The sequence below is a fragment of the Reichenbachiella agariperforans genome (genome assembly GCF_900142205.1).
GTDB lineage: Bacteria > Bacteroidota > Bacteroidia > Cytophagales > Cyclobacteriaceae > Reichenbachiella > Reichenbachiella agariperforans.
This window is the reverse complement of sequence record NZ_FRAA01000003.1, coordinates 346,028-403,698: the sequence shown is the minus strand read 5'-3', so window position 1 is coordinate 403,698 and position 57,671 is coordinate 346,028. Positions and strand designations below refer to the sequence as shown.

Annotated in this window: 39 protein-coding genes and 1 pseudogene (2 of these 40 running past the window's edge); 20 read left to right on the top strand and 20 right to left on the bottom strand. The window is 44.9% G+C overall.

Annotated features, from left to right (window positions below; all coding sequences use genetic code 11):
• Window positions 1-658, top strand: the 3' end of a protein-coding gene (locus BUB99_RS10850; RefSeq protein WP_073122376.1) for an amidophosphoribosyltransferase. It extends 1,235 nt beyond the left edge of the window; only the last 658 of its 1,893 coding nucleotides appear in the window; the start codon falls outside the window, past its left edge; the stop codon is at window positions 656-658.
• A 70-nt stretch (window positions 659-728) separates the two neighbouring features.
• Here the strand turns inward: BUB99_RS10850 and BUB99_RS10845 are convergent, their stop codons facing one another.
• The 4 genes and pseudogenes from BUB99_RS10845 to BUB99_RS10830 all read right to left on the bottom strand — a co-directional run bounded on the left by BUB99_RS10845 (window position 729) and on the right by BUB99_RS10830 (window position 3,782).
• Window positions 729-1,217 (bottom strand): hypothetical protein, encoded by a 489-nt coding sequence (locus BUB99_RS10845; RefSeq protein ID WP_073122374.1) that lies wholly within the window; start codon window positions 1,215-1,217, stop codon window positions 729-731.
• Window positions 1,218-1,310: 93 nt separating this feature from the next.
• A complete protein-coding gene (locus BUB99_RS10840; RefSeq protein WP_073122372.1) occupies window positions 1,311-1,937 on the bottom strand; it encodes an ABC transporter ATP-binding protein in 627 nt (208 codons plus the stop codon).
• Window positions 1,938-1,955: 18 nt separating this feature from the next.
• Window positions 1,956-2,423, bottom strand: a pseudogene (gene fabZ, locus BUB99_RS10835) (3-hydroxyacyl-ACP dehydratase FabZ); the annotation flags it as partial.
• 120 nt (window positions 2,424-2,543) lie between these two features.
• Window positions 2,544-3,782: an HD domain-containing protein gene (locus BUB99_RS10830; protein ID WP_073122371.1), complete on the bottom strand. Its 1,239-nt coding sequence runs from the start codon at window positions 3,780-3,782 to the stop codon at window positions 2,544-2,546.
• A 97-nt stretch (window positions 3,783-3,879) separates the two neighbouring features.
• Here BUB99_RS10830 and porX point away from each other — a divergent pair, with 97 nt between their 5' ends.
• Genes porX through BUB99_RS10815 form a run of 3 tightly spaced genes read left to right on the top strand, consistent with a single transcriptional unit; the run spans window position 3,880 to window position 7,084 of the window.
• Window positions 3,880-5,436, top strand: coding sequence for a T9SS response regulator signal transducer PorX (gene porX / locus BUB99_RS10825; RefSeq protein WP_073122369.1), 1,557 nt, complete (start codon window positions 3,880-3,882; stop codon window positions 5,434-5,436).
• A gap of 3 nt (window positions 5,437-5,439) precedes the next feature.
• A complete protein-coding gene (gene tsaE, locus BUB99_RS10820) occupies window positions 5,440-5,862 on the top strand; it encodes a tRNA (adenosine(37)-N6)-threonylcarbamoyltransferase complex ATPase subunit type 1 TsaE (RefSeq protein WP_073122367.1) in 423 nt (140 codons plus the stop codon).
• Window positions 5,855-7,084 (top strand): alanine dehydrogenase, encoded by a 1,230-nt coding sequence (locus tag BUB99_RS10815; protein ID WP_245816828.1) that lies wholly within the window; start codon window positions 5,855-5,857, stop codon window positions 7,082-7,084. The genes tsaE and BUB99_RS10815 overlap by 8 nt, the downstream gene beginning before the upstream one ends.
• A 275-nt stretch (window positions 7,085-7,359) precedes the next feature.
• Here the strand turns inward: BUB99_RS10815 and BUB99_RS10810 are convergent, their stop codons facing one another.
• Complete coding sequence (locus tag BUB99_RS10810; RefSeq protein WP_073122366.1) at window positions 7,360-9,978, bottom strand: valine--tRNA ligase; 2,619 nt, start codon at window positions 9,976-9,978, stop codon at window positions 7,360-7,362.
• Between the two features lie 170 nt (window positions 9,979-10,148).
• Window positions 10,149-11,171 carry a recombinase RecA gene (gene recA, locus BUB99_RS10805; RefSeq protein ID WP_073122364.1) on the bottom strand — a complete coding sequence of 341 codons (1,023 nt, stop codon included), beginning with the start codon at window positions 11,169-11,171 and terminating at the stop codon, window positions 10,149-10,151.
• Window positions 11,172-12,003: 832 nt separating this feature from the next.
• Here recA and BUB99_RS10800 point away from each other — a divergent pair.
• Together BUB99_RS10800 and BUB99_RS10795 are read left to right on the top strand one after the other, a co-directional pair.
• The gene (locus BUB99_RS10800) at window positions 12,004-12,903 is read left to right on the top strand and encodes an NAD(P)H-binding protein (protein WP_073122363.1); all 900 of its coding nucleotides are present in this window, start codon (window positions 12,004-12,006) and stop codon (window positions 12,901-12,903) included.
• 9 nt (window positions 12,904-12,912) lie between these two features.
• A complete protein-coding gene (locus BUB99_RS10795; RefSeq protein ID WP_073122361.1) occupies window positions 12,913-13,833 on the top strand; it encodes a helix-turn-helix domain-containing protein in 921 nt (306 codons plus the stop codon).
• A gap of 740 nt (window positions 13,834-14,573) precedes the next feature.
• On the opposite strand, the gene BUB99_RS10790 is transcribed toward BUB99_RS10795, so the two are convergent.
• The 7 genes from BUB99_RS10790 to BUB99_RS10760 form a co-directional block, all read right to left on the bottom strand.
• A complete protein-coding gene (locus tag BUB99_RS10790) occupies window positions 14,574-15,797 on the bottom strand; it encodes a hypothetical protein (protein ID WP_073122359.1) in 1,224 nt (407 codons plus the stop codon).
• A gap of 550 nt (window positions 15,798-16,347) precedes the next feature.
• Entirely contained in the window at window positions 16,348-17,640 is a 1,293-nt protein-coding gene (locus tag BUB99_RS10785) for a TRAP transporter large permease (protein WP_073122357.1), read from the bottom strand.
• A gap of 3 nt (window positions 17,641-17,643) precedes the next feature.
• Window positions 17,644-18,105, bottom strand: coding sequence for a TRAP transporter small permease (locus BUB99_RS10780; RefSeq protein WP_073122355.1), 462 nt, complete (start codon window positions 18,103-18,105; stop codon window positions 17,644-17,646).
• 10 nt (window positions 18,106-18,115) lie between these two features.
• Complete coding sequence (locus BUB99_RS10775) at window positions 18,116-19,096, bottom strand: TRAP transporter substrate-binding protein (RefSeq protein ID WP_073122354.1); 981 nt, start codon at window positions 19,094-19,096, stop codon at window positions 18,116-18,118.
• Window positions 19,097-19,404: 308 nt separating this feature from the next.
• Window positions 19,405-20,814, bottom strand: coding sequence for a glucuronate isomerase (uxaC, locus tag BUB99_RS10770; RefSeq protein WP_073122352.1), 1,410 nt, complete (start codon window positions 20,812-20,814; stop codon window positions 19,405-19,407).
• A 45-nt stretch (window positions 20,815-20,859) separates the two neighbouring features.
• Window positions 20,860-22,047 (bottom strand): mannonate dehydratase, encoded by a 1,188-nt coding sequence (gene uxuA, locus BUB99_RS10765; RefSeq protein WP_073122558.1) that lies wholly within the window; start codon window positions 22,045-22,047, stop codon window positions 20,860-20,862.
• Window positions 22,048-22,064: 17 nt separating this feature from the next.
• On the bottom strand, window positions 22,065-22,901 hold the full coding sequence (locus BUB99_RS10760) for an SDR family oxidoreductase (protein ID WP_073122350.1): 837 nt from the start codon (window positions 22,899-22,901) through the stop codon (window positions 22,065-22,067).
• Window positions 22,902-23,061: 160 nt separating this feature from the next.
• Between BUB99_RS10760 and BUB99_RS10755 the strand changes: the two genes are divergently transcribed.
• Window positions 23,062-24,102, top strand: coding sequence for a LacI family DNA-binding transcriptional regulator (locus tag BUB99_RS10755; protein ID WP_073122349.1), 1,041 nt, complete (start codon window positions 23,062-23,064; stop codon window positions 24,100-24,102).
• Window positions 24,103-24,151: 49 nt separating this feature from the next.
• On the opposite strand, the gene BUB99_RS10750 is transcribed toward BUB99_RS10755, so the two are convergent.
• Window positions 24,152-25,168 carry a LacI family DNA-binding transcriptional regulator gene (locus BUB99_RS10750; RefSeq protein ID WP_073122347.1) on the bottom strand — a complete coding sequence of 339 codons (1,017 nt, stop codon included), beginning with the start codon at window positions 25,166-25,168 and terminating at the stop codon, window positions 24,152-24,154.
• A 108-nt stretch (window positions 25,169-25,276) separates the two neighbouring features.
• Between BUB99_RS10750 and kduI the strand changes: the two genes are divergently transcribed.
• From kduI to BUB99_RS10700, 10 genes are all read left to right on the top strand, one after another.
• Window positions 25,277-26,119, top strand: coding sequence for a 5-dehydro-4-deoxy-D-glucuronate isomerase (gene kduI / locus BUB99_RS10745; RefSeq protein ID WP_073122345.1), 843 nt, complete (start codon window positions 25,277-25,279; stop codon window positions 26,117-26,119).
• A gap of 5 nt (window positions 26,120-26,124) precedes the next feature.
• The gene (locus BUB99_RS10740; protein WP_073122343.1) at window positions 26,125-26,913 is read left to right on the top strand and encodes a gluconate 5-dehydrogenase; all 789 of its coding nucleotides are present in this window, start codon (window positions 26,125-26,127) and stop codon (window positions 26,911-26,913) included.
• Window positions 26,913-28,121 carry a DUF4861 family protein gene (locus BUB99_RS10735; protein WP_073122341.1) on the top strand — a complete coding sequence of 403 codons (1,209 nt, stop codon included), beginning with the start codon at window positions 26,913-26,915 and terminating at the stop codon, window positions 28,119-28,121. The genes BUB99_RS10740 and BUB99_RS10735 overlap by 1 nt, the downstream gene beginning before the upstream one ends.
• 172 nt (window positions 28,122-28,293) lie before the next feature.
• Window positions 28,294-32,406 carry a hybrid sensor histidine kinase/response regulator transcription factor gene (locus BUB99_RS10730; protein ID WP_073122339.1) on the top strand — a complete coding sequence of 1,371 codons (4,113 nt, stop codon included), beginning with the start codon at window positions 28,294-28,296 and terminating at the stop codon, window positions 32,404-32,406.
• A gap of 207 nt (window positions 32,407-32,613) precedes the next feature.
• On the top strand, window positions 32,614-35,628 hold the full coding sequence (locus tag BUB99_RS10725; RefSeq protein WP_073122335.1) for a SusC/RagA family TonB-linked outer membrane protein: 3,015 nt from the start codon (window positions 32,614-32,616) through the stop codon (window positions 35,626-35,628).
• Window positions 35,629-35,639: 11 nt separating this feature from the next.
• Window positions 35,640-37,214, top strand: a complete 1,575-nt coding sequence (locus BUB99_RS10720; RefSeq protein ID WP_073122333.1) for a RagB/SusD family nutrient uptake outer membrane protein — start codon at window positions 35,640-35,642, stop codon at window positions 37,212-37,214.
• Entirely contained in the window at window positions 37,214-38,410 is a 1,197-nt protein-coding gene (locus BUB99_RS10715; protein ID WP_073122331.1) for a glycoside hydrolase family 88 protein, read from the top strand. The genes BUB99_RS10720 and BUB99_RS10715 overlap by 1 nt, the downstream gene beginning before the upstream one ends.
• Before the next feature lie 78 nt (window positions 38,411-38,488).
• The gene (locus tag BUB99_RS10710; RefSeq protein WP_073122329.1) at window positions 38,489-40,888 is read left to right on the top strand and encodes a glycoside hydrolase family 2 protein; all 2,400 of its coding nucleotides are present in this window, start codon (window positions 38,489-38,491) and stop codon (window positions 40,886-40,888) included.
• Between the two features lie 101 nt (window positions 40,889-40,989).
• The gene (locus BUB99_RS10705; RefSeq protein ID WP_073122328.1) at window positions 40,990-43,641 is read left to right on the top strand and encodes a DUF4955 domain-containing protein; all 2,652 of its coding nucleotides are present in this window, start codon (window positions 40,990-40,992) and stop codon (window positions 43,639-43,641) included.
• 5 nt (window positions 43,642-43,646) lie between these two features.
• On the top strand, window positions 43,647-45,305 hold the full coding sequence (locus tag BUB99_RS10700) for a glycoside hydrolase family 55 protein (protein ID WP_221407500.1): 1,659 nt from the start codon (window positions 43,647-43,649) through the stop codon (window positions 45,303-45,305).
• A 158-nt stretch (window positions 45,306-45,463) separates the two neighbouring features.
• Here BUB99_RS10700 and BUB99_RS10695 read toward each other — a convergent pair whose 3' ends face one another.
• From BUB99_RS10695 to rpe, 5 genes are all read right to left on the bottom strand, one after another.
• On the bottom strand, window positions 45,464-46,702 hold the full coding sequence (locus BUB99_RS10695) for a hypothetical protein (protein WP_139280974.1): 1,239 nt from the start codon (window positions 46,700-46,702) through the stop codon (window positions 45,464-45,466).
• The gene (locus BUB99_RS10690; RefSeq protein WP_170863779.1) at window positions 46,683-49,076 is read right to left on the bottom strand and encodes a DUF2339 domain-containing protein; all 2,394 of its coding nucleotides are present in this window, start codon (window positions 49,074-49,076) and stop codon (window positions 46,683-46,685) included. Before BUB99_RS10690 ends, BUB99_RS10695 begins: the two co-directional genes overlap by 20 nt.
• 121 nt (window positions 49,077-49,197) lie before the next feature.
• Window positions 49,198-49,989, bottom strand: coding sequence for an SDR family NAD(P)-dependent oxidoreductase (locus BUB99_RS10685; RefSeq protein ID WP_170863778.1), 792 nt, complete (start codon window positions 49,987-49,989; stop codon window positions 49,198-49,200).
• A gap of 86 nt (window positions 49,990-50,075) precedes the next feature.
• On the bottom strand, window positions 50,076-51,743 hold the full coding sequence (locus BUB99_RS10680) for a glutamine--tRNA ligase/YqeY domain fusion protein (protein WP_073122323.1): 1,668 nt from the start codon (window positions 51,741-51,743) through the stop codon (window positions 50,076-50,078).
• A gap of 124 nt (window positions 51,744-51,867) precedes the next feature.
• Entirely contained in the window at window positions 51,868-52,527 is a 660-nt protein-coding gene (gene rpe, locus BUB99_RS10675) for a ribulose-phosphate 3-epimerase (protein WP_073122554.1), read from the bottom strand.
• Between the two features lie 225 nt (window positions 52,528-52,752).
• On the opposite strand from rpe, the gene BUB99_RS10670 reads away from it, so the two are divergent.
• Entirely contained in the window at window positions 52,753-54,360 is a 1,608-nt protein-coding gene (locus BUB99_RS10670) for a 1-acyl-sn-glycerol-3-phosphate acyltransferase (protein WP_245816827.1), read from the top strand.
• Window positions 54,338-55,393 carry an NAD(P)H-dependent glycerol-3-phosphate dehydrogenase gene (locus tag BUB99_RS10665; protein WP_073122320.1) on the top strand — a complete coding sequence of 352 codons (1,056 nt, stop codon included), beginning with the start codon at window positions 54,338-54,340 and terminating at the stop codon, window positions 55,391-55,393. Before BUB99_RS10670 ends, BUB99_RS10665 begins: the two co-directional genes overlap by 23 nt.
• A 766-nt stretch (window positions 55,394-56,159) precedes the next feature.
• Here the strand turns inward: BUB99_RS10665 and BUB99_RS10660 are convergent.
• Window positions 56,160-57,056, bottom strand: coding sequence for a hypothetical protein (locus BUB99_RS10660; protein WP_073122318.1), 897 nt, complete (start codon window positions 57,054-57,056; stop codon window positions 56,160-56,162).
• 527 nt (window positions 57,057-57,583) lie between these two features.
• Between BUB99_RS10660 and BUB99_RS10655 the strand changes: the two genes are divergently transcribed.
• On the top strand, window positions 57,584-57,671 hold the start of the coding sequence (locus BUB99_RS10655; RefSeq protein WP_073122316.1) for a hypothetical protein. The gene runs 341 nt beyond the window's last position; 88 of the gene's 429 nt are visible here — the first part of the coding sequence; the start codon lies at window positions 57,584-57,586; its stop codon lies beyond the right edge, outside the window.

Genomic DNA, 57,671 nt, shown 5'->3' with positions numbered 1-57,671 from the left:
TAGAGTCGAGAAGCTGGTGATCAAGGACGCGAAGCTGCGTACGTTTATCACAGGTGATGCCGAGCGTGACGAGTTGGTAGCCAATGTGTATGACACAACCTACGAAGTAGTAAACAAGGGTAAAGATAACCTTGTGATCATCGATGATTCTATTGTGCGTGGTACTACACTAGAGAAGAGCATTTTGACGCTACTCGACAAGCTAGATCCAAAGAAGGTAGTGATCGTCTCCTCTGCCCCGCAGATACGATATCCTGATTGCTATGGGATAGATATGAGTAAGATGAAGGATTTTATTGCTTTTAGAGCTGTACTTGCGCTTCTTAAAGATCACGGTAAACTGAACTTACTCGATGAAGTGATGGCGAAGTGTGTGGAGAAAGGTAGTGATAAAGATGCCCCGAACTATGTCAAGGAGATTTATGCACCCTTCACGCAAGAGGAGATCTCAGCGAAAATCACGGAAATCGTGAGACCCAAAGGAATGAAAGCTGATCTAGAAATACTGTTCCAAACGGTGGATAATCTACATGTAGCTTGTCCTAACCATGAAGGAGACTGGTATTTTACTGGAGACTTCCCAACACCTGGAGGAAATAGAGTAGTGAACAAGGCGTTCGTGAATTTCATGAAAGGTACGACGGGTAGAGCGTACTAGATAGAAAACATAAGACACAAAAAAAGCACTGAAGATATTCCTCAGTGCTTTTTTTGTGTCTTATGTAAGCTTAGTTAGCTGATTTTTCTAAATCAAATGTCCAAGTACCATTTACAGAGTTAGTTCTAGCTGCTCCTGTAGTTACTTCGAAACTCAATTCTAAATCTGCACCAGTTGAGCTTTGTGTTGCGTCCATGTCAATTGAACCATCTCGTGTGATTTCAAGGCTACCGTCTGCTGCTACAGAAAATGCTAATTCACCACTTGCTGGCCATACTGCTTCGTAACCAGCAGGAACACCTGTTGCTGCATAATCAGCACCACTTGCAGTTGCGCCTGAAATAGTTAGGACAAAAGAATCCCAGTCTCCTGCGTCACCAGGTTGTGTAACACTAGTAGCGGTGTAGTCACCGTTAATCAATTCAGCTACTTCACCAAGGTTGATTCCACCATCACCGTCTCCATCACCATCACCATCGCTATCATCTCCGCCGCAGCTTGATAATACTGCTAGTGATAAAAACAATGCTGCCGTTAAATAATTTAAATACTTCTTCATGTTGTTGTTGTTGAGTAAAAATTAAAAATTTGATCTGTATCAAAAATATATTTTTTTGATCACTCTACCTAATTTTAGTAGGAGGTAAACGTGTCACTTCCCTAACGGCACGGATAGGTCTATTATTCTATTGCAGCTTTGGTATTCTTCTTTCTGATTGGAAGCGATGATGGTGATGGTCTGAGAAGGGAGTGCGTCAAGTTGCTGTAGGTACCAGTTAAAACCAGTTTGGTCTAGATTAGAGCCAGGTTCGTCTAGTAGTACTACTGATGCTTCTGTATGAAACGCTAGAGCAAGTTTGAGTCGTTGCTTCATTCCACTGGAGAAGTTTTTGATTAGTTTATTTTCGTGTCCCTCGAAATACATCAGACGGATTAGTTCCTTATGGCTGATTTGTTTTCGGATGAGTTTGAATTTGAAATGAAAGGACAGCATTTCCATCAGTGTGAAATCCTCTATGAGCTCTAGGTATGGACTGGCAAAGGTAATGTGTCTAATGAGCTCGTCTTCATGAATGGAAGTGTCCTTGTCTAGGTAGTGCACGTGCCCCGAAGAGGGAAGCGACATGCCTCCTATGGTACGCAGTAGTGTGGATTTTCCGCTACCATTATTGCCTATGATGGCAATGCGCTCTCCCGTTTCAAAAGTGTAGGAGAGGTCTTTGAAAATCCATTCTTTATTGGAATATCGCTTACTAAGATGTTCTAGGCGGATTTCCATAAAGAATGGATTGAAATGTTATTGATCCTTGCGAACGATGCTGGCAGTCATACTTCCTTCAGAAGCCAATTTGCCATTTACATGAGCAGTACCTTTCATTTTGGCAATACCTCTTTTGATCGGTTGTAGGAGCTCGCATTTGATATCAAGTGTATCGCCTGGCATGACCATTTTTCTGAATTTGAAGCCTTCGACTCCTAAAAAGTAGGTCCAGTAGTTTTCTGGATCAGGTACAGAGTTGAGTACAAGGATACCACCGATTTGTGCCATTGCTTCGATTTGTAATACGCCTGGCATGACAGGGTTTTCAGGGAAGTGACCTTGGAAGAAGGGTTCGTTGAAGGTGACATTTTTAATACCAGCTACGTGAACCTCATCCAGGTGATATATTCTGTCGATCAACAAAAACGGATACCTATGGGGTAGGATTTTAGCGATTTGGTTGATGTCATATACTGGTGGTTTGCTCGGGTCGTATGGCGGTACCACAGGTGTGTCTTTCTCCATTTTCTGAATTTTTAACTTAGGTATTTTTATTCGAAGACCGCAAATTTAGCCTTTTTTGCTAAAGACAATTGTTTCGCTCACGAAAATTGCATTTGTGCGTCAATTGAAGTTGTCTAGCGGTGACCAGCAGAAAAAGTGCTTGGTGACGATTTTGCTCATGGCTTTGATGTTCGGTAAGTCGGTAGCGACTTCTATATCTTGTAACTCGCCTCTTTTGTCCAGAATTCTAATCTTTTGATTGCTTTTGATGTAGGCAGCATTGCTGATCTTGCCTGTGCAGGAGAAGTAGCTCAGTTCATCGTTGCTCAACTGAGTATGCTCACGCATTTTGTCTTTCGTTTGGTCAACGAATGTTTTGCTGGGTTCTTCATTGTCCAAGATGATCTTGAATATCTCTCGGTTCAGTAGATTCTTGCTCAGAGTGGATAGTACTACGTCAGGATGTTCTCTCCAAAATTTCATTGAACCCCATATATCACTGTCATCTAAGAGTGCGAACCGTTCAATAAGACCCGCATCTTTGGTGAAATCGTCTTTTGTGATCGTATGCTCTAGAAAAAAAGTCAGAGCAGGTGTAGCGATGATTTTTTCTCCTCGGTGTGTCAGGTTTTTTGCTCTACGAATTAGTTGGATGAGCATTTCTTCTGCACTTACAGAGGTTTTGTGCAGATAGACTTGCCAGTACATGAGTCTGCGTGAGCTTAGGAAATTCTCGACGCTGTAGATTCCTTTGGCTTCCACGACGATTTGGTCGCCCTTGACATTGAGCATGTTGATGATGCGTTCGGAACCGATGCTGCCCTCCGAAACTCCAGTAAAAAAGCTGTCTCGCTTTAGATAATCTAAGCGGTCAATGTCCAACTGGCTGGAAACCAGTTGGTGGAAGAATTTTCGTTCGTACTGGTCAGAAAATATGTCTAACCCCAGACTCAGTGCGCCGTTAAAATGCCTGTTGAGATGCTCGAAGAACATCAGAGAGATATCTTCATGGTTGATAGAGCCCATCAGGTTAAATTCTAAGGTGTGCGAAAAGGGACCGTGACCAATGTCGTGGAGGAGGATTGCAATGAGCGAACCTTCTAATTCTTTTTCTGAGATTTCTACCCCTTTGGCGCGTAGATTATGCAACGTCTGTTGCATGAGATACATTGAGCCTATAGCGTGATGAAACCTTGTGTGAAGCGCACCAGGGTAGACGAGATTAGTTAGTCCCAGTTGTTTGATCCGTCTCAATCGTTGAAAATAGGGATGCTCTATAATCTCAAATATCAGGTCGTTAGGAATCGTGATGAAACCATAGACAGGATCATTGATGATTTTGTTTTTGTTAGTCGTCAAAATGAACTGGGATTAAATAGGTAGAGTGCCTTGATTTTTCTTATTTTGAAATTCTTTAAGCATTGGCTGAATGGTCGATCAAATCTAAATAAATATTATGCGTAATTATAAAATATTGTGGGCCGATGACGAAATCGATTTGTTGAAACCGCATATTATTTTCCTCAATAATAAAGACTATGATGTGACCCCCGTCAATAGCGGTTCGGATGCTTTAGATACACTGACCAAGGAGGATTTTGACATTATATTTTTGGATGAAAATATGCCAGGTCTTACGGGGTTAGAGACGCTCTCGCAGATCAAAGAAAACTATCCGAGTATTCCTGTCGTGATGATTACGAAGAGTGAGGAAGAGCAAATCATGGAGGAGGCGATCGGTGCTAAAATTGCGGATTATTTGATCAAGCCGTTGAATCCAAACCAGATTTTACTCTCGGTAAAAAAGATACTCGATAACAAAAGACTGGTCTCGGAGCAGACCAATATGAGTTATCAACAGGAGTTTCGTAGCATCAGCATGGAGATCAATGAGAATCTTGATTTTCAGGAGTGGATTGATATCTACAAAAAAATGGTCTATTGGGAGTTGCGTATAGATGAGACCGAAGAAAAGGATATGGCCGAGGTGCTCAACATGCAAAAGGATGAGGCCAACGCTGAGTTTGGAGATTTTGTAATGGAAAGCTATGAGGATTGGCTCAATAACCCGAATGAGGAAAAGCCACTCATGTCGCATCGTGTGATGAAGGAGCAGGTGTTTCCATTGCTAGGGCAGGGAGAACCTGTATTTGTTTTCATCATCGATAACCTGCGTTACGATCAGTGGAATCTGATGGAGCCTATTATCTCTGAGTTTTATAATATCGAGAAGGAAGTGCCTTTTTATTCCATCCTGCCGACTACTACGGCTTACGCACGTAATGCTATCTTTAGTGGGATGCTACCAGACGAAATGGCTAAAAAGCACAGTGATATCTGGGTAGGTGAGGACGAGGATGAAGGAAAAAACAACAACGAACAGGAGTTTTTGCAGCGTAATCTGAAAAGGAATAATTTGGATATTTCGGTCTCCTACCATAAAATATTACAGAAGAATCAGGGTAGACAGCTGGTCAATAATGTGAACAATCTCATGACCAATGATCTGAATACGATTGTTTACAATTTTGTAGATGTGCTATCGCATGCACGTACAGATATGAAAATGATCCGTGAGCTGGCACCTGATGAGTCGGCGTATCGTTCTCTTACTATGTCGTGGTTTCAGCACTCTACGTTGCTAGAGTTGCTGCGTATCTTATCTGAGAAGAAAGTTAAGGTGGTCATCACGACAGATCATGGTACGATACGTGTCAAAAAGCCAATCAAGATCATCGGGGATAGGAATACCAATTCGAACCTGCGATACAAAGTAGGTAAGAATCTAAAAGTAGACACCAAGGATGTTTATAGCAGCAATGATCCTGACGCGCTGCATCTTCCGCGTCCGAATGTATCGAGCTCTTATGTGTTTGCGCAGAAGAACGACTTTTTGGCCTACCCCAATAATTTCAATTACTATGTGAATTACTACAAGGATACTTTTCAGCATGGTGGGATTTCGCTGGAAGAAATGATCGTACCCTTGATTCATCTAAAACCTAAGAATTAAAGTATGGAACTGAAGTTGAGCTCGCTGGATGAGATTTCGGAAGTAGCTGCTGCGGTCATTGCCTACGCTGGCGATCGTAGGGTGTGGTTGTTTGAGGGACAAATGGGGGCTGGAAAGACGACACTAATCAAGGCGATCTGCGAGCAACTAGGGATCATCGATGAGACGAGTAGCCCGACTTTTTCGTTGGTCAATGTGTATGTTGATGCAGCGGGTGAAGAGTATTATCACTTTGATTTCTATCGCCTCAATAAGGAGGAGGAAGCCCTTGATATTGGATGTGATGAGTATTTCTATTCGGGCAATCATTGTTTTCTAGAGTGGAGTGAAAAAATCCCTTCATTGATCCCCACTCAAAACCTGAAAATAAATATTAACTTGAACGCAGATACCACGAGAACCATCAGCTTGAGCAAAGATGACTGAAGAAATGCATGAAAGCGTAACCACTCTGATAGAGGAAACGAGAATTTATCCTCAGGAGAAATTAGCACCTATCAAGAAGGGCGCACAGCAGCTCAATATCGGGATACCCAAAGAAACATCGACCTACGAAAATCGAGTGCCTCTCACACCGAAGGCTGTAGGTGCCTTGACGGCCAATGGACACAGGGTGATCATAGAGTCAGGTACAGGCGTAGCAGCTAATTTTTCGGATGAGGAATATACCGAAGCGGGTGCAAATCTCGCTTCAGGAGCCAAAGAAGTCTTTAAGTCAGACATGATCGTCAAGGTAGAGTTTCCTACTGCGGAGGAGATAGACTGGATGACGAACAAACAGACGATTATCTCTACCATACATGCGGAGGAGCAAGACATCAAGAGTCGCTTAGAGTTGCTCAATCAGAAAAAGGCGATAGCGATAGGGTATGAATTTATCGAGGATAAAGTCGGAGGGCTACCCATCGTACGAGCAATGAGCGAGATCGCTGGCGTATCGGTGATTCCCATCGCGGCAGAGTACATGTCTGCCGATAAGAAGGGAGCAGGAGCGATATTAGGAGGGATCACAGGTGTGCCTCCTACCAATGTGGTCATCATCGGAGCGGGAACTGTGACTGAATATGCTTCACGTACAGCGATCGCATTGGGTGCATCGGTGAAGATATTTGATCGACACCTCTATAAGCTGCACCGTCTCAAACATATCTTGTCCGCATCGGTGTTCACTTCGACCATAGATCAGGTTGCTTTGCGAAAGGCTCTGCTTGAAGCAGATGTGGTGATATGTGCCGTACGTACTGAGAAGGGACAAGTGGAGAAGATTATCACCGAAGAGATGGTGATGGGCATGAAAAAAGGAACGGTAATCGTCGATGTGAGTATTGATGAAGGTGGTTGTGTGGCGACCTCCGTACCGACTAATCTCAAGAAACCAGTCTTTACCAAGCATGGAGTGATACACTATTGTGTACCGAATATTGCCTCACGCTACCCTAGAACCTCTACCAAGGCATTAAGCAATATTTTTACGCCGATCCTGAACGGAATATCTAACCATGGAGGTGTAGATCAGATGATCTTTGAGAATAAATGGTTTATGAAAGGCGTATATTCTTACAAGGGTTTTATGACCAATTATCACCTCGCCAATAAATTTAATTTGCGCTTCAAGGATTTGAACCTGTTGATGGCCGCTCGGTTTTAACCGCATGGCAATAGCCTGTTGGGGTTAACACTCCTTCACGTCCACTACAGCGGACGATTCCCCCGACTCTTGGTCAAATTGCACTAGACTACATTTTGGACTGTGTGGCACAGGTCAAGGAGAAACTAAACCTAGAGCTAGTCTATAAAAAGACAAGGTGTATCGTTTGCATGAAAAAGCCCTCTGGTGAATCAACATCAGAGGGCTTTTTTGTATGCTGTATATCGGCCTTCATGGTCTGTAGCACACAGATCATGGAGGCGGATGATTTGGAATTATAACTTTGCTTCTAGCATGGCTATTTTAGCTTCTGCATCTGCTTTTTTCTTTTGTTCCATGGCTACTACTTGCTCAGGGGCATTGTTGACGAATTTTTCGTTGCTGAGCTTTTTGTCTATACCGAAGATGAATCCTTTGAGTCGTTTGATCTCTGCTTCTACTTCTTCTTTTTGATCATCAGCATTGGCATGATCACCAAGGAGGACAAAATACTCGTCTCTGTCTATGATGAAGCTTTCCGCATTGTCTTCCTTCGTAGAGGTTTCGTCAATAGATGAAACGTTAGCGAGTTTAGTGATCACCGCAAATTCGTTTTCGAGGGCGGAGTAGTCCGTCGATTTGATCTTAAGTGCGAGTGCTTCCTTAGGAGATATGCCATAGGTGTTTCGGGTATTTCGGACGTTCGAAATCGCATCGAATACATTGGCGATTTGTTTGATATAGTCCGTATCGAAAGATTCTACTTTAGGCCACTCTGCTACGATGAGGTAGTCATTTTCCTCTCTCTCTTTGATGTTGTGCCAGATTTCTTCTGATAGAAATGGCATGAAAGGATGAATGATTCGCATCATTTTTTCGATATGACCGATGGCTTCATCATAAGATTGTTGATCTATGGCCTCACCATATTTTGGTTTGATCATCTCTAGATACCACGAGCAGAAATCATCCCAGATCAACTTGTAGGTGCTCATGAGAGCTTCAGATAATCTAAATTTCGTAAAGAGATCATCGAGCTCTTCTAGTACCTGATTTACTCGATTGTTGAACCATTTGTTGGCAGTAGCAGCACTGGCCTCTTGGGGTTGATCTTTGATCTCCCAAGATTTGATCAGACGAAAGGCATTCCAGATTTTGTTAGAGAAATTTCTTCCCTGCTCGCATAGCTTCTCATCGAAGAGTAGATCGTTGCCTGCTGCTGCACTGAGCAACATACCAACGCGCACGCCATCAGCACCGTACTGATCGATCAGTCCGAGTGCATCTGGAGAGTTGCCTAGTGACTTAGACATCTTTCTTCGTTTCAAATCCCGCACCATACCCGTGAAGTACACTTTCTCGAAAGGTTTGTCTTTACCAAACTCATAGCCAGATAGGATCATGCGTGCGACCCAGAAGAAAATGATGTCCCATCCTGTCACCAGTACTTGGGTAGGGTAGTAGTATTTGTATTCCTCGTTGTCTGGATTCTCAAAACCATCGAATACAGAGATAGGAAGTAAAGCACTGCTAAACCATGTGTCTACCACATCTTCATCTTGTCGGAGGTCATCTAGTGTCAAGGCAGCGTTTCCAGTGTCTTTGATGGCCATGGCGAGCGCCTCTTCTTTGGTTTTGCCCACCGCTACACCGTCTTCTCCATAGTAGTACGCAGGGATCTGTTGTCCCCACCATAGTTGTCTAGAGATAGGCCAGTCTTTGATGTTTTCTAACCAGTGCTTGTAGGTGTTCTTGAACTTGTCTGGGAAGAACTGAATGTTGTCATTCATGACATTGTCGAGTGCTGGCCCGACTAATTTTTGCATATCTACAAACCACTGCAGGGATAGCTTGGGTTCGATGACTGTATCAGGATTTCGCTCCGAGAAACCTACATTGTGACGTAGACTTTCTGTTTTGACAAGGGAGCCTTCTTCCTTTAGTTGCTTGGTGATGTTTTTTCTGGCTTCCTCTCTGGATTGTCCTACGAAGAATTGCGCCGCTTCATTGAGGGTTGCGTCATCGTTGAGGATGTCGATGGTCTCTAGGTTGTGTTTTTGGCCTAGGTCATAATCGTTGGTATCGTGAGCGGGTGTCACTTTCAGGCAGCCCGTACCAAATTCGATATCGACATACTCGTCTTCGATGATAGGAATAGAACGATTGACCAAAGGTACAATAGCTCTTTTGCCTTTGAGATGTGTGTATCGTTCGTCTTCTGGGTTGATACAGATCGCACTATCACCGAGGATCGTCTCTGGTCGAGTGGTTGCGATGGTGATTTTTTCGTCCGAGCCTTCTACTTGATATTCTACATAGTAGAGCGCTGCATCTACGTCTTTGTAGATAACTTCTTCGTTCGAAATGGTAGTTTGAGCCTGAGGATCCCAGTTCACCATTTTGTAGTCACGGTAGATATATCCTTTGTTGAAGTAGCTGATAAATACATCGACGACAGCTTTGGAGTTTTTTTCGTCCATGGTAAAGAAGGTTCTATCCCAGTCGCATGAAGCACCCAGTCTCTGGAGCTGGTTTAGGATAATACCGCCGTATTTTTCTTTCCACTCAAAGGCATGTGCTAAGAACTCTTCACGTGTTAGGTCTGCTTTGGTGATGCCTTTTTCGCGCAGTAGGTTGACTACTTTTGCTTCGGTGGCGATAGATGCATGGTCAGTACCGGGGACCCAGCAAGCCTCCTTGCCTTCCATACGTGCCTTTCGGATGAGCACATCTTGTATGGTGTTGTTAAGCATGTGTCCCATGTGGAGAACCCCCGTGACATTGGGTGGTGGGATTAGAATGGTGTATGGCTCTTTTTCTGGATTGGGTTTGGAGCTAAAGAAGCCCTTGTCCATCCATTCCTTGTATCTTTTATTTTCTACCTCTGATGGGTCATACTTTGCAGATATCGACATGCCTGATTTATTTGGATTTTTTCGAATCGCAAAATTATAAAATTATGTCTCAGATAGATTGGTAGAGAGACTTTATTATCTAACGATGATCAAATAAGGTGTGGTGAAACGAAAAGAGCAAGACGTGATGTCTTGCTCTTTTACATAATGGTGGTTATAAGCTTTTAAGTTTAAGCTTCGGTTTCTTCTTCTACTCCTTTTCCGCTGATTTTGCCTTTGATCCCTGTTTCTAATTCTTCCATTAGTTCAGGGTTATCTAGGAGTAAGTTTTTGACAGCATCTCTACCTTGACCTAGTTTGTTGCCTTTGTAGGAGAACCAAGATCCAGCTTTTTTGATGATTTCTAGTTCTACACCTATGTCGATGATTTCGCCTACTTTGGAAATTCCTTCCCCATACATAATGTCGAATTCTATCACTTTGAACGGAGGTGCTACTTTGTTTTTGACGACTTTGACACGAGTTCTGTTGCCAAGAATGTTGTCAGCACTTTCTTTGATCTGACCGATTCTACGGATGTCTAGTCTGACCGAAGCGTAGAATTTGAGGGCGTTACCACCTGTAGTGGTCTCAGGGTTGCCGAACATCACGCCGATTTTTTCTCTGAGCTGGTTGATAAAGATACAAGTACAGCCTGTTTTGTGGATTGCCCCAGTTAGTTTTCTCAAGGCCTGGCTCATGAGTCGTGCCTGAAGCCCCATTTTACTATCTCCCATTTCTCCTTCTAGCTCGGCTTTAGGTACCAGCGCCGCGACAGAGTCAATCACGATGATATCAATCGCACCAGAACGAATGAGGTGTTCGGCGATTTCTAAGGCTTGCTCACCGTTGTCTGGTTGTGAGATGAGGAGGTTTTCGGTATCGATCCCTAGTTTTTCGGCGTATAACTTATCGAATGCATGTTCAGCATCGATAAAGGCCGCCATCCCTCCTTGTTTTTGAGCCTCTGCGATACAGTGCATGCTGAGGGTCGTTTTACCAGATGATTCGGGTCCATATATTTCAACAACTCGTCCTCTAGGGATACCTCCGACACCTAAGGCGATATCTAAACTGACAGAGCCAGTAGGGATGGATGGTATGTCCATGATGCTTTCGTCAGAGAGCTTCATGACCGTGCCTTTGCCGTAGGTCTTTTCTAATTTATCTAGTGTGAGTTGAAGTGCTTTTTGTTTTTCAGCGTTTTCGCTCATGTTTGTGTCGTTTATGAAGTGGGAATATGAGAGCAATTTAGGTCTATTTTGATAAACTGCGCTCGGTTTCCTTTTGTATCAGGAGTAAATATTTTAGCAATTATAGTGATGGGTTTCCGTATTTGAAACAAAATAGCTAAAAAAATTAGTATTCTGGTTGTGATAGAATACAGCTACACATCGTTGGGGATAAAAGTAGCGGATTAGGCTGGAGATACTGCCTGTTTTATTTAGAACCAGGGGGAGCGTTTTATCTTTGTTTCTGTATTGCTGAGTGCTGGGATGATCTAATTATTGTGCGGTGATGAGGTGGTTTCAGTACGTTCTGAAGACTAAGTTGGTACCGAAGCATTGTCTGCCAATAGGCATTATATAAGAAATACCAAGAAGGCTTTCCTAGCTAATCCTAAAGGTCTCCACTAGCGACTGCTGGTGGAGACCTTTTTTTATGCGCTGCAAAGAGTGCTAAGGGATTGGGAGGTCTTGTTATAGGTGTGCGTTACAGATCTTGGGACGGAGATGGGGGAGGTTTGTCACTTTTGGTCTATTACCCTATTTTGCCTTCTATTACAGTTCAAAGCATTCTTTACATCAGACTCAATGATAAGGATGCTTTGAAAAGAAAACGAATTAAAAGATATAATGCGGATAGGTGGCATGATGTCACGTGTTCGGTTGTTAGCTGTAATGATACACCGCACGACAACACATTAATAAGAAAAATAACAGACCTTATATTAGCCTACAACAAACATATATTTGACTACAAACGTCCTTCTGTTTCTGCGGAATTTTGTTAAGCAATTTTGCAAAGCACATAAAAACAGAAAAGATGAAAGTTACACTTGCAGGTTCACTAGGCCATATAGGTAGACCACTAACGCAGGAGTTGGTACAAAAAGGACATTCGGTAACAGTGATAAGCAGTAATACTGAACGGCAAAAAGACATTGAAGCTATGGGAGCGACAGCAGCCATTGGCTCTATAGAAGATGTTGATTTTATTACTTCAGCATTTACAGGTGCGGATGCTGTATTTTGTATGGTGCCACCGGCAAACTATTTTGACCATGAACTTGATTTACTTGCCTATTATAAAGGCCTGGGGAATAACTACGCACAAGCCATAACGCAAAGCAAAGTGAAAAAGGTCGTTAATCTAAGTAGCATCGGAGCTCATATGAAGGAAGGTAACGGCATACTTCAGGGCACTTTTTATGTTGAAAGCATACTCAATGCATTACCTTCGGATGTTGCTATTACTCACATTCGTCCTACCGAATTTTACTACAACTTGCTGCCGCAGGTTCATTCGGCAAAGGCTCATGGTTTTATAGCATCTAATATCGGAGATGAGGTTGTAAATGCGTGGGTATCACCCACGGATATTGCTAGCGTCATTGCCGAGGAGATTACCTCACCACTTGCTGGCCAAACAGTACGGTATGTGACAAGTGATGAACTTACTTACAATGAATTGGCAGCTATTTTAGGTGAAGCGATAGGAAACCCAGATTTGAAATGGGTAACCATAACGGATGAACAGATGAGAGAAGGTCTGGCAGCTGCGGGCATGCAACCTGCCATTGCGGAGGGTATGATGGAAATGTATGCAGCTATAAACAGTGGTTTATTGTACGAACATTACAACGAACACAAACCCAAGAAGATGGGCAAGGTCAAAATGAAAGATTTTGCTCAAGACTTTGCTGAAGCGTATAATCAACTATAGCCATAGATTATGAAAAACATAGCGCCTCATCATATCAAAACAATTAGCGAATACCATCGATTCCGAGGCTTACCTAAACCAGAACACCCATTGATGAGTGTGATAAATTTGGATGAAGTAAGGAATCTTTCAACTGATGAGCAAACCAGTTGGATATTTGACTTTTACTCTATTGCATTAAAAAGAAATGTTGATTCCAGCATAAAATACAAATATGGTCAGCAAACCTACGATTTTGATGAAGGCGTCATGTTTTTCATTGCTCCCAAACAGGTTTTTTCAGTCGAAACAGAAGGGGATTATAAGCTTTCGGGATGGATGCTACTCATTCATCCCGATTTTTTATGGCAAAACCCATTGGCAAAATCCATAAAACAGTACGACTTTTTTAGTTACTCGGCCAATGAAGCCTTACACCTGTCAGATAAAGAAGAGACCACAATTGTCAATATTTTTCAAAGTATTAGGCAGGAGTATCTTTCTAATATTGACAAGTTTAGTCAACCCCTGATCATTGCCCAACTAGAAGTGTTACTCAATTATTCAGACAGATTTTATCATCGTCAATTCATAACCAGAAAAATATTCAACCATAAAATATTAAATCGTCTGGAAGAAATACTGAAAGATTATTTCAATCAGGATAGTTTGATAGAAAGTGGATTACCTACTGTTCAAAATATTGCTAAAGAACTAAATGTATCACCTAACTATTTAAGTGGTTTGCTGAAAACCTTGACGGGCCAAAGCACACAACAACATATCCACGAAAAATTGATTGAGAAAGCAAAAGAGAAATTGTCAACTACCAACTTGTCAGTGAGTGAAATTGCTTACACATTAGGCTTTGAACACTCACAGTCGTTCAGTAAGTTATTCAAAACAAAAACAAGCTTTTCGCCTTTGGAATATAGACGGTCATTCAACTGAATGAAAGAACATAGAAGCAAAACCACATACAGCCAATCGAGTAGACGGCTGACGGTCAAATGACCGCCAGTGCACCTCTCACACCACCCAGCTCTTTTAAGTCTTAGCGCAAAGCGAGACTTGAAAGCATATACACAGGACAAGTCTTCAGACTTGCTTAATCCTAGTTGGCGATCTTCATTGGCTCAATACCCAGCCATAACCATGCGTTCATCAGGGGATCAAATCAGAAACCAGCAGGTGGCTATTCATCACTCAAAAACCTTCAAAACAAGCTTTTGAGCAGGCTTTATGCGCTTTGAACAAAAGCTTAGCTTACCTGAGCCTGAAGGTAAGCTTACCAGAGCCCCAACCTAAGCTTACTACAGGGTGAAACTAAGCTTACCTTGGCCCTGAGGTAAGGCAACATGGGAGCCGAACTAAGCTTAGTTCGGACAGATCAGGTCTCATCCCCCTCCCAACCCAAAATATAGCACCCACCTCATAGCGTTTTGTGATATACCAAGGGATTTGCCTGTAGCCTTGGGAAATATCGGCAGGAAATACTAGTTTGGTCTCACCAAGCCGATCAGCAGTCGGCTTCCCGCAGCATCATTCGAGAAGAGAAATTTTTTTATAAACGTTTATAAACGTTTGAAGCAGTGCGCATATAGTGCACTGTGTACTTTCACGAATGTTATGAGGCCTGTCGGTAATGCTGTTAATTCAGCTTTCAAATCATAAAACTGGACTCGAATTCATTAGAAATTTGTTTTCAAACGTGCAAATTCTTGAAAAACAGAATTCATGAAATTAGGTATCTTTTGCTTATTCGTTTTCGCAGACATTACAGAAGCTATATACTTAAAATCATCAATCTGCATCGTGTCATATTCATTGCACTTAACAGTTAATTGATCATCGACCATATAAAATGCTAAAACCTCACTTTTAGCATGGTCAACTCTTTCTCGACTGTCCAGATTGGCTATATCTTGCATATCATAAGTGTACATTTCCGTAACGAAGAGGATACTAACTATTTTATCTGTTTCTATTCGTCTCGCGATTTCAGTAAACTTTCTATATGCTGTTGTTTTAATAGAAAATCCAAAAGACATTAATTCAAAAGTATCATCACTATATAGAATTAGGCAGGTCGGTAATAGTGATTTTTGCATTTGAAAAAGTACCAAATGCATCAGTTCAAATTTGTCAAATAAGTCACCATCAGGATACACCTTATAAAAATTTTCAATTGGAACTCTTGTCTGAATCGGTCTGGCTCCCAAAGAAATCCTTGAAGCCTTCTCAAAAGTTTCCTTTTTGCAGTAAAACACATAATCATCAACAAAAAGAAAATCTTTAGGCACTTGATGGAAGTTCATCTTATCAATTTTCCTTTCGAGTTCTTCCGATAATGAACATTCCTGATTGATTGCCTCTTTCATCTTAGCTAAAAAGAGTTTCATTTGGTTGATCCCTAAAATCAAATTATTATACAAATCTTCACTATGACCATGTTCATAGAAAAAAAACTCTGACGAAAACATTACTTCTAATTGACCGAAGCTCATAAAGGTTGTTCGCAGAGATTCGACAATAGTCGAAATTTTCACGTCATTATCGATGGTAAATACCAATTCAGGTAGTGAGATTGTCTGACCAGAATAAATACTTATTACAATGCGTTTCTCAAGATCAAAGGGTTTTTGCTTAAGCACTTCATTTCGCTTTTCTATAAACCATTTGCCAACATTATTAACAAGGTATTGATCGCGCAAGCTTTCGTAAGTAGTCACGAAATTTGAATTCGCCAAAGATTTTTGTAGTACAAATGTGATATTTCTGTATTCCGAAAAGAAACCGTCGAGATAACTTATATTGTCAAAGAAGTTGGTTCCTTTTTCAAATTTTTCTAGACTGCTTAAGGCACTATAAAACTTATGAAGTGCTGGATACAATAAACCTCTTGAGTTACTCATTTATCTTTTTAGAATGAAGTTATGATAAAACCAATCTAACATTTATATACGAACATTTGAGTATAAAGTAAGCCTCATAACATTATGTATAAGGCATGTGCTTACGTGCTTTCTACAACCAACTCGTCCTCGTTTGTAACGAGGACGCTTTTTTTTAAGCATTTGCAATGCGCTTTTCTACATTCAGTAAGAGGCACTTTCAGGTTAGTTAAAAGCAGAGAGATAGCGAGCCGACTCCAAGAAAGCTAATCCAAAAGTCATATACGAAAGGTTTGAACGCACATTTTTCGCTTAACTATCCAACGAGATTCGTCTTTAAAAAACACCCACAATCGAGCAGACAGCTGACGGTCAAATGACTGCCAGTGCCGCCTTTCACACCACCAGGTCGGACAGGCCAAGCGGTTCTCAATCTCTACCCTACAGGCCGGCTCCTCGCTAAAAACATCTAACAGATATTTTCTTTACGCTCCGCCCCGTATAAAAAAGTCCCCGCACCGAGACAATTATATCTGGATGCGGGGACTTTTGATTTCGTGTCTGAGGGCGATTAGCCTAGCCAGTTGGGCAAGAACATCGTGATGCTCGGAAAGAAGGTGACGAGCATCAGTACGGCGATCATCGCGATGAAGAGCGGGATCAGCGGTTTGATGACTTTCTCTAGTGGGATGCCTGCTACGCCTATGCCGACGAAGAGTACCGAGCCTACAGGCGGGGTGCAGAGTCCGATGCAGAGGTTCATGACCATGATGATCCCGAAGTGGACTGGATCGATCCCGATGGTCTCTACTACGGGTAGGAAGATCGGTGTGAAGATCAGTACCGCTGGGGTCATGTCCATGAATATCCCTACGGCGAGCAAGATGATGTTGATCAGCAGTAGGATGACGATGGGGTTGTCAGAGACGCTGAGTATCCCGTCGGTGACGGCCTGTGGGATGTTTTGGTAGGCCATTATCCATGACATACTCATCGAGCAGGCGATCAGTAGGGTCACCACTGCAGTGGTACTCACTGAGCTGATGGCGATCTGACGGATTTTGTCCATGGTCAGTTCGCGGTAGATCAGCGAGAGCACGAAGGTATAGAGTACTGCGATCCCAGACGCTTCGGTCGCGGTGAATATCCCTACGACGATACCGCCGATCACGACGACCAGCATCATGAGGCTAGGCAGTGCATCGACGAAGGTACGTAGGACATTGCCTATCGATGATTTTGCGCCTCGCGGATAGTTCTTGATTTTGGCATAGACCGCTGCGATGATCATCAGGGTCAGTCCCATCAGTATCCCCGGTACATAGCCTGCTAGAAACAGTGCGGCGATCGATACTCCGCCACTGGCGAGTGAGTAGACGATCAGGATATTGGAAGGAGGTATGACGAGTCCAGTCGTCGATGAGACGATGTTGACTGCCGCGCCGTATGATTTTTCATAGCCTTCTTTCTCCATCTGTGGCCCGAGAGTCCCGCCGATGGCGGATACGGCTGCCATGGCAGACCCAGAGATCGCTCCGAAGAGCATCGCGCCGATGATGTTGACATAGGCTAGTCCTCCGGGGAGTGAGCCGACGAGCGCTTTCGCGAATGCAATGAGACGCTGGGCGATCCCTCCTTGGTTCATGATCTGTCCGGCAAGGATGAAAAAGGGGATAGCCAAAAGTGAAAAGCTATCCAGTCCAGTCCCCATGCGCTGTGCGATGGTCGTGAAGGCAGGCATGGTGTCGATGTTGACCAAGATGGTCAGTAGCGACGAGAGCCCTACGCTGTATGCGACGGGCACACCGAGTAGGAGGAAAAGAATGAAACTGATAACAAGCGTGTATATTTCTAAATGCTCCATGGCTTAGTCGATGTTCAAAAGGTCACAAATCGTATAATAGCAGATCAACAGGCCACTCAGTGGCAAGGCCAGATAGATATAGCCCAGTGATACCTGCATGGCAGAGGAGGTCTGCCCGAGGATGAAGGTGATGTACACCAGTCGTGTCCCTCCTAGGATCAATACAAAGATTGCAAAGCACAGGATGATAAATCGGATCAGTCGAAAATGTACAGCTTGTTGTTTTTCGTTGAGCTTGCGGGTGATGAGGTCTATCGACACGTGCATGCGTTTGCCTGTGGCATAGGCTGCACCGAGTAAGCCTACCCATATCAGCAGGTAGCGGGCGAGTTCGTCAGTGAAGGCACTGGGGTCATTGAGTAGAAACCGTGAGGCGACTTGCCACAGTACGTTGAGCACCATCAAGCCTAGTAGTAGGCTTAGGGCTACTTCAAGGTACGAATCTAGTTTTTGTCTTATCGTCATGCTTGTATTCTTATTTGCCTAGATTTTGAATTTCTGATATGAGTTGTTTGAGCTCAGGGTCTGTTTCAAAGGCTTGGTAGAGCCCTTGTACTTTGGCCTGAAAGGGTGACTTTTCGGGATGAAAAATCTCCACACCCGCTGCCTGTACTTTGGTGAGAGACTCCTGTACCGAGGCAGCCCATACTTTCTTTTGATAGTTGACGGACTGGTCGGCAGCCTCTTGTAGCCACTTGCGCTCTTGTTCCGAGAGGCTTTCCCATAGGTAGGTGCTCACAATCAGTGCATCGGGTATGGTAGAGTGCTCGTCTATCGAGTAGTACTTGCACACTTCGTAGTGTCGGGAGGTGAAAAAACTCGGCGCATTGTTTTCTGCGCCATCTACCACTCCCTGTTGCAGTGCGGTGTAGAGTTCCCCAAATGATACTGGCGTAGGAGAGCCACCCAGTGCATTGACCATGTCGAATGCCGATTGGCTGTTCATGACACGGACTTTCATCCCTTCGAGATCACTAGGTGATAGGATGGGTTTGGCTTTGGAGTAGAAACTACGACTGCCTGCATCGTAGAAACAGAGTCCTCTGAGCCAGTACTTGCTACCTTTTTCTAGTAGTTGTTTACCGATAGGGCCTTGGAGTACGCTCCAGGTGTGGGCAGAGTCTCTGAATATGTAGGGGAGTGTGAGAACTTTCATCTCAGGGACGAAGTTTTCTAATGCACCGACAGATACCTTGGTCATGTCGAGACTACCGATCTGTAGGAGTTCGAGTAGATCACGTTCCTGACCGAGTTGGCCGTTGGCGTAGATCTCCATGGTCATTTTGCCATCCGAGATTTCGTCGAGAATTCGTCCCATTTCCAACATGCCAAGATGTACAGGGTGTTGGGCATTGAGACTATGTGCTAGTTTCAGGTTTCTGGTGTCGCTTTGCTGGGAACAGGACCACAGCAGGCAAACGGTCAGTAGCAATAGCAAGTGATTTTTGATGTTCATGCTCACTTATTTTTATTTAGTTCGATATTCATGCGCTTTCTCTTTCTCTGCATACCACCTTCAGTATGTAGTTTCATTTGGTTTCGGTTTGGCAAGCTGCGGGTTGGTGCAGCAGGGAGTTAGTTGATTTAAAGGCATGCTTGTCGCCGAAACCCAACGACAAGCATGCTGCAATTTAAAGTGAAAAGGTGTATAAGATACAATCGATTGTATTTTATTGTTTCCACTTTTTCACATCTTCTATTCATTCATAGATTTTGCTGGAATTTTGAAGCTAAAACACCTTTGTGCTGTGGATGTCAGATGTATTAAGCTTTGTCAAAACCAAAGTAAGTATTGGCATTGTTGTAGGAGATGTTTTCTATCATCTCTCCCAGTAGATCCATGTCGTGAGGAATCTCGCCATTGACAACATCCTGTCCGATGAGATCACATAGAATACGACGGAAGTACTCGTGTCTCGGGAACGAAAGGAAACTACGAGAGTCTGTCAGCATCCCGATGAATCGGCTGAGCAGTCCCATGTTGGAGAGGGCATTCATTTGGTTGATCATTCCCGTCTTTTGATCCAAAAACCACCATCCTGTACCGAACTGCATCTTGCCGATGATCTGACCGTCGTTGAAGTTGCCGACCATGGTAGCAAAGAGTTCATTGTCACTCGGGTTTAGGTTGTATAGGATGGTTTTGGCGAGCTGATTGGAGTCATCTAGTTTGTTGAGGAATGTCGATAGCGATTCGGCTTGTTTGAAATCCCCCATAGAATCATAGCCAGTGTCAGGTCCGAGTTCGCGGAGTGCACGGGCGTTGTTGTTGCGGAGTGCGCCGAGGTGAAACTGCTGTGCCCAGCCTTTGGCGTGGTACATCTTGCAGAGTTCGAGCAGGATGTAGGCCTGTAGGGATTCCGCTTTGTCCTCGGACAAAGATTGTCCAGCTCTGACAGTCTCGAAGTAGCTCTCATAGCTTGTTTCTTTTCTGTTGTACATCGGGATGGTATTGAATCCCAGATCTGACAGTTTACAGCCTAGACTGTCGAAGTAGTCTACGCGGTTTTGGAGAGCAGAGAGTAAATCACTGAGCGATTTGATTGCTGTGCTAGCCGCATTAGCCAGTTGGTCGAGGTAGCTGTTGTAGCTTTTTGGATCAGAGACGTTGAGTGCTTTGTCCGGTCTGAAAGTCGGTAGCACTTTCAGAGGAATGTTTGCCGCTGCGATAGCTTTGTGGTATTCTAGACTGTCGATCGGGTCATCTGTGGTACAGACTACTTTTACCTGCTGACCGATGAGGAGGCCTTGGCAGCCCATGTTGTCCTGCTGTAGTTGCTCAGAGGTAGATTGGTAGATCGCATCTCCAGATTGACTGTTGAGCAATTGGTTCTCTCCAAAATAGCGCTGTAGCTCTAGGTGCGTCCAGTGGTAGAGGGGGTTGCGTAGGGTATAGGGTACTGTCTCTGCCCATTTGGAGAACTTTTCTTTCGGGTCAGCATCTCCAGTGATGAAATTTTCGTCGATCCCATTGGCACGCATGGCTCTCCACTTGTAATGATCCCCTTCGAGCCACGCTTCGGTGATGTTTTTGTAGTGCCTATTGTTGGCAATATCCTCAGGCGAAAGGTGGTTGTGGTAGTCAATGATGGGCATTTTTGCCGCATGGTTGTGGTAGAGTTCGGCTGCCACGTCGTTGGTAAGTAGAAAATCTGTGTCTAAGAATTTTTTCATCACACTATATTTATTAATTGTTTGCTTCACTAAAGTAGCAAGAACTTAATTGTCCTTGCTACGTCTGATTCCGAGTTCTAGCCCCCTCAGTTCGGCAAGACCTCTCAGTCTACCGATGGCGGAGTAACCCGGATTGGTTTTTTTGGTCAAATCATCGATCATTTTATGTCCATGATCTGGTCTAAACGGCATACGAATGTCTTGTCGCCCTTGTGCCACACGCTTCGCTTGCTCCTCGACGAGTGCTTTCATCACTGCATACATGTCGACATCTCCGTCCAAGTGATCCGCTTCGTGGAAGTTGCCTTCCGCATCGCGTTTCGTCGCTCTTAGGTGGATGAAGTGTATCCGGTGTCCGAGGCGCTCGACCATGCCTGCGAGATCATTGTCCGCGCGTACGCCGAAGGATCCTGTGCAGTAGGTCAGACCATTGTGCGGGCTGTCTACCGCTGCATAGAGGTCAAGTACATCTTGCTCTGTACTGACTACTCTCGGGAGACCCAAAATCGGGAATGGAGGATCGTCAGGATGGATGCAAAGTAACACGCCCGCTGACTCAGCAGCAGGTACGATGGCTGCTAGAAACTGAAACAAGTTCGATTTCAAAGTCGGTGCATCGATGTGATCGTAGGAGGATAGCACGGCTTGGAACTGATCGAGGGTGTAGCCTTCTTCAGCGCCGGGTAGCCCCGCGATGATGTTGCCGACGAGTTTCGTTTTGTCCGTTTCGCTCATTGCCTCGTGGTAGGTCTTGGCTTTCGTTATTTGGTCAGGAGTGTAGGCCGCTTCTGTACCGGGTCGTTTGAGCAAGAACAGCTCAAAGGCCGCAAAGGCCGTCACGTCAAAGCGTAGTGCAGTCGAGCCATCTCCGAAGGCATACTCTAGGTCGGTACGCGTCCAGTCGAGTACGGGCATGAAGTTGTAGCATACGGTATCGATACCGCATTGGCCGAGGTTGATTAGGGACTGTCGGTAGTTCTCGATATAGGTCTCGAAATTGCCGCTGCGTTTTTTGATATCTTCGTGTACCGGGACGCTTTCTACCACGCTCCACGTGAGCCCTGCAGCTTCTATTTCTTCTTTTCTTTTTTGAATCTCAGTGATTGTCCATACTTCTCCGTTGGGGATGTGATGTAGTGCTGAGACGATGCCTGTCGCACCGGCTTGTCTGATGTCGGAGAGGCTGACGCCATCATTGGGTCCGTACCATCTCCAGGTTTGTTCTAATTTCATTTTAGTCTCTTTCATTGTTAAACACCACTAAAAGCACTGAAGCCTCCATCAATAGGAATAGTCACACCCGTCACGAATGCCGAACCGTCCCCACAGAGCCATTCCAAAGTTCCTAATAAATCCTCGGGTGTCCCAAAGCGAGACATCGGCGTGTGATCGATGATGGTGTTGCCACGTGCCGTGAGGTCACCACTTTCTTCGGTGAGGAGACTGCGGTTTTGCTCCGTGAGGAAAAAACCGGGTGCCATGGCATTGACACGGATGCCGACTTTGGAGAAATGCACGGCGAGCCACTGGGTGAAATTAGAAATGGCGGCTTTTGCTCCACTATAGGCTGGGATCTTGGTGAGCGGCGTGAAGGCATTCATCGACGAGATGTTGATGATGTTGCCACCTTGACTGGAGACCATGTCCTTGGCAAATATCTGACAGGGTAGGAGCGTCCCGATGAAGTTGAGGTCAAAGACGAACTTGATTCCCTCTGGATCGAGATCGAAAAATGTCGTGAGTTCTTCTGTAGCGTCTAAATCTGCTGGCTCGAAGTAGGGCTTAGAGGTGGTGCCTTTGGGGTGATTGCCTCCAGCGCCATTGATGAGGATGTCACATTTACCTAGCTGCCTGTGCACTTCAGCTTGTGCTGCAAGTAGGCTGTTTTTGTCTAGGACATTGGCTGCTAGACCGATGGCATTTCCACCTGATTGGCGAATGCTTTCTGCTACTTGTTCAGCATTTTCCTGCTTTAAGTCGAGAATGGCGACCTTGGCACCTAATGCTGCAAGCTTGCTAGCCATCGTGCCGCAGAGCACACCGCCACCGCCAGTGATGACGACTACTTTGTTTTGAATAGATTCCATGTATGTGTTTGTTTGTAAAGTCTGTGTGTACGTTACCGCATTTCGCTTTTAAAAAACACTCGTCTAGGAGTGTTGTTAGTGCGTGTACGTTAACATTATTTTGACAAATGTAGTATATTGCATCTGAATTCAAAATGTTTTTTACAACTTTAGATTCGATATGAAACCGAGAATTACTATAAAGGAGATTGCCAAACAGGCAGATGTATCCATAGGGACAGTTGATCGTGTGCTACACGATAGAGGACGTGTTTCGCCAGAGACCAAGGAAAGAGTCCTCAGAATCGCTAAGGAAGGGAATTATTCTTCTAACGTCTATGCACGCAATCTCAAGTTGAATAAGACTTATCATCTTGCGGTGATTTTGCCAGAGAAAAATTCCTATTGGGTGAAACACCGACAGGGCGTAGAGAAAGCTGTGGCGGAGTATGATTTCTTGCAAGTCGATATGCATGCCTATAGTCTAGCGGTGGAGTCACAGACAGAGATAGAAGGGATCATCCAAGAGGTCGTGGCAGCCAAGCCCGACGGTATTGTGCTGGCACCTATATTCCTGAATGAGAACAGTCCTGCAGTTGAGCGGTTGAAAAAAAGTCAGATTCCGGTGATCTTAGTGGATTCTAAAATCCCATTGCCTAACTGTCTATCATACATTGGTCAGGATGCGTTTCAGAGTGGTCGCATGTCTGGAGGGTTGCTCCACGAAGGGTATTCTGAGAATTATGATTTGTACGTGATTACTTTCCAAATGGCAGATTTGTACAACAAAACCATTGCAGCGCGGATAGAAGGGTTGGAAAATTACTTTGAAGAAGTGAACAACAGTCCTCAGGTTATCAAAATAAACATGGAGCAGGAAGCGATGGGCTACAGTGAACTAATAGAGCGTATGCTGACCAGAAAGAAACCGGTTCGTGTTTTCGTCCCCAACTCTCGATCTTATTTTTTGGCCACAGAGATGAACGAAGTGAAGCAAGAACTAAAACTTCGCATGGTCGGTTATGACCTGATCGAGGAGAATAAAATGTATCTCGAAGATGGAACGATCAACTATCTCATTCATCAGCAACCGAAGCAACAGGGCTTTAAGGCGATTCAAGCCTTACACCAGCATTTACTGCTCAATATGGAAGTAGAGCAACAACAGTTTCTTCCTTTGGATATCATCACTAAGGAGAATTTAATGTACTGTGAACATTAGGGGTAGAGATTAGACCTAGTAGAACCAAGACTAAAGAGACAAGATGCTGTTAGTCTGTTTTTAGAGAGGATTGTCTGATGATGATCTCGGAGGGGATGATGGTATTGTGGACGGGTAGCTGTGTTCCGTTGATTTGATCGAGAAGCAGCTCTGCCGTTTTTTGCCCCATGAGATTCGGGTTTTGATTGACCGTACTGAGTGCCGGAGAGGTGTAGGCCGAAATCGGTTCGCCACTGAAACCAAACACTTTGATCTCTTCGGGTATTCGGATGCCTGCTTTTTGGAGCACTTCCATCGCTGCGATAGCAGCTACGTCATTGGCAGAGAAGATGGCATCAGGCATTTTATCCTTAGCGAGCAATTGCTGCGCGATTTCTTGACCATCTAGCTGTTTGAGTCGGCTCTTGAAGACCCAATCCTCCTGAAATTCGATGTTATTTTTCTCCAGTGCATCTTTATACCCTCTTAGCCTGTCTTGATAGATACTTGCTTCGCTGTTGCCACCGAGGTGGACAATATGACGACAGCCGTTTTGGATCAAGCTGTCTGTCAACTCATAAGCTCTCGAAAAATCATCGATGAGCACATTGTGACCTTGGATGGTTTTACATTCTCGATCAAAAAACACCACCGGCTTCCCACTTGCTTCGATGCGTTGTATATGACTCCCGTCGCTCTGCTCGGTAGCGATCGACAAGATGATGCCATCGACTTGATTGGCCAGTAGGGTGTCAACGAGCTGTGCTTCGCGTTCTGCACTATCATGTGATTGGCAAATGATCAGATTGTAACCTTGCTCTGAGACGATTTCTTCCATGCCGCCTATCACAGTAGAGAAGAAGTGTCGTGAAATATTGGGTACGATAACACCTATAGTATGTGTGCGCTGTGTACGTAGGTTAGAAGCCAAGTGATTGCGCGAATACCCCATTTCAGCGGCCTTTTCTTGGATCAGTTTTTTGGTCTTTTCTTTGACCCGAGGGCTATCGGCTAGAGCCCTAGATACCGTGCTGGCGTTGATGTTGAGCTCGCGGGCTATGTCGTGTATGGTGGCCTTCTTTTTCATTGGAGTGGCGAAGATAAAATAAAAAAGCAACACAAAATACAATCGATTGTATTTTTAATATTTACCTTTGAAGCCAAAGGAATTTATAAATCAAAAAAGAAATAGCTCATGAGTGTTTCGTACGAAGTAAGATATGCATCGAGTCCAGATGCGGTAAAAAAATTGGACACCAAAGAACTAAGAAATGAGTTCTTGATTGACAATCTAATGAAGCCGGATGAGGTCGTCTTGGTCTATACACACTATGACCGATACATCGCTGGATCTGCAGTGCCTGCTTCTAAGAAATTGACCTTGGAAACCATCGATCCGTTGAAGTCGGAGACTTTCCTCGCAAGGAGAGAACTCGGTGTGATCAATGTCGGAGGGGATGGTACGGTATACGTAGATGGAGAAGCCTTCGAATTGACCTACAAGGATGCACTATACGTAGGTATGGGAGCCAAAGAAGTGATCTTCGAAAGCAAAGACGCGTCTGCTCCAGCCAAGTTCTACTTGAACTCAGCGCCAGCGCACCATTCATTCCCTAACAAGAAAGTCACTAAAGCAGAGGCGAAAAAGCTAGAGCTAGGAACGCTCGAAACCGCCAATGCTAGAACAGTAAACCAAATGCTCATAGGCGGTGTGGTAGATACATGCCAACTACAGATGGGGATGACCGAGCTCAAGACAGGTAGTGTATGGAACACCCTTCCATCGCATGTACATGATCGCCGTATGGAGGTTTATATGTACATCGAAGTGCCTCCTGAGCAGTCTGTGTGTCACTTCATGGGACAGACTGACGAGACGAGACACATCTGGATGCAAAATGAGCAAGCGGTGATCTCTCCCCCTTGGTCAATCCACTCAGGTGCAGGTACGTCTAACTATACGTTCATCTGGGGTATGGCTGGTGAGAATCTAGACTATACAGACATGGATGTTTGTCCAATCAACGAATTAAGATAAAAAGCATGGATTTATTTAATTTAAAAGGAAAAGTAGCGCTCGTGACGGGTGCTACACATGGCCTAGGGATGGCCATGGCGATGGGACTCGGCAAAGCAGGAGCTACCGTAGTGATCAACGGGAATTCGTCGCAAGAGAAGATCGACAATGCCATCAAAGAATACGAAAAAGAAGGCATCAAGGTCAGCGGCTATAAGTTTGACGTGACGGACGAAGAGGCAGTCAAAGCAGCTGTCGCTAAAATCCAATCGGAAGTAGGTGATATCGATATCTTGGTCAACAACGCTGGGATCATCAAGCGTGTACCGCTCGAAGAGATGGAAGTAGCGGAGTTTGAGCAGGTCATCAAGGTAGACCTAGTGAGTCCGTTCATCGTATCAAAGCATGTGGTAAAAGGTATGATTGCACGCAAGAGCGGTAAAATCATCAACATCTGCTCCATGATGAGTGAGCTTGGTCGTAGCACCGTAGGAGCCTATGCAGCAGCCAAAGGTGGATTGAAAATGCTGACGCAAAATATGGCGACAGAGTGGGCAAAGCACAACATCCAGACCAACGGAATCGGCCCTGGGTATTTTGCGACGAGCCAAACTGCTCCGATTCGAGTCGATGGACATCCGTTCAATGACTTCATCGTGGGACGTACGCCTGCCGGCAAATGGGGAGACCCGTCTGACTTGGAAGGTGCAGCGGTCTTCTTGAGTTCAAAGGCCAGTGATTTCGTTAATGGCCAAGTGATTTATGTCGATGGAGGTATTCTCGCGACTATTGGAAAACCTAGCAACGAAGACTAATGAAGCAGTTAGGAATAATAGCACTATCACTACTGGGACTGGCAGCATGTCAGCCTCCAGCAGTGACTGTGACACTTAAAAACCAATTGTCACAGGATATCGCTGAGATGCCTGTCGTAATTGAGAGAGTAGTGATCGAGCAGAAATTAGGTGTTTTAGAAGCGGGCACATTTCCGTTACTCAAGGATCAAGGATCTGTCGTGCCACAGCAGTTGGATGATCTAGATGGTGATGGTAACTGGGATCAAATTGCCATTTTGGTGGCTTTGACAGCTAGTACAGACAAGGTGCTCGATCTGAGCAAGACGAGTGTCTATCCGACATTGACACAACGTACCAGCGTGTATCTTGGCGTGGATTATGACCGGTCAGATGCTTTTGTAGAGAAAGATCAGGAAGTCAGACATGCTGACAATATTGCGATGCAGTATCCGATGATGTATCAGATGGAAGGCCCTGCTTGGGAAAACGACAAAGTAGGTTTTAGACTCTATTTTGACTCTCGAAACGGAAAGGATATCTACGGTAAGACGACCGATAAAATGACGCTTCACTTAGCAGGGGTCAAAGGTCAGAATTATCACAAGCAAGATGACTGGGGTATGGACGTACTCAAGGTTGGGAACAGTCTCGGGGCTGGTGCTGTGGCGATGATGTATGAGGATTCGCTGGTGAAGTTAGGGGATACAGAAGCAGGAGAGTATGCTACGATTGTAGAAGGGCCTGTTCGTACGATTTTTGAGGTAAGGCATCAGGGTTGGAATACACCTGTAGGCGATCTATCAGTTACCGAGCGTATCACGATCTGGGCTGGTCAGTATGGCTACCAAGAAGAGTTGATCTGTGACCAAAAGGATGTCACCTGGGTGACTGGAATTGTTAACAAATATGCTGATAAAATGTACACGGGAGAGACTCCTCAGAGTCGGTATATCTATACGTTTGACCAGCAGTCTGAGAACAAGGATAACCTAGGGATGGCAGTGGTGGTCACTAGTGATTCGTTCGTAGATGCTGGAGAGACTGCTAACGAAGGGGACGGTGTTATCGAGACGTATTATGTAGCGTTCAAGAGCAATGAGACACCGAAGTACTACTTTGTAGCGGGCTGGGAACCTACTGATGCTCAGTTTTCGACTGCCGAAGGTTTTGGAGAGACAGTGGCACAGCAAGCATTGGTTTTTAGCGCTGCAGTAGTCATAGAGTAATATGCCTCTAGTGTTCTCTTAGAAGGGTTTGTACGAATTTACCCCTTTATTTGTACGATTTTATGCTACAACTTAGCCAATTTTAGGCTTGGAATGGCGACTGCTTTCCCGTGAAGTAGTCGCCATTTTTTATTCTGAGAGACAAAATTAGAAGTAAGCAGGCGTGAGAGGAATGAAGCAATGCATAGCGGTGTGTGTACTGATGTTGTACACTTGGTGGAGTGTGGCTGATGAAGGTAAACTCGCCTTTAAGCATTTTCATTCTGCGGAGGGACTGTCTCAAAGTGCCGTGATCGCGATCGCTCAGGATGATTTTGGGATGATGTGGTTTGGAACCCGTGATGGACTAAACCGCTACGATGGGCGGAGTTTTCAAGTCTTCAGAACCAACCCCACAGATTCTACCAGTTTATCCAACAACGACATATTAGAGATCAAAGTCGATGCAAAAGGAGATCTTTGGATCGGCACTTATAATGGTCTGAATCATTACATCCAGCGTAGTGAGCGATTCGAACGCTATCTTGCCAGCGATGCGGGCGAAAACGTCCTATCCAATCACACCATACGTACGCTGGAGGTCGTCTCCGAAGATCAAATATGGGTAGGTACACAAGAAGGTCTCAATATCATCAATCCTAAAACCCATGAGATCAGAACCATCCGTCATGATACCAATAGGTCGAATAGTTTGGCTGGTGATTACATCTTAGATATCTATCAAGATAGCCGTGGAGCGGTATGGATCGCGACCTCTAATGGTCTGTGTGTGACGAGAAACCCCGAAGCTACATTGCTCATCTTTGAGGATGTTCCACTTGGAGACTCAGCAGATTTACAGACCAGTTTTGTACAAGAAGTTTTGGAAGACCCTAAAGGCAATATGTGGGTTGGTACGCGGGATTGGGGGTTATTTCTGGTCGACCCAGATGGTCAGACGGTAGCACACTATGATACGAATACTACGCCCGCTATGGTGCATGACAATATCCGTTCGCTTGAGTACGGTCTGGATGGTTCGCTCTGGATAGGTACCTATACGGGATTAAATAGATTGATGCCAAATGGAGAGATGATCGCTAGCCTTGTTGACCCTCGGGATCAGGACGGGCTGTCTGAAAATAAAATCAAAAAGGTCTACTGCAGTGACAATGGAGCGGTATGGGTAGGCACTTATTTTGGTGGACTCAATATGTGGCATGAGGTTAATTTTAATTTTAATAACCTGAGTCAGGAACCGGATGGAGGAGGTCTGAGCAACAATGTCGTCAGTGCAGTACTGCAAGATGATGAAACCTACTATCTAGGTACCGAAGGAGGAGGACTAAATATATACAATAGAAGCCGTGGGACATTTGACTATGTGAGCAGTAGCGATGGTGCTATACCTAGTAGTAATGTGAAATACCTCAACTGGGAAACCAAAGGAGAACGAATCTGGATTTGTACTTTTGATGCAGGGATTGTATTGTGGGATCTTCGAAACAAGAAGCAAGTTTTGAGACTGTCTACCAAAGAGGGATTGAGTCACAATAGCGTCTATGATGTGGTACAGGATCAGGTGGGGCATTGGGTGATCGGTACTTTTGGAGGAGGTTTAAACCTCTATGACCCAGTGTCTGGTGACCTTCGATGGATACAGCAGCAGGAAGATCGAGCGATGGGTTTGTCTGACAATCAGGTGCGGTCACTGATGGTAGACCGAACAGGCAACCTCTGGATAGCCACTCAAAATGGACTCAATTTGTCTACTGCGGACGCAGAGAATCCTTACGAATCTTTTCAGCATTACTTCTACGATGAAGCACTAGAGAACGGACAGGACGTTTTGTTTATCGAGCAATCACGAGACGGGACGATCTGGACGGCCACCAAAGAACAGGGACTGTATCGTATGGTGGATGGAGCGTTTCAATTTGTCGATATTTTTGGGGAGGTACCTAACTCTAGCCAGATCATTCATGCAATAGAGGAGGACGCTAAGGGGTATTTTTGGGTGAGCTCTAACAACGGAATCGCACGTTTCGACCCTAATACTGAGGAAATTAAATTGTTTACCGAATCGGACGGGTTGAACTCCAACGAGTACAATAACAAATCATCGCTGGCGAGCGAAGAGGGGCTTATGTTTTTTGGGTCTCCCAGAGGGGTTACTTGGTTTGATCCCTCACAGTTGAAATCTAATCCATTCACTACACAGGTAGTCCTCAGCCAGTTGACGGTCAACAACTCTCAGATAGTCCCGAATGATTCGACTAATATACTGGCGCAGACACTGGCACTGACGGAGGCGATAGCGTTAGATTATGATCAGTCTAATTTTTCCATTGATTTTGCGCTACCCAGCTATGTCAACTCTAAAAAAAATCAGTTTCAGTACCGGTTGAAGGGCTTGGAAAGCGAGTGGAGACAATCGATGATTCCTTCGGTGAGTTATGCGATCCAGAACCCTGGAGATTACCTGTTTCAGATTCGAGGAGCTAACAATGACGGTTTGTGGTCCGACCAATGGACTGAACTCCAAATTAAGGTTCATCCAGCGCCTTGGAGGTCGGTATGGGCATTTGTGATTTATGGATTTGCGATTGCTGTGGCCTTGCTAGTACTGTTTAGAAGTATACGGTCACGTACCCAGCTACAATATGAGCTGGATCTGGAGCTAGAGTTGCACAAAAAGGAGCAAGAGCTCACTACGTCCAAGTTGCAATTTTTTACTAATATATCTCATGAGTTTAGAACACCGCTGACGCTGATACTCGGTCCCTTAGAACAGATCCTTCGTGATTATCAAGGGAGTAGTGCAATCTACAAACAGATGAAAACCATGCAGCACAATGCGAGCCAACTGCTCAAACTCATCAATCAGCTGATGGATTTTCGCAAGATGGAAAACAAGCAAGCACCGCTCGAAACGGCAGAAGGCAACTTGGTGAAGTTCGTTCGTGAAATTTATCTATCCTTTAAGACTTATGCGCGAAACGGAAAGTATAGCTATGACTTTCTATCCGAGGAGGAGGAGGTATTGGTGTTTTTTGATCGGGACAAGTTGGAGCGGGTCATGTACAACCTACTTTCCAATGCCTTTAAATATACCCAAGAGAATGGAACAATTCGGGTAGAGGTTCATCGTCGGGGAACGGAAGTGGAGATCCGGGTGATCGATACAGGGCAGGGAATACCTGCTGAGACACAGGACAAAATTTTCGACCGGTTCTTTCAGTTGCCGATGGATACGGCTCAGAGCGAATCTCAGCGTGGTACTGGGATAGGTCTCGCTTTGACTAAGAGTATCGTCGATCTGCATCAGGGCAAAGTAACGGTCACGAGTCAGGTAGGGCAGGGTAGTACCTTTAGTGTTTGGCTACCGCTAGGCAGTGATCATTTGTTGCCTAATCAGGTGATTAGTAACTTCAAGGGAAGCGATGCGCTGGAGAATTACCAGCCAGAAGTAGTCACAGATTGGTCTGAGGTTATTCAAAATGCTGTCATACAGCCTAAAAATGCAGATGCTAAAACTGTATTGGTCGTAGAGGATAACTCTGATGTTCGTCGATTTATCATTGATATACTGTCGGCAGAGTACAATATCGTAGAGGCAGAGAATGGTAAGCTGGGGTTGCGTGTAGCGATTCGTGAGGTGCCAGATCTGATTATTAGTGACGTGATGATGCCAGAGATGGATGGCATTGAATTTTGTACGCAGGTCAAAGCCAACTTGAAGACGAGTCATACACCGTTCATCTTGCTGACGGCACGTACTTCGTTGATTTTTAAATACGAAGGGTTAGAGTCTGGTGCAGATGAATATATCAATAAGCCTTTCAATACCAAAGAACTGCAGCTCAAGGTTAGAAACCTACTGCGTTTCGTAGACAACCTGAAAGACCGATTTCAGTCCAATGCCGAGATCGCTCCGAGCGAACTGACGATATCATCTGTAGACGAAGAGATGCTACAGCGTGCCATTGAGATCGTGGATCAAAATATCGACAACCAGTTTTTTGATGTCTCGCTGTTCTGTACGGAGCTCGGAGTGAGCCGCACGATGTTGTTTACGAAAGTCAAGGCATGGACGAATCTAACTCCCAATGAATTCATCCATTCGATGCGGATGAAGCGTGCAGCGAACCTGCTAGAGCAAGGGAAGATCACAGTAAGTCAGATCAGTTTCAAGGTCGGGTTCAAGAACCCCAAATACTTTAGCAAGTGCTTCCAAAAATACCACGGTAGCACCCCGAGTCAGTATGCTGACAAATTCAACACTCCACCTGAGTCTAAGACTTAAAATCATCAAATAAATCCCCTGAGTGGATATAAATGTACAATAGTGTACCTGTTCTGTACTTTTGGTTTGTTAAACGAAAGTAGAATTGTCATGTAAATTTTTAGAAAGCATGAATCTAAAAAAGCATTGGCAAGAGTGGATATTAGGTGTTTTCATCGTCATGATGTCCCTCATCATAATTTATTTCATTTAACAAAAAACAATCTTATGAAAGAAGATTTACTAAAACGCTTTAAGCTTGTGATCGCTATCCTAGTGATAGCAGCGGCCTCATCAGCCGCACAAGCTCAGAGTAACAAAGTACAAGGTGTCGTGACCTCATTTAACGATGAATCTGGGATACCAGGAGCAGCCGTTTTGATAGAGGGGACGAGTATAGGTACAGTTACGGATTTTGATGGTGCATTTACAATAGAAGCATCACCTGATGCGGTATTGGTGATATCCTTTGTGGGATACAAAACAGTCAAAGTACCAGTCAATAACCAATCACAGATAGATGTCCAATTAGAAGAAGACTACACCTCACTAGAGGAAGTCGTCGTGGTAGGATATGGTACAGTCAAAAAGAGTGACCTGTCAGGATCAGTCTCCTCGGTGAAGTCCGCAGATATTGCAGCGTTCCCAGCACTCTCAGCTACGCAGACGCTACAGGGGCGAGCTGCTGGTGTACAGATCAACTCTAACAATGGTGGTCAGCCGGGTGCGAGCTTTAATGTCAAAATCAGAGGTGGAACTTCCATCAACGCCAGTAGTGATCCGATTACGGTTGTAGATGGATTTGTGGGGGCAGAGATGCCTCCACCAGAAGATATCGCTTCTATCGAAGTGCTCAAAGATGCTTCGGCTACCGCGATCTATGGTTCTAGAGGAGCCAATGGTGTCATCATGGTGACGACCAAAAAGGGATCTAAAGGAAAAATAAAAATCGATTTTAATTCATCATATAGTACCCAGTCTCCAACCAAACAGCTGGATCTGCTCAATGCGGCGGAGTTTACGGATTATATGAACGAGTTCGCTCCTTATACTAATCTCGGATCGGATACCAACTGGCAGGACGAAATTTACCAAACAGGTATCATCTCGAACAATCAGCTCTCAGTGAGTGGAGGAGCAGAGAATGTGACCTATTACTTGTCAGGTACCTACTTTGATCAGCAGGGAGTAGTTGTCGGATCGGAGTACAAGCGATATTCACTTAACGGAAACGTAAACGTAGAAGCAACCAAATTTCTTAAGCTAGGCATGAGCATGTATGGTCGCCGAGGTACGAATGTCGGTGTACGTACCCAAGAGGGGTCTGGTGGAGCTGGACAAGCAGGCGTGACGAGTACTGCCTTTAGGTTTAACCCCGACTTAGGGATCTATGATGCCAATGGTATGTACACGCGATCCACCATAGGGGATCAACTAGACAATCCCGTAGCGATGGCTACTCAGTATGACAGAGAACGTGTCACGGATCGTTTTCAGAGCAATGTTTATGCGGATTTGAAATTCACCGATTGGTTGAGTTTCAAAACTACCTTAGGGATAGGCTCTACCAACTGGAGAGATGGCGAGTACTGGCCAACTACGCTGATCAGAGGCCAAGGAGCTGATGGTCTTGGTGGAATCGAGTCACGCAAACAGTCTTCGGTCATTAGTGAGAACTACTTTACCGTGGACAAAGAATACGGTCCACATCGTTTGACATGGGTGACTGGGTATTCTTTTCAGAAAAACACATCAGAAGCATGGAAGGCTTCTAGCCAAGGTTTTATTACCGATGCAGGTCGTTTCTGGTCATTGGATCAGGGAGCTGTACCTAATACACCTACTTCTAGTCTAACAGAGTCGACTATCAAGTCGTTCTATTCGAGAGCTAACTATTCTTTACAAAACAAGTATGTGTTGACTTTTACGGGTAGATACGATGGCGCATCTAATTTTGCGGCGAACAACAAGTGGGCATTTTTTCCATCAGGAGCAGTTGCATGGGATATCAAAGGCGAGAGCTTTATGGATGACCTGAACTTCTTGACACAACTGAAGCTGAGAGGTAGCTACGGACTCACTGGAAATCAAGCGATTGGCCCTTACCAATCATTGGCCAGTCTAGAGCCGACTTACTCCATCGTACCAGGTGGTAATGCCCTCGCGGTAGGTACACTTGCTAACCCTGACTTGACGTGGGAGACGACTAGCCAGGTCGATGTAGGGTTGGATATAGGACTATTCGAGGGGCGTGTCAACGTAGTGATGGACTACTATGAGAAGATCACGAGCGACCTGCTGTTTCAGAGACAATTGCCATCTTATGTAGGTGTAGGGACACAGTTACAAAACATCGGAAAGGTGAGTAACAAAGGGTTTGAGTTTATGCTGAGTACCAAGAATTTGGTAGGAGAGTTTACATGGAATTCAGATTTCATCATCTCTGCCAACCGAAATGAGGTGCTAGAGTTGCCTGATTCGGTAGAGTTCTATGGGCAAGAGCCAGGTCACTTTTTGTTAGATGGCTCATCACAACTGCTCTTAGAAGGTCAGCCAGTGGGCGTATTCTATGGGTATGATTATCAGGGGATTTATCAAACAGGAGATGCGTTCATTCCTGGGTCTGGTTTTGAGCAAGAGGCAGGAGGCGAGAGCTATGCCGATATCTCTGGGCCTGATGGTGAGCCAGATGGACTCCTTTCAGGAGAGGATAGAAAAATCATTGGCAATCCCCACCCAGATTTTGTGTGGTCATTTAACAACAGTTTCGGTTACAAGAATTTCGATCTCAATATTTTCATCCAAGGCGTACATGGCAATGACATGCTCAGCTTTACGAACATGGAGTTAGAAACCATGTCAGGCAAGAGTAACGTGCTATCATCAGCATTGGATAGATGGACGCCTACAGATCCTAATACGGATGTGCCAAAGGCCTCTTCTACGAGAGCATTTAGGGTGTCTGACAAGTATGTGTATGACGCCAGCTATGTACGGTTGAAAAATGTGACTTTAGGGTATACTTTCCCAAAGACCATTTTGGACAAGACTTTCATCAGGTCGCTGCGTCTCTATGTCAGTGGGCAGAACCTGCTCACGATGACAGATTATCCAGGGCTAGACCCAGAGGTCGGTTATCAAAACTCAGGCAGTGGAGCGGATGGCAACCGAAACATAGGCTTGGATTATGCGAGTTATCCTAATGTCCGTGCATACACTTTTGGAATCAACTTAGGACTTTAAAATTGAAGAAAATGAAGAATATAAAATATACAGTGATAGCATGTCTATCGATGCTCGTATTAGGTACATATTCATGCGGTACACTAGACGAAGAGCCTGTAGGGTTATTGGCACCTGAGGCGGTTTATAAGACACCACAGGATGTAGCCAATGGCGTTAGTGGAGGATACTCTCTGCTGGCACATGAGAACTTCATGGGGAGAAAAATATCTCTTTCACTAATCCTGAGAGGGGATATGGTCACGATCGGTGATATGACTACCTCTTCTGCACGTATCGAAGTGGATCAGATGGCTATGAGTGCGAACAGTGGGATGGTTGGTAGCTTTTGGCCTATGGGGTACCAGATATTGGCAGCAGTCAATTACGCCATTGAAGGAGGAGAAGGCTTGGATGCGCCAGAGGATCAGATCAATCCAGTGATAGCCGAAGGACGCTTTTTGCGGGCCTATGTTCATTACAATTTTGTTCGTCTATTTGGAGAGATTCCTTACATTGATTTTGCTTTTTCGGATGCTGATTTAGCCTACACATTGCCTCAGAGTGCTGAGTCAGATGTGTATGAAGGAATCATAGAGGATCTAGAATATGCCAAACAATGGTTGCCTGATGTCCCGACGATGAGGTCTAGACCTGGCAAAGGTACTGCTGCGGGTTTTTTGGCTTCTGTGCATTTGACGCGAGGCGATTGGTCTGATGCTTATGATGAAGCTAAATACGTGATAGACAACAGTGGCAAGTTTATGTACAATCTGGAAGCAGATTATGCAGCACTATATGACCCGTCATTGCCTAATGCATCTAACGAAGTGATGTTCGAAGTGAATTTTGTAGGGAATGATGCTGCTGGTAACCCGGGTTCTCTAGGGGGAGCCAATGCTGCCACCGACTACTTGGCTTCTGTCACAGGACCGAGAGGTGATGAGCGCTTTTCGACAGGAGAAGGCTGGAGTGTGGCTGTGCCTGCTTTAAATGTATTCGAGGACTGGGATGCACAGGACTACCGTCGTGCTGTGAGTTTTGATACTTTACTGATTTATCAAGGGGTATCAACTCCTTATACCTCATGGGAGAATATTGCTCGAAACGTATCTAGACCACATATCGCAAAATATTTTCGTGCATCTGGTGAGGCAGGTACTTTGTCTGGCAATAATGGTAGAGATTCTGACGTAGATTTTCCTGTGATGCGCTATGCTGAGGTGCTGTTGATAGCTGCCGAAGCGTTGAACGAGATGAATTCAGGAGCTAATGCTGAAGCGGAAGGTTATATCAATGAGATACGGATGAGAGCGCGTAGAGAGTTGGATGGTGATGTGTCTAATGATAGTGCTGTACCAGCCAATGTAGCGACAGGGATGTCTGTTGACGCATTTCGAGACGAAGTATTGGAGGAGCGTAGATTGGAGCTAGCATTCGAAGGAGGTAGATGGTATGACATTCAGAGAAGGCAGTTGGGAGCAGAGGTATTTGGTGCTACTGGACGAGAACCACAGAGTTTTAATCCAGCAAAAGATTATTTATTTCCTAAATATCAAGCGGATGTGGATAGAAACCCGAACTTGGATCAAAACGATAATTACTAATGATAAAAACAAGAATTTTATTTGTACTGATTTTAGCGATTGCCCTAGGGTGTGAGGAAAATACCCAGCAGGATAGCAAAGAAAAAGATGAGACAACAAATTCTTTAACAGTGAAACCGAGCTTAAGTGCTCGGTTTCACTATCTACTCAACTATGAAGTGGATTCTACGAAGTTTCCTAGGAGTTTAGAGGAGAATAAAGAAGTGAGAGGTGTAGGATCCTCGGATTGGACGAGCGGTTTTTTTCCTGGCTCGATGATTTATTTGTATCATTTGACGGGAGAGAAAAAATATCTCGATCGCGCAGAGCAGTGGATTCCTTTCATGGAAAGGGAGCAATGGAATGGCCGTACCCATGATATGGGGTTCAAGGTCTACAGTAGTATCGGTAAGGCGTATGAGATTACCCAAAACGAGCATTACAAAGCAGTGCTGATCCAAAGTGCCAAGACACTGATGACCCGTTTTGATCCTAAGGTTGGATGCATCAAATCATGGGATTTTGGCCAAGATAGATGGCAGTATCCTGTGATCATTGACAACATGCTCAATCTAGAGTTGCTCTTTCAGGCGACGCGTCTGACAGGAGACAGTAGCTATCATCAGGCCGCCGTATCACATGCGACGCTGACGATGGAGAATCATTTCCGTTCAGACAACAGTAGCTACCATGTAGTGGACTATGATGTAGAGACAGGACAACCTGTACAGAAGATCACCCACCAAGGCTTGAACGATGAGTCGGTCTGGTCGAGAGGTCAGGGTTGGGGACTCTATGGGTTTGTGATGGCTTATCGATATACTCAAAATCCAGCATTCTTAGCGCAAGCGGAACAAATCGCGGATTACCTCATGACCTTGGACAATTTGCCAGAGGATAAAATTTTCTACTGGGATATGAAAGATCCGAGTATTCCAGATGCACCGAGAGATGCTTCGGCAGCAGCGGTCATTGCTTCTGCATTATTGGAGCTAAACGAGAACACTACGGACGAGCGATATGCACCTTTTGCATTGGCTATTTTGGATGCAATGGATTCGGAGGCTTATATACTACCTGCAGGTTTGACCGTGCCATTTTTGCTAGGTCATAGCACGGGCAACTACCCAAAGGATGATGAGATAGATCAGCCGATCGCCTATGCAGATTATTACTTTTTGGAGGCACTCTATCGGTCGATGCGTTCGGGACAGTAGTATAGTGTAGTTGTTTGTCCGAGAGAGATTAATGAATAATTATCCTGAAAGGCGTATTTCGGGAGTAAAATCAATGAAATGAAGAGAATATTAGGAATTATGCTTGGCGTACTGATCGCATACGGAGGCTGGGCAATGGAGAGAGAGAAAAGCAAGTTTAATTCCGATTGGGACTATCTAGAGCAGCCTGTATCTACATGGGTAGAAGCGAATCAGCAGGCAGGATGGGAGCGGATCGACCTCCCTCATACTTGGAATGCTACTGACGTGATGGACCAGGCTCCTGGATACAGACGAAATGCCAGCTGGTACAAAAAGTCGTTTGAGGTAGAGCGTTTGTCTGAGGGTGATAGGTATTTCCTTTATTTCGAAGGAGCGAATATTACTACGGAGGTATACATCAATGGCAACTTGGCAACTACTCATATCGGCGGATATATAGGCTTTGAGGCAGAGATGACGACTTATTTGGTGGAAGGGGTTAATACCGTGAGCGTACGAGTAGACAACAGCTATGATCGCCAAATCATTCCTTCTCAGAAATCTGATTTCTTCATCTATGGTGGCATCACACGTGATGTCTGGCTGGTCAAGACCCACAAGACACGGGTATCTTCTGTGCAGGTTTCCACACCAGTAGTGAGTGAAAGTAGTGCATCTACTCTGATAGATGTCACATTAGATGGAACTGAAACGACTGCTTATACAGTCAGAACGAGAGTCACTGATCCAAAAGGGAAAGTGGTCTATGACCAAGAGACGGCAGCCAAAGCGACACAGTCTATTGATTTTGAGATCAGAAAACCAAAACTATGGGACGTGAACAATCCGCAACTGTACCAAGTGCAAGTAGAGTTGATCAAGGATGGAAAAGTGGTCGATACAGTCGATGACCGCTACGGCTATCGCTGGTTCGAATTTACCCAAAATGGCCCTTTTTATCTCAATGGTAAACGGCTCTTGCTGCGTGGTACGCATCGCCATGAGGAGTCTGCTGGGATCGGTGCAGCTCTTCCTAATGAAATGCACCGTCAGGATATGGAGATGATCAAAGGCATGGGGGCGAATTTCGTTCGCTTGGCACACTATCCACAAGATCCAGAAATCTACAAAGCCTGTGATGAGCTAGGTATTCTAGTCTGGGATGAATTGCCGTGGTGTCGCGGAGGAGTAGGAGACGATACGTGGAAAACCAATACGAAGAATCTACTCACTGAAATGATCGATCAGAATTACAACCACCCAAGTGTGATTCTGTGGTCATTGGGCAATGAAATCTATTGGCTGCCAGATTTTGAAAACGGAGATGACGAGGAGGAGATCAATGCGTTTTTATCCGAGCTCAATGACCTATCGCATGAACTTGACCCTAGCAGAAAGACTTCCATTCGCAAGTATTACGCAGGTGCTGATATCGTCGATGTGTTCAGTCCGTCGATTTGGTCTGGTTGGTACTCTGGCACATACAAGGGCTATGAAAATGCGCTCGAAAAGTCACTGGCCAAATATGATCATTTCCTACACATGGAGTATGGAGGGTCAAGTTTCGTCGGTCGACATAGCGAAAATCCGATCACTGGAGATGGTGAGATCAGTGCTGGAGATTGGGAAGAACCCATCAATCAGGTGGAGTATCCCAATATTGCCAATGATGGTGACTGGAGCGAAAACTACATCGTAGATTTATTTGATTGGTATTTATCCATTTCTGAATCTCATGACCAGTTCGCAGGGTCGGCACAGTGGGCTTTCAAGGATTTCGGGACGCCACTTAGGCCTGAAAATGACATTCCCTATCTCAACGAAAAGGGACTCGCCGACCGGTCGGGAAAGCCCAAAGATGCCTATTATGTATTCAAGAGCTACTGGTCAGATGAGCCTTTTGTTTACATCGAATCCCACACGTGGACTGAGCGATCTGGTCCAGAAGGGAAAACTAAAAATATATCTGTATTCAGCAACAACGAGACGGTAGAGTTGATATTGAATGGCAAGAGCCTCGGCAAGAAAACAAGAGACATGAGCCAGTATCCAGCCTGTGGGCTCAATTGGGATGTGGAATTTCAGGAGGGTGAGAATGTCTTCGAGGCGATAGGATACAAGGGTAGAAAAGTGATTGCTGCCGATTCTTTGGTAGTCAGCTATAGTTTCGAGCAGGCTGGCGCACCTGATCAGATTGTGTTAGCAGCCGAGCGTCTAGACAATGGACACTATCTCGTCAGTGCCAGAGCTATAGACAAGAAAGGGTTGCGTTGTTTGGACTATGAGGATAGAGCCTACTTTCAATGTTTGGCTGGAGGAGAACTTGTCAAAGATCAGGGGACACCTACAGGTAGCGAAGTGATCAATATGGCCAATGGACGAGCTGCGATAGAGGTAATCCCCGACCCGAAGAGCAAGAAACTGGTGATGGGCGTCTACAACCAGAACTTCAAAGGGACTTATTTAGAAATAGACCTTAAGGATATTAATCCTTAAGTCTTCTAGATATACTAGAGCCAACTGTGCCGACCAAACCGATTCATTATTCAACCTCCCGAATAAGTCACTAGATTCATTCGAGAACAAAGAGATAGCAGATGAAAAGACTAATACTATTATGTGTAGCGACTTGGTGTGTCCTCAGTGTACAGGCTCAAGTCGCCCCGATATGGGAAAATTACCTCAGTGATCGGGCTGCGGGGATTACGCCGGAGTTGTATGACTACTCCTATGCAGGGTATCATTTTTCTGAAAAGGAAATACCTGATGTATCAGCTTGGACGCAGTTCGATGTGACAGACTATGGTGCTGATGGCACTGATGAGGATTATGATGATGAATCCATACAAGCCGCGATAGATGCCGCACAGCTGCATGACGGCCCAGCGGTAGTATATTTCCCGTCTGGTAGATTCATCGTGAGTCCTGACAATGATGTCAATCAATTTTTGCGCATCACGAGGGACTCTATCGTGCTCAAAGGAAGTGGTAGTGGAGATGGAGGGACAGAGATTTTTATGGATCAAATGCGTGTCAAAAATGGTCACTGGCAGTTTCGTTTCGAACCCAGCGATATACAAGCGACTTTCTTGACGGTACTAGATGCGCCAGCTAGCCGAGGGGACAGGAGTGTGGTCGTGGCGGATGCTAGTTCCTTAGAACCTGGGATGGCGATTTATCTCAGTCATAAGAGTGAAGCGTTTGCTCGTGCGCACTTTGACCCGCTGGAGCTGTCGGATGATTGGACGCGTCTGTTTGGGGTGATAGGAGGGATGACGCTACAAGAGCCACACCTCATCGCATCGATCAGTGGCAACCGAGTGACTTTTCAAAACCCTTTACAAATCGACTTGCCCACACTGGAGGAGGACTATCAGGTACGAAGCTTACCCGTGATCAAAGAAGTAGGAATTGAAGGTATTTTGTTTGTCTCCGATTGGGAAAACTATGAAGAGGAGTTTGTGCATCACAAAGACGATATCCATGACTATGCATGGAACGCCATTCAATTCAATAACACGCAGAATGGATGGTTGCGCAATTGCGAATTTAGAAGTTGGAATCAAGTCGTCGATGTACGACAGTCCATCGGAGTGACGATAGAGAATGTGACGATTTCGGGCAAGAAGGGACACGCGTCGTTCCTAACCCGTCGTGGGTATGGATTACTTGTCAAAGACTGTGTTGACGAGGCAAGTCAACACCATGGCCCTGGGACGGGCTACTCGGGTGTCAATACGGTCTATCTTAGATGTCAAATGCAGACGGATCAGTCCTTTGATAGTCACAGTGGGCAGCCTTATGCTACGCTGGTAGACAATGTCACTGGAGGTGTATTCAACAAGAATGGCGGGCCACATGAGAGTTATCCGCACCACGCCAGAGGCTTAACTTTTTGGAATTTCAAGCACAATGCCTCGGGCAACATCGGTTATGATTTTTGGAGTCTTTCGCGCAATGGCAATACTTATGCGGATCCTTATTTCGTAGGTTTCCAGCCCAATACGGATGTGAACCTGACAGATACAGGTCTCAACCAACTCGAAGGACAGCAAGTAGAACCCGCCTCGTTATTTGATGCGCAGTTACAGTTGAGGCTAGAGGAGCAAGCGACCTTGCCTCAGGTGTATTTTGTTTCTCCAGGACACGGAGATCATCTAGATATCGGGTCGGATCAGGTGGTGACAGTGACTGCCGAAGATCCCGATGGTAGCATCTCAGCGGTTAGACTTTTTGTCAACGGCGTAGCATTGCGCACCATCGATACGGCACCTTATGTATGGGGTGAAGACGAAGCGTTGGATCCAGCATTGTTTGATCTGGATGCAGGAGCGCTGGAGCTCAAAGTAGAGGCTGAGGACGATGATGGAAATATAGTTACCGAAACAATAGATGTGTCAGTAGGGTACGTCCCAGAGGTGCAGATCGTGAAGCCTGATTCGGATGAAATCATAGGGTTAGGAACACCTGTCGTGGTGGAGGCAAGCGCCAGCGACGAAGATGGTACGGTCGAGTCAGTGACGCTATACCTAGATGGGGAGATGGTCAGTAGCCTGACGACTGCACCCTATGTCTGGTCGGAGATCGATGCACTTGACCAACTCGACGCGGGCCAGTATATGCTGAGAGTGGAGGCGCTGGATAACGATGGATTAACGTTCTCAGTAGAGCAGCAGCTCGTTATCAATGCGCTACCAGAAGTGAGTTTTGTCACACCAGCAGCGGACGCGGTGTTGCCAGTGGGTAGCAGTGTCCAAGTAGAAATCAATGCTACAGATACCGATGGTACGATAGCTAGGGTTGATTTATACTTGGACGGAACGTTTTACAGAGAGGAAATCAATCCCCCTTTCATCTGGGGGGAGCGTATTGATTTGGATCCAGAATTGTTCGGTATGGCTGCTGGGGTCTATGAACTAATGGCAGTAGCTACGGATGATATAGGGAGTACATCCAGTGCTACGATCAGTGTAGCGGTAGAGGCAGAGGTATTGTCTGCTAAAAGTGATTTAGATGCTGTTTTGGTCTATCCCAATCCTGTAACTGACCTATTGACACTGGACACAAGTACTACGATACAGCAGGTCAAAATGATGGATGCCACAGGAAGGTTGCAGACGCTAATTATATCAGATGCTACTACGTCTCGACACCTAGCGATCGATACCAAGCAGTTGGACCGAGGCGTGTATTTCCTCCAAGTCAAAACAGCAACAGATCAGCAGGTCGTTAAAGTGATCAAACAATAGGAAATATGATGAATAAAGAGACGAGAGCATTAGTTTTTTTAGGATGTGTAATGATTTTTTGCCAGTCTGTTTCCGCTCAGCAGCTGCCAGAGATATTGACGGACCATGCCTTGCAAGAGGAGGTGTACCTGCCTGATTATTCTTATGCGGGCTACCATTTTGGAGAAGATGCCGTTGCGACTGATGCTAGCGATGTGGTGTTGCATGTTACGGACTTTGGTGCTGTGGCGGATGATGGTCTGGATGATAGTCAAGCGGTACAGCGTGCAATGGATGCAGCGAATCAAACGGATGAATCTGTCACAATTCAGTTTCCAGCAGGGCGCTTTATCTTGAGCGATATTCTTTATATCACACGAAGCAACCTCCAACTCAAGGGGGCGGGTAGTGCTATGGGCGGTACAACGCTATATTACCCACGCCCGATGCGCTACTTTGATGATCCTGAGCCACTCACAGAGCTACGTGAGTACTTGGTGGAGCTGGACAAGCGTCAGCGCGAACCTGAGAATAATTTGGACCTCCCGTTCTCACAGTATGCCTGGTCTGGCGGCATGATATGGGTAGCAGTGCCAGGCGCACGGGTCAAATCATATCTAGACAAGTACGATCAGAAACCTAAAGTACTTGCTAAGCTTTTGGAAGGAAAACGAGGGGAACACCAAATTAAGGTGGCGTCTGCAAATAAACTGGCTGTGGGGGATGTCGTTCAGATCGAATGGTACAATAAGGAAGGCAAAGAAGGATCGCTGATTCGGTCTATGTACGACTCGGTACAACTGAAGGTCGGTTCGCACCATTGGAATTACCCCAGTCACGCGCTAGTCATGCAACAGGTGCAGATCACGGCGATTCGTGGTGATCAAGTCACGATCAAAGCCCCCTTGCTTCACGATCTGAGACGAGCATGGCAGCCCGTGATGGTGGAGTGGCAGCACCTGGAAGAAGTCGGGATCGCGCACTTCAACATTGAGTTTCCTATGGCTCCCAATATCGCCCACCATGTGGAGGATGGGTACAACGCCATCTACCTCACCAATCTGTTCAATGGCTGGGTTCGGGATGTAAAAATCAAGAATGCGGATAGTGGAATCCTGACAGAGCAAATCTCCAATGTAACCATCGAATCGATCGAAACCACGGGAGACAAGAAAGCCCACTACAGTGTAGCGATGGGCAGCGTGCACAACGTGCTGGTGCGTGACCTGACTGTGCGCAATCGCGTAATGCATCCGCTGAGTTTCAATACTCACGCCACCAAGAGCGTCTATACCCATTGTACGGTATATCGCGATCCAGTATTGGATCAGCATTCGGGAGCCAATCACCAAAATCTATTTGATGACATCACGGTCTATATTGATTTGGATCAGGACGAGTATCCGCTTTTTGCAGGCGGAGGAGCGGGTTATTGGAAGCCATCTCATGGTGCATTTACCACTTTTTGGAATATCGATGTGCGTTTTGGCAATGGGATGGACCGTAAACAACCCGTACTGCTCAATGGCATGAAAGATGGTCCGTCTGTGCGATTGATCGGAGTGCATGGCAATCGTGACCTCACAATCAACTACCAGCCCAACCCCTATATCGCAGCGACCAACGATCCTATGATTTTGGTGCCATCATTGTACAACTATCAACTCCAGCAGAGAACGAGGTAAGAACTAAGGGCTACCTATTCAGTAAATAACAGTTAGGGTTGTTGGTCTTAGGATCGACAACCCTTTTTGATGCTCTGCTGTCTCTTGTGTCAGTAGCTCTACTCCGGTGATTGGCTAGTATGCCAGTGATATTCCTGTATCAAGCAAGTGAAATAAGTCTAGGCTTTGTTCCCCATTTCCTTGATCATCTTGATGGAAACTAGAGCGAGTACAACTCCCACTAGTCCGATGATGCTCCATATCAAATATATGTTTTCGAAGAGGCTAACGGACTTCTGAGCAGTTGGGCTATTGCCTGAGATATGATGAATCGGCGATAAGTGAGCGAGTGCTAGGTCGCTAGGGATTTGGTCTTTAAAAGCTGCCAGATCATAGATCGGTGCATAGAGGTTCTGATCTCCAAATTTGATGAGGTAAGAGTGGTCCGGAGAGAGTTTGGCAATAGCGTATTGATTCAAAAAGGAAGCAGTCACCTGTTCGACTTGCAGTGGCTGATTGTCCTGGTTGTCGATTTGTATTTGTAGCTCTTTGGCTTGGGTACTGCCTATATTGATGCTGTTTTCACTAGACGAATTAAACGCTGTGCGACCGATTTGGTGTAGTGTGTAGCCTGCTTTGTCACCGTTACTCTTTGTGTTTTTTAGGATGAAGATTCGAGCGTCACGAGAGTAATACTCGGCTCCTTTGATGTTGACATGTAGGTTCTCTAGATAAACCTCTCTAGGCATAGCCAGTGTGATATAGGAGTGGTTCGCACTGTCTAGTTGGCTCTTGATAGGGAAGTCAAAACGCGTAGAGAGTCCTTGTTTTACCTCGGTGGCGTAGTATCCTACTTTCAAGATATGTATTGGATCCTTTAGGTTGTCATCAATTTCTAACTTGAAGTAGGGGTAATTGCTGAGTGGAAAACGAAGGACATTCGAATCTGTCGTATGGTCAGTGCTATGCATGGCCTGTAGCAGGTAGTCGTTTTTGATGGCAAACCAATCCTTTTGATCGTGACTACCACTCAATCTAGCTCGTTTTTTTACCTCTGTGTTTTCGACAATGATGTGGATCTCATGGATAGACTCTTGGTGTGTGTTTTTGAATATGAGGTACGAGGTACTGTCTTTTTCATGTTCTCGTTCTATAATTTCATAAGCACGGAATTCTTGATGTGAAGATCGAGCAGACTCCCTTTGGATGAAGTAGGGTTGTTGTACTCCCGCTTCATCATATATTCTTAGATCAGATAGATTGCTATTTGCCATTCCGAGTAGTTCGGGAGACAAGAGTATCTTATGATATCCGTCTGTCGAAACGGGCTCTATCTCTGTCGTATGTGTAAAGTCCTGTGCATAGATCACTGAAGACCAAAGCAAGCAGATTGCGCAACTAATCTTTCTTTTCATCATCTTGAATTATGAATTTTAGTTTCTGATATAGAAATGAAACCAATAATAGAATCACTCCTAAGAGTATGAATGATATGATCTTTCCAGTAGAATTCCCAGCTAGATCGTAGAAGAACAATTTGATCGTCGTGATCGAGAATATAACCAATGAAGCCAGACGGAGTGTCTTGAGTTTGAATTTCATTCCCAGTATCATCAGTGCCAAGGCAGAAATTGCCCAGACGATAGGGTAGGCATGTTTGACAGCATGTGTGTAGGCGATAGCCTCTTCGGTATTGCCGATGTTGCCTTGGCTGAGGACTGAGATGTGACCTACTTCGATCGAGCAAACGAAAAGGCAAATGAATGCTAGTAGCCATAGGGCGATGCTTCCATTCTTGGATTTGAATCCAAATTCAACATAAATCTCTCTGTATAGGTTGATCAGTATCAAGATGAATAGTACGAGCAAAACATAATGTGCAAAATACCCCGTAGATGTAGCATATTGATTGCTTATATATAGATCTCTGGCGAACGAAATATAATGAAGGTAAGCGGTCAAGTATGAGATTACCACGGCGATGGACAAGCCAGCGATTACTTTGCGCTGTAAATCACTAGGCTTGAAGTACTGGTAGACCATCAGTCCAAGCACAAAGGAAAAGTTGTATATACCTAGCAAGATCATTCTATAGGTATAGGCTAATTCGAACTGAATAAATTGGTAGTCTAGTTCAAGAAAGAACCCACCATAGACTATTAAGATGAAAAGTACTTTGACGTATAGAGGTCTCCATACCAATTGTGTTTTTGGGAATACAAAGTCTTGCTGTCTTTTCATCAAGCCGAGTGTGGCGAAAAGTGCCCCCATGGATATGAAGGATGTGATGAAAACTTTATTCAGAAACACCCGCATGGATGAGTCTGAGTACATGATGTAGTTTTGTTGCCAATCTATCAGTAAGCTTATAGTCATGAGTAGCGAGATAAGGATAGAGGCTAAGTTCATGAGTTTGATCTGGGATTTTTGGGCAAGCCATAACAATAGAACGCTTTCGAGTGCCCAAAACAGCGTGATGAAATTCCCTTTGAGTTGGATTGGAGCGACTAGAGTCAAAAATGTAAGGACAAGTCCGATCAATAGATAGATGAGGTTTTTGTCTATTTCTTTTCGCTTATACAATACATAGGCAAACCCAAAATTGAATAGCGCAACGAGCCCTGTGAACAATCCGCTGTACAACCCACCTTTGTAGCCCTGTGTCAGGGCTATCCCAAATCCAAAATAGATAGAAGAGTTACTCAATAGCATTCCAATTTCTGGCCACTTGAATGCTCTTTTGTTCTTTACATTGTAGACAATGCTCATGACAAAGAAGATCAGATAAAAGGCAGTGAGAAACAGGAATAATTCGCCATTCGCTGTGGTGATATAGTTTAACTCATTGTTGATATAAACACCCGAGAATAAAATATAGGTGAACCCATAGGTGAGGTAATTGACGATGTTCCACTTTTTGAAGTAAACCAAAGTCAACATGCCGATATCAAGGATCAATATATAGGCGAATAGCGTGACAATATCACCCGAACCTGTGCTGATAAAAAACGGAGTGCCAAAGCCACCAATGAGTGCCAAGACGGCCAATGATTTGCGATCGTAGGAGACTGACAGGAGAACGCCAAAGGCAGTAATTAGCACCATGATGATGAAGGCAGCAACCTGTGGCAATAGTCCGTATTCGTGAAAGGCCAAGGCAATTGTGAAGTATAAAACCGCCAAAGCACCACCTATAAGTATGGAACTGAATTTGGAAAAGGAATGTCGTAAATAATGTGCTAAACCGATCATCGCTCCACCGATCAAAACACCGATAGCTACTCGTAGACCTTCGGTGATTACACCGCTATCGACCCCAAGCTTGACAAGGAATCCCATGCCAATCACGAATATCACAATACCGATTTTGCTCAATAGATTTTCTCCAATGAAACGCTCTAGGTCAGGGTTTCGCTCCATGAACGAAGGCTTAGGAGGACGCGGAGGTGTTGTAGGTTTGATGATTGGTGATGCCGCTGCTATAGGAGTAGATTGTTTGTGGACTATTTCCGGGGCTACTGGTTCTTCGACTGCTTCGGGTTTTTTCTCCTCTGTGTCGATAGGGTTCTCTGGAGCAGGCTTTTTGAGGTTGATCTCGTCTTCTATCGCCGCGATGATGTCACGGGAGTCTACTGGAGGTTTTTTTGGTTTGTCAACATTGCCCGAAGAAGGGTCGTTTTCCAATTGACTCTTCAGTTCATCTAGTTTTTGGTCTATGCTGTTTACCTGCCCTTTGAGTTTGTAAATCATCACTGTCAATACAAACAATATCAATACAGCTATTATTTCCATAGTTTTTAGGTCAATTAGGTTTGTTTGAATTTGCAGGGTGTTTACGCCGTGCAAATAACTGTTGTTTAGTTGGTTGCTCATGGGTGATTTGATCACCTACGAACCTTTTGAGTTTTTGTAGCTACAGTCCTAGTGATTTACGGTACTGTTTTCCCAGAATAACCGTGATCAACTTCAAAGGCAGGACTTTCATGAAGGCAAAGGCCACTCGGTTCATGAAGCCCGGTACATAGTTGTGTTTTCCTGTTATGAAGCAATGGATGGCTTCTCGTGTCGCTGTTTGTACAGGCATGAGCCATTTTTGTAGGTCTTTGAAACCGTCCGCAGTGGTCATGTCTGTAGCGATTCCTCCTGGGCTGAATACACTGAGTGTCAGTTGCGGGTTTCGGATTTCTAGCGCTACGCTGTTGATGAAGTTGGTAATGAAGCCTTTGGTGCCTGAGTATAGCGCTTGGTAGGGAGTCGGGTAGTGCGCTGCTAGGCTGGAGATGACCATGATTTTGCCGGGCTTTTGCGTTTGTTCGAAGTGACGGACAAAGTGGCTGGCGAGTTTGGTGGTACTGATCACATTCAGGTTGAGGATCTGAGCGATTTGTGACTCTTCTAGTTGGGCGTGTTCACCGAGGTAGGTCATACCTGCATTGAGTATTGCACCATGAAATTCTTCTTTGGCGATGCATTGTTCTGCTACACGGTGCGTCTCCTCTGGGTTGGTCAGGTCTGCAGTGATTGTATCAACAGAAACCTCGGATGAGGCTAAAATATTTTCCTTCAATGAGGCAAGTCGATCAGCACGACGAGCGACTAAGATCAAATTGGCTTGGTGTTTAGTCGCGAGGTATTTGGCCATTTCGAACCCTAAACCTGAGGAGGCTCCAGTGATCAAGATCCATTTGTGAGTGAGTGCTGTCATAGGGGTGTACATTTGGAGAGGCTAAGATGAAATAAAAAGGCGCACATTACAAGTGTGCGCCTTTTCTGTGTTTTGACTATTTACGTTTAACCATTCTTTTTGGCCCAGTTGTCTCGTAGCGTCACCGTACGATTGATCGTTGGCTTGCTGGCCTCCGAGTCTTTATCGATGATGAAGTAGCCCATGCGCTCGAACTGAAACTGTGTACCAGGAGCCATGTCTTGGACTGATGGTTCAGCGACTGCATGAGGCATGATGGTCAGGGACTCTGGGTTCAGATGGTTGCGGTAGTCGTCCTCGATTGTGTTCAAGTTTTCGGTCTTGAACAGTCGGTCGTAGAGTCTTACTTCTGTCTGTATGCCTTTGGCAGCATCTACCCATCCGAGCGTTCCTTTGACTTTTTTGCCTGTATTATCTTGCCCGCTTTTGGTAGCAGGGTCGTACTCACAGTAGACTTCTTCGATCTCACCAGCTTCGTTTTTCTTGAAGCCCGTGCACTTCACGATGTAAGCGTATTTGAGGCGAACCTCTCTGTCTGGTCCTAGACGGAAAAACTTCTTTGGTGGCTCTTCCATGAAATCACCACGCTCGATGTAGATCTCACTTGAGAATGGAATCTTACGTTTGCCTGCTGATTCGTCTTCTGGATTGTTGACTGCATCGAGTTCTTCGGTTTGTCCCTCAGGGTAGTTGGTGATGATCAGTTTGATCGGATCCAATACGCCGAGTACACGGTTGGCTTTCTTGTTTAAGTCCTCGCGCACGCTGAACTCCAGCAAGGCTACATCACTGATGCCGTTACGTTTGGCTACCCCGATCTTGTCTGCGAAGCTGCGGATAGATTCTGGGGTATAGCCACGTCTTCGGATGCCAGAGATGGTAGGCATGCGGGGATCGTCCCAGCCATCTACATGGCCTTCCTCTACGAGTTCGCGAAGTTTTCTTTTGCTGACGATGGTGTAGCCCAGGTTGAGTCGGGCAAACTCCGTCTGCTCAGATTTGTATATGCCTAGGTTTTCGATGAACCAATCGTACAGCGGTCTGTGTGCTGCAAACTCCAGCGTACAGAGTGAGTGTGTGATCTTCTCCAACGAATCAGATTGCCCGTGAGCAAAATCATAGGTAGGGTAGATGCACCATTTGTCACCGGTACGGTGGTGTGCCATTTTTTTGATGCGGTAGATGACTGGGTCACGCATCTGCATGATCGATGAAGTCATGTCGATGTTGGCACGGAGTACGTGCGATCCTTCGTCACATTTGCCGGCCTTCATGTCTTCGAATATTTGAAGATTTTCCTCCACCGATCTGCTTCTGAAGGGACTCGGTTGACCCGGTTGGTTTGGTGTACCTCGTTGTGCACTGATCTCTTCAGCAGACTGATCGTCGATGTAGGCTTTGCCTTCCTTGATCAACTGTACGGCGAAGGCATACAGCTGGTCGAAGTAGTCCGAAGCGTAGTATTCTCTATCGCCCCAGTCATAGCCGAGCCATTTGATGTCTTCTTTGATTGAGTCTACATATTCTGTGTCCTCTTTCTCAGGGTTGGTGTCGTCGAATCGTAGGTTACAAAGCCCGTTGTATTTTTCGGCCAGACCGAAATTCAAACAGATAGACTTGGCATGCCCGATGTGGAGGTATCCATTCGGCTCGGGAGGGAAGCGCGTATGCACGCGTGATTCGTTTTTTCCTTCCTTGATATCTTTTTCGATCATTTGCTCAATGAAATTGAGCGTTTCCTTTTCGGTACTCATGTTACTAGTATTGAACCTTGGGCCGTGGCTTTATCAGTTAATGGGAAATAGAAAAACGGTGTGCGAGAGGAAGGGTGTTCCTGCCTATTTAGTCACATCCATTTTTCAAAGAATTTTATGTAATCTAGATACTTTTCATCTGACGAATCGTGGCTTTCGGGTCGGGTGTATTGTATATCCCAGACCCAGAGACGATGATGTCAGTACCTGCGTCTATGACTTGTTTGATGTTGTCTAGTTTGACCCCTCCATCGATTTCTATCTCGATGTGTTCTAGGTGTTTTTGGATCAGTAGATCCTTGAGTCGAGCGATTTTGTCTAGTGTAGACGGTATTAGACTTTGCCCCCCAAACCCAGGGTTGACAGACATGATCAGTACAAAATCCACGTCTGGGAGAATGTCTTCGATCGCCGAGAGTGGTGTGTGTGGGTTGAGGACGACACCAGCTCTTTTGCCTAGACCTTTGATGAGCTGTATGCTGCGGTGTAGGTGTGGGCACGCCTCTACATGTACACTGATCCAATCTGCACCGGCCTCAGCAAATGCCGGGATATAATTGTCTGCATTTTCGATCATCAAATGCACATCGATCGGTAGTTGGGTACACTTTCGGATGCTGTTGAGTACGAGAGGTCCTATGGTGATATTAGGGACGAAATGACCGTCCATGACGTCATAGTGGATTACATCGGCACCTCCTTCGTCTACCATGACGATGTCTGTACCTAGTTTAGAAAAGTCAGCAGAGAGGATGGAGGGAGCTATTTGAATCTGTTTTTGCATGGGCTTAATTTTGTGCAAATATATACGTGGCTCACCTTTTCTCATTTATTAAAATTCACTTTCTTCTATTCACCCATTATTTAGTTAATTTGCGCTCTCAAAGGGATGAATCGAAATGTTCATCCTTTTTATTGTAACTATATGAAGTCCTTGGGAATAAAAAGAAAGACTAAGACAAAGTACAAGCCAATCCTCAAAAACAATAAGACTTGGCCTGTCATGCAAATGGCAAAAAAGAGGAAGGAGTTTGTTCATCTGGTAACGGAGGAGAGCTTTGACAATCTTTTGGAGTTGAGAAGAGGGAAATCGCTCAAGGAGGAGTTAGAGATGACGATCTTTCGGGAGAGACAGCGCGTCAAAAACAACCCGTGGAAAGTTGATCCCGATGATGACTACTCCTACTGGGAAGGGCAAAATGAGAAACTCGTGGGAGTGGATGCATTGCCGGAAGAAGAGCAAGAGCCACGACTCAAAGAAATTCTCAGAGATGTAGTCGATAGATATAGCAACGAAATAGCGGGGCATTTTAACCCCTCTCACTATAACGTCACTCGTACGCTGGTGACCATCGGTTTTGGTAGATTGCTCAATGCAGCACGTGTCAAAGGTCCTTGGTCGGTATTTAGCAATCAACTCGACCTAGATGATAAAATTCATGTCAAGGGCAAGCTGGACGAACTCCGAAAGTTGGCTAAAATAGGTACTGTCGTGATGGTGCCTACCCACTACAGCAACTTGGATTCGGTATTGATCGGCTGGGTGATACAGCATTTGGGTCTCCCGCCATTCATCTATGGCGCAGGACTAAACCTGTTCAATCTCAAGATATTCGCTTATTTCATGAATAGCGTCGGGGCATATAAGGTGGACAGGCGCAAGAAAAACCCACTCTATCTCGAAACACTCAAATCCTACTCAACCATAGCGATTCGTGAGGGATGCCACAGTTTGTTCTTCCCAGGAGGGACTCGCTCTAGAAGTGGCAAGATCGAAAAATCACTAAAGCTTGGACTACTCGGTACGGCCATCGAGGCGCAGCGTCAAGTATTTCAAAGTGAGGAGGAGGATCAAAATAAAGTCTTTGTGGTTCCTGTTGCCATCAACTATCACTTTGTGCTAGAAGCACCGAGTTTGATCAACGACTACCTGAAGAGGAAAGGGCAGCAGCGCTACTATGAGGAAAATGATGAGTTCACGACCTCTTATAAGATATCAAAGTTCTTGCTCAAGTTCTTTACCAAAGGATCGGATATCTCTGTGTCGATAGGAGATGCACTGGATGTATTGGGCAACCATGTAGATGCAAAGGGCAATAGCCTCGACAAGCAGGGAGAGGTGATCGATATCAAGGACTATTTCAAGTCCAACGGGGAGGTCACCGAAAACCATCAGCGCGAGCAGGAGTACAACCGTATCCTAGGAAAGAAAATCGTAGAGGAGTACCACAAGCATAACCGCGTGTTCTCTAGTCATCTGGTGGCCTATGTGGCATTTAGGATGCTGGGTAGAATACACAAACATCTCGACCTCTATGGCCTACTCAGACTGCAGGACGATGATTTGGTGATCGATTATGAAGTGTTCAAAAAGCAGTTTGTAGTCATCCTCGACGAGCTGAAAAAGCTCAATGCACAGAATGAGGTTGGCCTTGCGGATCATCTGTTAGGAGACATAGATGGTGTGATTACGCATGGATTGAAAAATCTAGGCATGTACCATGCCGTGATCCCTGTGGTCAAAAACAAGAAAGGAAATATCAAAGTACAGAGCATGAACTTGTTGTACTACTACCATAACAAACTACAAGGCTATGATCTCGAAAAGTTCTTCTAGGCGGCTGGTAGGAGTGATAGGCGCGGGTAGTTTCGGTACTGCGATAGCCAATATTTTGGCAGAAAAGAGTGATGTGCTACTCTATGTCCGAGACAAAGAAAAAGCCAAAGCGATCATGACGGATCGTGTCAGCTCGTCTCAGCATTTGGAAGAGAATATCACCATTGTCACGAGTTTAGAGGAGATAGGCAACAGCTGTGAGATCATCTTTCCGATCGTCCCCTCGGCGAATTTTCGGTCGATGATTCGCGACTTGGCACCTTACCTCAAACCCTATCATGTATTGATACATGGGACCAAGGGGCTCGATCTCAATATCCCAGAGGGAACTGTCATCACCAAAGAAAACCCGCTCTCTCGAAAGCATGTGCGGACGATGAGTGAGGTGATACTAGAAGAGACCTCTGTACTGCGTGTAGGGTGTCTGGCTGGTCCCAATCTGGCCAAAGAAATAGAACAACGCCAACCTGCAGCGACTGTCGTAGCGAGTCACTTTGAGGAGGTGATCGACGAAGGACAAAAGCTCCTCAAGAACGACCGGTTCATGATCTATGGCAGCAATGACCTCATCGGTATCGAACTTTGTGGAGTGCTAAAAAACATCATTGCGATAGGCTCAGGAGCGGTGAGTGGTATGGGACTGGGCGAGAATGCCCGTTCGCTGTTGATCAGTCGTGGACTGGTCGAAATGATCCATATCGGCAATGCCCTCGGAGGCAATACCAAAGCTTTCATTGGGTTGGCAGGGGTAGGAGATTTGATCGCTACCTGTACCTCTAGTCTCAGTAGAAACTACACAGTAGGTTATCGTCTGGCAAAGGGCGAAACCATCGATCAGATCAAAGGCTCTATGGAAGAAGTCGCCGAAGGGATCAATACGATACAGATCATCAAAGAACTAGCGGATAGCCTCAATATCCGTGTCCCCATCACAGAGACCCTACACAAAATCATCCACGGCAAGATGACAGTGGCCGAGTCACACACCTACTTTATGAAGTTTCCCTTCCGTGCGGAGATTGATTTTATTTGAGTCGTAGCGTCTGCTAGGTGTGGTGTGGGTAGAATATATACCTGTATGACTGGACTGGTATGCGTGACTAGTTGGTGTCAGGTGATGCCAAATCAAAGCGTGTAGATAATTGGCGCAATCTGCCCCGCTACTATCCGCCGCACCCCTCTGGTCTTAGTGGACACTAAGACCTAAAACATAGAAGGGCGTCCCCGATGTATGAGTGATGCAATAAGAGATGATCAGCCTGTGATGAAGATCGTAGCGGGCGCTACGAACAGAGGAGGAATAGGTCTTTGCCATTCTGAAAGGGTTTGTGTTTAGATTTCTCCTAAATCGTCCCAAACCCTTCTTGAAAATGCTGTTTACAAAGCCTGGAGAGGGTTTTTATCCTCCTTTTTTAAACACGTGTGTTTGCTCGATCAAACACATGTGTTTCGAGCGCCAAACACGTGTGTTTCGACGGCCAAACACGTGTGTTTGTTTTGACGAGTATTTGTAGTCCTTTCATCCCCAACTTTTAGGGTCTCCCATAGCTGCTTTCGCTCGGCCGTAACATCCGCTAAGATCTAAAATGTGAAGGGTTTGTACTTAAACCATAAGACTGGGTCTGGATTATTGCCAGAGCGTACGCTGGGAATTAAATGACATTGAGGGGAGCTGTTTGTGATCGAGTGGACGCTCTTCTGATGGATAGGTCTTAGTAGGTGCTACGACCAGAGGGCTTTGTACTTCTTGATATTGTAAGCTTCCCCTCAAAAAAGAGGAAGCTTACTGAAGTATAATGTTAATTATAAACACAAGTAGCCTCAACAAAAGCGATAGACCCTTTACTTTCCCAATTCTCTAACCAATAACTATTAATGTCATCTTTATTTGCTGTTATGGTTTTCGTTATTGTCCCTCCACTATTAAACTCTTGAACAGTCATATAACTTGAGCTTTCATCTCCACGGAAATAAATGTCAATTCCTTTGTAAGAAAAATCGGAATCAATCCCCCCATTAGCAGGTTCTATAGTAGCCTCTACAGTTATAGATGTTGAAGTTTCGTTAATTATACAAGCTTTTTGTCTTATCCCTGCTGATGAAATATCACCACTAACTCCACTGTTACCCAAGCATTCGGTTAGGTAGTAATGCCAATCAGTACAGTCTTCCGAATTATCATCATCATCATCTTCATCTTCTTCTTTCTCTTTGTAGATTCCTACATCTTCAAAAGAATCCTCTCTAGGGGCCCATTCGTACCTTCTATTGTTTTCAAATGTTACCGTTTTCTTAAACCCAACGGCTTTTACATCTTCATTATTGGCTAACTTAGATAAAGCATCCCACTCATCTTCCCCTTCAGCGTAAGTATATATATATGAAACAATAACAGGTTTATTAGGGGAAACCTTACCAGAAAAGTTAGACCAATACAATAGTGCTGTATTAAGACTTGTACTTATATAAACTTCTTCACCTCCTTCATTAGACAAGTATAAATCTCCTTCATCAAAGTCTTTAAAGGCAATGATGTTGTCAGGATTTTCCTTTTGAATATCTGCAGTAGAAATTTCAGGGTTGATGATTTCCAAATAGTTAACCTTATCTATAAGATCATCCTCTTCATTATTACACGATATTAAAAAGACTGACAGGGCAATAAACAGAGTTGTTAGTTTTATTGTTTTTTTCATAGTTGTTTTAATGTGTTAATAAGCCCAAAATTGTCGCTCCTTTTTATGAAGAGGAATACCGAATATTTAGTATTTTTCCTTAAGCAAAATAATGTTACCCCAATCGTCCTCGTCTGTGAAGAGGATGCTGTGGTAGAGCATTTGCAATGTGATCAAAAGCAGGGGTAAGGAGATTCGCTTTTTTGATTATATTTCATAGATGCCTAGAGATAGATACATAATAGCAGATCAACAAGCCATATACTGTCTGATATTTACTGTGGTGGATTGGGTTGCTGTTTTTACCCGAAAGGAACATAGATTGAAAATAGTAGAAAGCCAACCTCTGGAAGGAGGGTTGTCATGCTGAAACAAACAAGTTCTTGGATGAGAAGCTAGATTATGTCTATAGGAGTGCCAGTGTACTATTGTGGGGAATCGGCGAACTAGATATCAGTTATGTGTAATCGAGCGGACGCTCTTCTGATGGATAGGTCTTAGCAGATACTAAGACCAAAGGGGAAACTGTTCGCATAAATTGATAAAGAATGGATATTCAGAACAAAATATTAAAAGCAGCGGCCGATTTATCTAAAGAATTGGGTCAAGCGAGAAAAGATTTTACTCGGAATCTGA

Excerpts from the sequence above, each read along its gene's own strand:
- BUB99_RS10845 (WP_073122374.1), bottom strand. The coding sequence starts at position 1,217 with ATGAAGAAGTATTTAAATTATTTAACGGCAGCATTGTTTTTATCACTA.
- BUB99_RS10840 (WP_073122372.1), bottom strand. The coding sequence starts at position 1,937 with ATGGAAATCCGCCTAGAACATCTTAGTAAGCGATATTCCAATAAAGAA.
- porX (WP_073122369.1), top strand. The coding sequence starts at position 3,880 with ATGCGTAATTATAAAATATTGTGGGCCGATGACGAAATCGATTTGTTG.
- tsaE (WP_073122367.1), top strand. The coding sequence starts at position 5,440 with ATGGAACTGAAGTTGAGCTCGCTGGATGAGATTTCGGAAGTAGCTGCT.
- BUB99_RS10815 (WP_245816828.1), top strand. The coding sequence starts at position 5,855 with ATGACTGAAGAAATGCATGAAAGCGTAACCACTCTGATAGAGGAAACG.
- BUB99_RS10810 (WP_073122366.1), bottom strand. The coding sequence starts at position 9,978 with ATGTCGATATCTGCAAAGTATGACCCATCAGAGGTAGAAAATAAAAGA.
- recA (WP_073122364.1), bottom strand. The coding sequence starts at position 11,171 with ATGAGCGAAAACGCTGAAAAACAAAAAGCACTTCAACTCACACTAGAT.
- BUB99_RS10800 (WP_073122363.1), top strand. The coding sequence starts at position 12,004 with ATGAAAGTTACACTTGCAGGTTCACTAGGCCATATAGGTAGACCACTA.
- BUB99_RS10795 (WP_073122361.1), top strand. The coding sequence starts at position 12,913 with ATGAAAAACATAGCGCCTCATCATATCAAAACAATTAGCGAATACCAT.
- BUB99_RS10790 (WP_073122359.1), bottom strand. The coding sequence starts at position 15,797 with ATGAGTAACTCAAGAGGTTTATTGTATCCAGCACTTCATAAGTTTTAT.
- BUB99_RS10785 (WP_073122357.1), bottom strand. The coding sequence starts at position 17,640 with ATGGAGCATTTAGAAATATACACGCTTGTTATCAGTTTCATTCTTTTC.
- BUB99_RS10780 (WP_073122355.1), bottom strand. The coding sequence starts at position 18,105 with ATGACGATAAGACAAAAACTAGATTCGTACCTTGAAGTAGCCCTAAGC.
- BUB99_RS10775 (WP_073122354.1), bottom strand. The coding sequence starts at position 19,096 with ATGAACATCAAAAATCACTTGCTATTGCTACTGACCGTTTGCCTGCTG.
- uxaC (WP_073122352.1), bottom strand. The coding sequence starts at position 20,814 with ATGAAAAAATTCTTAGACACAGATTTTCTACTTACCAACGACGTGGCA.
- uxuA (WP_073122558.1), bottom strand. The coding sequence starts at position 22,047 with ATGAAATTAGAACAAACCTGGAGATGGTACGGACCCAATGATGGCGTC.
- BUB99_RS10760 (WP_073122350.1), bottom strand. The coding sequence starts at position 22,901 with ATGGAATCTATTCAAAACAAAGTAGTCGTCATCACTGGCGGTGGCGGT.
- BUB99_RS10755 (WP_073122349.1), top strand. The coding sequence starts at position 23,062 with ATGAAACCGAGAATTACTATAAAGGAGATTGCCAAACAGGCAGATGTA.
- BUB99_RS10750 (WP_073122347.1), bottom strand. The coding sequence starts at position 25,168 with ATGAAAAAGAAGGCCACCATACACGACATAGCCCGCGAGCTCAACATC.
- kduI (WP_073122345.1), top strand. The coding sequence starts at position 25,277 with ATGAGTGTTTCGTACGAAGTAAGATATGCATCGAGTCCAGATGCGGTA.
- BUB99_RS10740 (WP_073122343.1), top strand. The coding sequence starts at position 26,125 with ATGGATTTATTTAATTTAAAAGGAAAAGTAGCGCTCGTGACGGGTGCT.
- BUB99_RS10735 (WP_073122341.1), top strand. The coding sequence starts at position 26,913 with ATGAAGCAGTTAGGAATAATAGCACTATCACTACTGGGACTGGCAGCA.
- BUB99_RS10730 (WP_073122339.1), top strand. The coding sequence starts at position 28,294 with ATGAAGCAATGCATAGCGGTGTGTGTACTGATGTTGTACACTTGGTGG.
- BUB99_RS10725 (WP_073122335.1), top strand. The coding sequence starts at position 32,614 with ATGAAAGAAGATTTACTAAAACGCTTTAAGCTTGTGATCGCTATCCTA.
- BUB99_RS10720 (WP_073122333.1), top strand. The coding sequence starts at position 35,640 with ATGAAGAATATAAAATATACAGTGATAGCATGTCTATCGATGCTCGTA.
- BUB99_RS10715 (WP_073122331.1), top strand. The coding sequence starts at position 37,214 with ATGATAAAAACAAGAATTTTATTTGTACTGATTTTAGCGATTGCCCTA.
- BUB99_RS10710 (WP_073122329.1), top strand. The coding sequence starts at position 38,489 with ATGAAGAGAATATTAGGAATTATGCTTGGCGTACTGATCGCATACGGA.
- BUB99_RS10705 (WP_073122328.1), top strand. The coding sequence starts at position 40,990 with ATGAAAAGACTAATACTATTATGTGTAGCGACTTGGTGTGTCCTCAGT.
- BUB99_RS10700 (WP_221407500.1), top strand. The coding sequence starts at position 43,647 with ATGATGAATAAAGAGACGAGAGCATTAGTTTTTTTAGGATGTGTAATG.
- BUB99_RS10695 (WP_139280974.1), bottom strand. The coding sequence starts at position 46,702 with ATGATGAAAAGAAAGATTAGTTGCGCAATCTGCTTGCTTTGGTCTTCA.
- BUB99_RS10690 (WP_170863779.1), bottom strand. The coding sequence starts at position 49,076 with ATGGAAATAATAGCTGTATTGATATTGTTTGTATTGACAGTGATGATT.
- BUB99_RS10685 (WP_170863778.1), bottom strand. The coding sequence starts at position 49,989 with ATGACAGCACTCACTCACAAATGGATCTTGATCACTGGAGCCTCCTCA.
- BUB99_RS10680 (WP_073122323.1), bottom strand. The coding sequence starts at position 51,743 with ATGAGTACCGAAAAGGAAACGCTCAATTTCATTGAGCAAATGATCGAA.
- rpe (WP_073122554.1), bottom strand. The coding sequence starts at position 52,527 with ATGCAAAAACAGATTCAAATAGCTCCCTCCATCCTCTCTGCTGACTTT.
- BUB99_RS10670 (WP_245816827.1), top strand. The coding sequence starts at position 52,753 with ATGGCAAAAAAGAGGAAGGAGTTTGTTCATCTGGTAACGGAGGAGAGC.
- BUB99_RS10665 (WP_073122320.1), top strand. The coding sequence starts at position 54,338 with ATGATCTCGAAAAGTTCTTCTAGGCGGCTGGTAGGAGTGATAGGCGCG.
- BUB99_RS10660 (WP_073122318.1), bottom strand. The coding sequence starts at position 57,056 with ATGAAAAAAACAATAAAACTAACAACTCTGTTTATTGCCCTGTCAGTC.